The organism is Myroides odoratimimus, from assembly GCF_001485415.1.
Classification (GTDB): Bacteria; Bacteroidota; Bacteroidia; order Flavobacteriales; family Flavobacteriaceae; genus Flavobacterium; species Flavobacterium odoratimimum.
Window position 1 is genome coordinate 1 of sequence record NZ_BCMQ01000021.1, and the last position, 56,403, is coordinate 56,403.

At 34.8% G+C, this 56,403-nt stretch carries 67 protein-coding genes (1 of these 67 only partly in view); 59 read left to right on the forward strand and 8 right to left on the reverse strand.

Features of this window, described 5'->3' with window-relative positions; all coding sequences use genetic code 11:
• The first annotated feature begins 227 nt into the window (after positions 1-227).
• Positions 228-1,223, forward strand: coding sequence for an IS110 family RNA-guided transposase (locus MODO_RS14720; protein ID WP_006258619.1), 996 nt, complete (start codon positions 228-230; stop codon positions 1,221-1,223).
• A 213-nt stretch (positions 1,224-1,436) separates the two neighbouring features.
• Here the strand turns inward: MODO_RS14720 and MODO_RS14725 are convergent, their stop codons facing one another.
• From MODO_RS14725 to MODO_RS14735, 3 genes are all read right to left on the reverse strand, one after another.
• Positions 1,437-1,805, reverse strand: a complete 369-nt coding sequence (locus tag MODO_RS14725) for a four helix bundle protein (protein WP_006259524.1) — start codon at positions 1,803-1,805, stop codon at positions 1,437-1,439.
• A 112-nt stretch (positions 1,806-1,917) separates the two neighbouring features.
• Entirely contained in the window at positions 1,918-2,397 is a 480-nt protein-coding gene (gene purE, locus MODO_RS14730; RefSeq protein ID WP_006259523.1) for a 5-(carboxyamino)imidazole ribonucleotide mutase, read from the reverse strand.
• Positions 2,398-2,402: 5 nt separating this feature from the next.
• Positions 2,403-3,557, reverse strand: coding sequence for a 5-(carboxyamino)imidazole ribonucleotide synthase (locus MODO_RS14735; RefSeq protein ID WP_006259522.1), 1,155 nt, complete (start codon positions 3,555-3,557; stop codon positions 2,403-2,405).
• Between the two features lie 1,022 nt (positions 3,558-4,579).
• Between MODO_RS14735 and hpt the strand changes: the two genes are divergently transcribed.
• The 13 genes from hpt to MODO_RS14805 all read left to right on the forward strand — a co-directional run bounded on the left by hpt (position 4,580) and on the right by MODO_RS14805 (position 18,331).
• Positions 4,580-5,113 (forward strand): hypoxanthine phosphoribosyltransferase, encoded by a 534-nt coding sequence (hpt, locus tag MODO_RS14745; RefSeq protein WP_006259520.1) that lies wholly within the window; start codon positions 4,580-4,582, stop codon positions 5,111-5,113.
• 30 nt (positions 5,114-5,143) lie between these two features.
• Positions 5,144-5,719 (forward strand): adenylate kinase, encoded by a 576-nt coding sequence (locus MODO_RS14750; protein ID WP_006259519.1) that lies wholly within the window; start codon positions 5,144-5,146, stop codon positions 5,717-5,719.
• Positions 5,720-5,807: 88 nt separating this feature from the next.
• The gene (obgE, locus tag MODO_RS14755) at positions 5,808-6,809 is read left to right on the forward strand and encodes a GTPase ObgE (RefSeq protein WP_006259518.1); all 1,002 of its coding nucleotides are present in this window, start codon (positions 5,808-5,810) and stop codon (positions 6,807-6,809) included.
• A gap of 163 nt (positions 6,810-6,972) precedes the next feature.
• Positions 6,973-9,279 carry a hydrogen gas-evolving membrane-bound hydrogenase subunit E gene (mbhE, locus tag MODO_RS14760; RefSeq protein WP_006259517.1) on the forward strand — a complete coding sequence of 769 codons (2,307 nt, stop codon included), beginning with the start codon at positions 6,973-6,975 and terminating at the stop codon, positions 9,277-9,279.
• Positions 9,269-9,712, forward strand: coding sequence for a Na+/H+ antiporter subunit B (locus MODO_RS14765; protein WP_006259516.1), 444 nt, complete (start codon positions 9,269-9,271; stop codon positions 9,710-9,712). The genes mbhE and MODO_RS14765 overlap by 11 nt, the downstream gene beginning before the upstream one ends.
• Before the next feature lie 11 nt (positions 9,713-9,723).
• Entirely contained in the window at positions 9,724-10,077 is a 354-nt protein-coding gene (locus tag MODO_RS14770) for a Na+/H+ antiporter subunit C (RefSeq protein ID WP_006259515.1), read from the forward strand.
• On the forward strand, positions 10,074-11,585 hold the full coding sequence (locus MODO_RS14775) for a proton-conducting transporter transmembrane domain-containing protein (RefSeq protein WP_006259514.1): 1,512 nt from the start codon (positions 10,074-10,076) through the stop codon (positions 11,583-11,585). The genes MODO_RS14770 and MODO_RS14775 overlap by 4 nt, the downstream gene beginning before the upstream one ends.
• Positions 11,586-11,592: 7 nt before the next feature.
• A complete protein-coding gene (locus MODO_RS14780) occupies positions 11,593-12,075 on the forward strand; it encodes a Na+/H+ antiporter subunit E (protein WP_006259513.1) in 483 nt (160 codons plus the stop codon).
• Positions 12,072-12,347 (forward strand): cation:proton antiporter, encoded by a 276-nt coding sequence (locus tag MODO_RS14785; protein ID WP_006259512.1) that lies wholly within the window; start codon positions 12,072-12,074, stop codon positions 12,345-12,347. The genes MODO_RS14780 and MODO_RS14785 overlap by 4 nt, the downstream gene beginning before the upstream one ends.
• A complete protein-coding gene (mnhG, locus tag MODO_RS14790; RefSeq protein ID WP_006259511.1) occupies positions 12,340-12,741 on the forward strand; it encodes a monovalent cation/H(+) antiporter subunit G in 402 nt (133 codons plus the stop codon). Before MODO_RS14785 ends, mnhG begins: the two co-directional genes overlap by 8 nt.
• A 65-nt stretch (positions 12,742-12,806) precedes the next feature.
• Positions 12,807-14,960, forward strand: a complete 2,154-nt coding sequence (locus tag MODO_RS14795; protein WP_006259510.1) for a S46 family peptidase — start codon at positions 12,807-12,809, stop codon at positions 14,958-14,960.
• A gap of 85 nt (positions 14,961-15,045) precedes the next feature.
• Entirely contained in the window at positions 15,046-16,050 is a 1,005-nt protein-coding gene (locus MODO_RS14800; protein WP_006259509.1) for a hypothetical protein, read from the forward strand.
• The gene (locus MODO_RS14805; protein WP_006259508.1) at positions 16,010-18,331 is read left to right on the forward strand and encodes a hypothetical protein; all 2,322 of its coding nucleotides are present in this window, start codon (positions 16,010-16,012) and stop codon (positions 18,329-18,331) included. Before MODO_RS14800 ends, MODO_RS14805 begins: the two co-directional genes overlap by 41 nt.
• Before the next feature lie 49 nt (positions 18,332-18,380).
• Here the strand turns inward: MODO_RS14805 and MODO_RS19395 are convergent, their stop codons facing one another.
• Positions 18,381-18,680 (reverse strand): hypothetical protein, encoded by a 300-nt coding sequence (locus MODO_RS19395; protein WP_073145607.1) that lies wholly within the window; start codon positions 18,678-18,680, stop codon positions 18,381-18,383.
• Between the two features lie 106 nt (positions 18,681-18,786).
• On the opposite strand from MODO_RS19395, the gene MODO_RS14810 reads away from it, so the two are divergent.
• The 3 genes from MODO_RS14810 to MODO_RS14820 all read left to right on the forward strand — a co-directional run bounded on the left by MODO_RS14810 (position 18,787) and on the right by MODO_RS14820 (position 21,760).
• The gene (locus MODO_RS14810; protein ID WP_006259507.1) at positions 18,787-20,148 is read left to right on the forward strand and encodes a UDP-N-acetylmuramate--L-alanine ligase; all 1,362 of its coding nucleotides are present in this window, start codon (positions 18,787-18,789) and stop codon (positions 20,146-20,148) included.
• A gap of 165 nt (positions 20,149-20,313) precedes the next feature.
• Complete coding sequence (gene radC, locus MODO_RS14815; protein WP_006259506.1) at positions 20,314-21,006, forward strand: RadC family protein; 693 nt, start codon at positions 20,314-20,316, stop codon at positions 21,004-21,006.
• Between the two features lie 55 nt (positions 21,007-21,061).
• Complete coding sequence (locus MODO_RS14820) at positions 21,062-21,760, forward strand: YjjG family noncanonical pyrimidine nucleotidase (protein ID WP_006259505.1); 699 nt, start codon at positions 21,062-21,064, stop codon at positions 21,758-21,760.
• A gap of 14 nt (positions 21,761-21,774) precedes the next feature.
• Here the strand turns inward: MODO_RS14820 and MODO_RS14825 are convergent, their stop codons facing one another.
• Complete coding sequence (locus MODO_RS14825) at positions 21,775-23,052, reverse strand: replication-associated recombination protein A (RefSeq protein ID WP_006262072.1); 1,278 nt, start codon at positions 23,050-23,052, stop codon at positions 21,775-21,777.
• A 737-nt stretch (positions 23,053-23,789) separates the two neighbouring features.
• Between MODO_RS14825 and MODO_RS14830 the strand changes: the two genes are divergently transcribed.
• Entirely contained in the window at positions 23,790-24,533 is a 744-nt protein-coding gene (locus MODO_RS14830; protein WP_006259502.1) for a rhomboid family intramembrane serine protease, read from the forward strand.
• A 22-nt stretch (positions 24,534-24,555) separates the two neighbouring features.
• Here the strand turns inward: MODO_RS14830 and MODO_RS14835 are convergent, their stop codons facing one another.
• The gene (locus MODO_RS14835; RefSeq protein WP_006259501.1) at positions 24,556-25,602 is read right to left on the reverse strand and encodes a hypothetical protein; all 1,047 of its coding nucleotides are present in this window, start codon (positions 25,600-25,602) and stop codon (positions 24,556-24,558) included.
• A 3-nt stretch (positions 25,603-25,605) separates the two neighbouring features.
• On the reverse strand, positions 25,606-26,340 hold the full coding sequence (gene rlmB / locus MODO_RS14840; protein ID WP_006259500.1) for a 23S rRNA (guanosine(2251)-2'-O)-methyltransferase RlmB: 735 nt from the start codon (positions 26,338-26,340) through the stop codon (positions 25,606-25,608).
• A gap of 461 nt (positions 26,341-26,801) precedes the next feature.
• On the opposite strand from rlmB, the gene rpsL reads away from it, so the two are divergent.
• The 40 genes from rpsL (at position 26,802) to MODO_RS15035 (ending at position 54,508) form a co-directional block, all read left to right on the forward strand.
• A complete protein-coding gene (rpsL, locus tag MODO_RS14845; RefSeq protein ID WP_002987523.1) occupies positions 26,802-27,182 on the forward strand; it encodes a 30S ribosomal protein S12 in 381 nt (126 codons plus the stop codon).
• 25 nt (positions 27,183-27,207) lie between these two features.
• Positions 27,208-27,684 (forward strand): 30S ribosomal protein S7, encoded by a 477-nt coding sequence (gene rpsG / locus MODO_RS14850; protein WP_006259499.1) that lies wholly within the window; start codon positions 27,208-27,210, stop codon positions 27,682-27,684.
• Between the two features lie 21 nt (positions 27,685-27,705).
• A complete protein-coding gene (gene fusA, locus MODO_RS14855) occupies positions 27,706-29,841 on the forward strand; it encodes an elongation factor G (RefSeq protein WP_006259498.1) in 2,136 nt (711 codons plus the stop codon).
• A gap of 12 nt (positions 29,842-29,853) precedes the next feature.
• A complete protein-coding gene (rpsJ, locus tag MODO_RS14860; protein ID WP_006259497.1) occupies positions 29,854-30,159 on the forward strand; it encodes a 30S ribosomal protein S10 in 306 nt (101 codons plus the stop codon).
• 112 nt (positions 30,160-30,271) lie between these two features.
• A complete protein-coding gene (rplC, locus tag MODO_RS14865; RefSeq protein ID WP_006259496.1) occupies positions 30,272-30,889 on the forward strand; it encodes a 50S ribosomal protein L3 in 618 nt (205 codons plus the stop codon).
• Positions 30,889-31,518, forward strand: coding sequence for a 50S ribosomal protein L4 (gene rplD / locus MODO_RS14870; RefSeq protein WP_006259495.1), 630 nt, complete (start codon positions 30,889-30,891; stop codon positions 31,516-31,518). Before rplC ends, rplD begins: the two co-directional genes overlap by 1 nt.
• A gap of 7 nt (positions 31,519-31,525) precedes the next feature.
• Positions 31,526-31,816, forward strand: a complete 291-nt coding sequence (gene rplW / locus MODO_RS14875; RefSeq protein WP_006259494.1) for a 50S ribosomal protein L23 — start codon at positions 31,526-31,528, stop codon at positions 31,814-31,816.
• 6 nt (positions 31,817-31,822) lie between these two features.
• On the forward strand, positions 31,823-32,647 hold the full coding sequence (gene rplB, locus MODO_RS14880) for a 50S ribosomal protein L2 (RefSeq protein WP_006259493.1): 825 nt from the start codon (positions 31,823-31,825) through the stop codon (positions 32,645-32,647).
• 11 nt (positions 32,648-32,658) lie between these two features.
• A complete protein-coding gene (gene rpsS, locus MODO_RS14885; protein ID WP_006259492.1) occupies positions 32,659-32,937 on the forward strand; it encodes a 30S ribosomal protein S19 in 279 nt (92 codons plus the stop codon).
• Positions 32,938-32,946: 9 nt separating this feature from the next.
• Positions 32,947-33,357, forward strand: a complete 411-nt coding sequence (gene rplV, locus MODO_RS14890) for a 50S ribosomal protein L22 (protein ID WP_006259491.1) — start codon at positions 32,947-32,949, stop codon at positions 33,355-33,357.
• A gap of 8 nt (positions 33,358-33,365) precedes the next feature.
• Positions 33,366-34,085, forward strand: coding sequence for a 30S ribosomal protein S3 (gene rpsC, locus MODO_RS14895; protein ID WP_006259490.1), 720 nt, complete (start codon positions 33,366-33,368; stop codon positions 34,083-34,085).
• Between the two features lie 18 nt (positions 34,086-34,103).
• Complete coding sequence (rplP, locus tag MODO_RS14900; RefSeq protein WP_006259489.1) at positions 34,104-34,523, forward strand: 50S ribosomal protein L16; 420 nt, start codon at positions 34,104-34,106, stop codon at positions 34,521-34,523.
• A 13-nt stretch (positions 34,524-34,536) separates the two neighbouring features.
• On the forward strand, positions 34,537-34,728 hold the full coding sequence (gene rpmC, locus MODO_RS14905) for a 50S ribosomal protein L29 (RefSeq protein WP_006259488.1): 192 nt from the start codon (positions 34,537-34,539) through the stop codon (positions 34,726-34,728).
• Positions 34,729-34,745: 17 nt separating this feature from the next.
• Positions 34,746-35,003: a 30S ribosomal protein S17 gene (rpsQ, locus tag MODO_RS14910; protein ID WP_006259487.1), complete on the forward strand. Its 258-nt coding sequence runs from the start codon at positions 34,746-34,748 to the stop codon at positions 35,001-35,003.
• A 2-nt stretch (positions 35,004-35,005) separates the two neighbouring features.
• Positions 35,006-35,374 carry a 50S ribosomal protein L14 gene (gene rplN / locus MODO_RS14915; RefSeq protein WP_006259486.1) on the forward strand — a complete coding sequence of 123 codons (369 nt, stop codon included), beginning with the start codon at positions 35,006-35,008 and terminating at the stop codon, positions 35,372-35,374.
• A gap of 12 nt (positions 35,375-35,386) precedes the next feature.
• Entirely contained in the window at positions 35,387-35,704 is a 318-nt protein-coding gene (rplX, locus tag MODO_RS14920; protein ID WP_006259485.1) for a 50S ribosomal protein L24, read from the forward strand.
• A 2-nt stretch (positions 35,705-35,706) separates the two neighbouring features.
• Complete coding sequence (rplE, locus tag MODO_RS14925) at positions 35,707-36,258, forward strand: 50S ribosomal protein L5 (protein WP_006259484.1); 552 nt, start codon at positions 35,707-35,709, stop codon at positions 36,256-36,258.
• A gap of 2 nt (positions 36,259-36,260) precedes the next feature.
• Complete coding sequence (rpsN, locus tag MODO_RS14930; protein WP_006259483.1) at positions 36,261-36,530, forward strand: 30S ribosomal protein S14; 270 nt, start codon at positions 36,261-36,263, stop codon at positions 36,528-36,530.
• Positions 36,531-36,551: 21 nt separating this feature from the next.
• On the forward strand, positions 36,552-36,950 hold the full coding sequence (gene rpsH, locus MODO_RS14935) for a 30S ribosomal protein S8 (protein ID WP_006259482.1): 399 nt from the start codon (positions 36,552-36,554) through the stop codon (positions 36,948-36,950).
• Between the two features lie 17 nt (positions 36,951-36,967).
• Entirely contained in the window at positions 36,968-37,510 is a 543-nt protein-coding gene (gene rplF, locus MODO_RS14940) for a 50S ribosomal protein L6 (protein WP_006259481.1), read from the forward strand.
• A gap of 11 nt (positions 37,511-37,521) precedes the next feature.
• Entirely contained in the window at positions 37,522-37,872 is a 351-nt protein-coding gene (rplR, locus tag MODO_RS14945) for a 50S ribosomal protein L18 (RefSeq protein ID WP_006259480.1), read from the forward strand.
• Between the two features lie 6 nt (positions 37,873-37,878).
• Complete coding sequence (rpsE, locus tag MODO_RS14950) at positions 37,879-38,403, forward strand: 30S ribosomal protein S5 (protein ID WP_006259479.1); 525 nt, start codon at positions 37,879-37,881, stop codon at positions 38,401-38,403.
• A 12-nt stretch (positions 38,404-38,415) separates the two neighbouring features.
• Positions 38,416-38,598 carry a 50S ribosomal protein L30 gene (gene rpmD / locus MODO_RS14955; RefSeq protein WP_006259478.1) on the forward strand — a complete coding sequence of 61 codons (183 nt, stop codon included), beginning with the start codon at positions 38,416-38,418 and terminating at the stop codon, positions 38,596-38,598.
• 11 nt (positions 38,599-38,609) lie between these two features.
• On the forward strand, positions 38,610-39,062 hold the full coding sequence (rplO, locus tag MODO_RS14960; RefSeq protein WP_006259477.1) for a 50S ribosomal protein L15: 453 nt from the start codon (positions 38,610-38,612) through the stop codon (positions 39,060-39,062).
• Between the two features lie 16 nt (positions 39,063-39,078).
• Entirely contained in the window at positions 39,079-40,425 is a 1,347-nt protein-coding gene (gene secY, locus MODO_RS14965) for a preprotein translocase subunit SecY (protein WP_006259476.1), read from the forward strand.
• Between the two features lie 5 nt (positions 40,426-40,430).
• Positions 40,431-40,646, forward strand: coding sequence for a translation initiation factor IF-1 (infA, locus tag MODO_RS14970; RefSeq protein WP_002987492.1), 216 nt, complete (start codon positions 40,431-40,433; stop codon positions 40,644-40,646).
• Positions 40,647-40,659: 13 nt separating this feature from the next.
• Entirely contained in the window at positions 40,660-40,776 is a 117-nt protein-coding gene (gene ykgO / locus MODO_RS19095) for a type B 50S ribosomal protein L36 (protein WP_002987490.1), read from the forward strand.
• A gap of 2 nt (positions 40,777-40,778) precedes the next feature.
• Positions 40,779-41,153: a 30S ribosomal protein S13 gene (rpsM, locus tag MODO_RS14975; protein WP_006259474.1), complete on the forward strand. Its 375-nt coding sequence runs from the start codon at positions 40,779-40,781 to the stop codon at positions 41,151-41,153.
• Between the two features lie 11 nt (positions 41,154-41,164).
• Positions 41,165-41,548: a 30S ribosomal protein S11 gene (gene rpsK / locus MODO_RS14980; protein WP_006259473.1), complete on the forward strand. Its 384-nt coding sequence runs from the start codon at positions 41,165-41,167 to the stop codon at positions 41,546-41,548.
• 89 nt (positions 41,549-41,637) lie between these two features.
• Positions 41,638-42,243, forward strand: coding sequence for a 30S ribosomal protein S4 (gene rpsD, locus MODO_RS14985; RefSeq protein WP_006259472.1), 606 nt, complete (start codon positions 41,638-41,640; stop codon positions 42,241-42,243).
• Between the two features lie 25 nt (positions 42,244-42,268).
• Positions 42,269-43,261: a DNA-directed RNA polymerase subunit alpha gene (locus MODO_RS14990; RefSeq protein ID WP_006259471.1), complete on the forward strand. Its 993-nt coding sequence runs from the start codon at positions 42,269-42,271 to the stop codon at positions 43,259-43,261.
• 32 nt (positions 43,262-43,293) lie between these two features.
• On the forward strand, positions 43,294-43,770 hold the full coding sequence (rplQ, locus tag MODO_RS14995; protein ID WP_006259470.1) for a 50S ribosomal protein L17: 477 nt from the start codon (positions 43,294-43,296) through the stop codon (positions 43,768-43,770).
• A gap of 105 nt (positions 43,771-43,875) precedes the next feature.
• On the forward strand, positions 43,876-45,000 hold the full coding sequence (gene carA, locus MODO_RS15000; RefSeq protein ID WP_006259469.1) for a glutamine-hydrolyzing carbamoyl-phosphate synthase small subunit: 1,125 nt from the start codon (positions 43,876-43,878) through the stop codon (positions 44,998-45,000).
• A 96-nt stretch (positions 45,001-45,096) separates the two neighbouring features.
• Positions 45,097-46,389: a phosphopyruvate hydratase gene (eno, locus tag MODO_RS15005; protein WP_006259468.1), complete on the forward strand. Its 1,293-nt coding sequence runs from the start codon at positions 45,097-45,099 to the stop codon at positions 46,387-46,389.
• Between the two features lie 339 nt (positions 46,390-46,728).
• Positions 46,729-48,015 carry a citrate synthase gene (locus tag MODO_RS15010; protein WP_006259467.1) on the forward strand — a complete coding sequence of 429 codons (1,287 nt, stop codon included), beginning with the start codon at positions 46,729-46,731 and terminating at the stop codon, positions 48,013-48,015.
• Between the two features lie 108 nt (positions 48,016-48,123).
• The gene (locus tag MODO_RS15015) at positions 48,124-49,038 is read left to right on the forward strand and encodes a dimethylarginine dimethylaminohydrolase family protein (RefSeq protein ID WP_006259466.1); all 915 of its coding nucleotides are present in this window, start codon (positions 48,124-48,126) and stop codon (positions 49,036-49,038) included.
• Between the two features lie 10 nt (positions 49,039-49,048).
• Complete coding sequence (gene ctlX, locus MODO_RS15020) at positions 49,049-49,987, forward strand: citrulline utilization hydrolase CtlX (protein WP_006259465.1); 939 nt, start codon at positions 49,049-49,051, stop codon at positions 49,985-49,987.
• Positions 49,988-50,131: 144 nt separating this feature from the next.
• Positions 50,132-52,255 carry a TonB-dependent receptor plug domain-containing protein gene (locus tag MODO_RS15025; RefSeq protein ID WP_006259464.1) on the forward strand — a complete coding sequence of 708 codons (2,124 nt, stop codon included), beginning with the start codon at positions 50,132-50,134 and terminating at the stop codon, positions 52,253-52,255.
• Positions 52,255-53,697 (forward strand): HmuY family protein, encoded by a 1,443-nt coding sequence (locus tag MODO_RS15030; protein ID WP_006259463.1) that lies wholly within the window; start codon positions 52,255-52,257, stop codon positions 53,695-53,697. Before MODO_RS15025 ends, MODO_RS15030 begins: the two co-directional genes overlap by 1 nt.
• 175 nt (positions 53,698-53,872) lie before the next feature.
• Positions 53,873-54,508 (forward strand): hypothetical protein, encoded by a 636-nt coding sequence (locus MODO_RS15035; RefSeq protein ID WP_235811666.1) that lies wholly within the window; start codon positions 53,873-53,875, stop codon positions 54,506-54,508.
• A 236-nt stretch (positions 54,509-54,744) separates the two neighbouring features.
• Here MODO_RS15035 and MODO_RS15040 read toward each other — a convergent pair whose 3' ends face one another.
• On the reverse strand, positions 54,745-55,713 hold the full coding sequence (locus MODO_RS15040; protein WP_006259461.1) for an AraC family transcriptional regulator: 969 nt from the start codon (positions 55,711-55,713) through the stop codon (positions 54,745-54,747).
• A 130-nt stretch (positions 55,714-55,843) separates the two neighbouring features.
• Between MODO_RS15040 and MODO_RS15045 the strand changes: the two genes are divergently transcribed.
• A protein-coding gene (locus MODO_RS15045) for a class I SAM-dependent methyltransferase (RefSeq protein ID WP_006259460.1) crosses the window boundary here: on the forward strand, positions 55,844-56,403 show its 5' portion. It continues 103 nt past the right edge of the window; 560 of the gene's 663 nt are visible here — the first part of the coding sequence; it begins with the start codon at positions 55,844-55,846; the stop codon falls past the right edge of the window.

Below are 56,403 nucleotides of genomic sequence, written 5' to 3' on the forward strand. Positions count from 1 at the left end.
AATTACCTTTAGATTTGCTAACTGAGAATATGATAATATTGTAGAGAATAAATAAAACAACCTAATCAACAAAGTGAACCAGACGAATTACAAGGATAACGCCCTAAAATTCGAGTAGGACTTTGTTGATTTTACTAAAGAGTATCAGACTAGTAATTAAGACGTCGAGGTCTAGTATTAAGGTTTAGATGATATTTTAGTAACAGGTTGCCTTAAATAATTATCATATGGACAAATTTACACAATTTATCGGAATAGATATTTCCAAAGATTATTTTGATGTAGCTATTTATGTAGATGCTAATTCTTGTAAACACAATCAGTTTGAAAACACTAAAACGGGAGTTGATCAATTTATGAAGTGGATGAAAAGCGAAGGATGTTGTGTAGAGGAAACATTGATATGTATGGAGCATACAGGTATTTATAAAAATATTTTAGTAGATATTTTGCTTTCAAAGAATTGTAATCTATGGGTAGAAATGGCTTATAGAATTATAAGAAGTAGTGGAATACAAAGAGGAAAGAATGACAAGATAGATTCTAAAAGGATAGCATTGTATGCTAAGAAAAATCAAGAAGAAGCGAAGCTCTTTAAAGCATCAAAGGCTGTATTGAATAAGATTCAGGCTCTATTGGGACAGCGAGAGATGAGTATAGCTCATAAGACAGCTATAGAAGTAAGAACCAACGAATTTAAGGGGTTTAATGATGAACTGTACAAGGTTTTGTCTAAAAATGATAAGGCTATTATCAAGGCTTTAGAGAACGCTATAAAGGTGATTGAAGAACAGTTAAATACTCTTATTAGAGAAAATCAAGAGGTATCTGAGATATTTGATTGTGTGATTTCTGTAAGAGGTGTTGGAGATATTACAGCGATGTTTTTAATATGTTATACCAATGCGTTTACATCATTTGAAGACTCTCGACAATTAGCATCTTATTGTGGTGTTGTCCCTTTTGAATATACTTCAGGTAAAAGTGTAAGAGGCAAAGCTAAAGTACACTTTATGGCTAATAAAAAGCTTAAAAAACTTTTACATCTCTGTGCTTTATCAGCTGTTAGATGGGACCCAGAGATAAGGGCTTATTACGAGAGGAAAGTTGGAGAAGGTAAGCATAAGATGCTTGTTTTAAACAATGTTAGAAACAAGCTTGTACAGCGTATATGTTCTTGTGTTAGGAATAAAAAAGCTTATGAGGTACGACAAGTAGCATAAACATCATACATTGAATTAGAAACAAAAATAGAGGATAATACGGATATAATCCTCAGGTTAGATATGCCTTGTTTTATTGAGTTATTCTCAAAAATAAGGTGTAAAATATATTAATAATGATTTGCTTTTATCATAGTAATCGCTTTGTTGACCTGAAAAATAAATGTAAATGAAGCGTTTTTTATTGAAAAGAATAACTATGAGTTGTAAATATTATTTGGCACTCTCTAGTTTAGCTTTAAGTGATATTTGGATGCTACCTATGAGTTTTAGTAATTCTTCAATATCTTTTAATAAACTGTTTTTTTCTTTAGGTGTAAAGTAATCTGTTTCTGCTAAAAGACGTATCCAGTAATGAGTTTCACGAGCTTCTTTGTAAGCAATAGATAATTTAGAAAGAAAGTCTTTTTCACTTTGCGCACCAATAGTTTCTTCAATGTTAGCACCAATAGAAGTTCCTGAACGAAGTAATTGTTTGCTTAATATGTATTCCTTCTTTTCGGTAGTTAAATGTTGGTAAACTTTAATTATTCTTACAGCGAATTTAAAACTCTTAATCTGTGTAATATTGTCTTCTTTCATGCTTAATTAAGCTATAGAGGATTGTTTTATTTAAAGTATTACAACGCTCCTCGTGCTAACTGCGATTACCTACGTAATTCGTAATTAGCTCGAAGAGCGCCGTAATTCGTAATTATTTAATTGACTCTGCTGCTTTAAGCACCGCTTCTCTTAATCCATTTTTATAGTCTACCATCTTATTGCGAAGGTCCTCGTTTTGACTACCTAATATCTGTATCGCTAGAAGACCAGCATTTTTAGCACCATTAAGGGCTACTGTAGCTACAGGTACACCACCAGGCATCTGTAAGATAGATAGTACACTATCCCATCCGTCGATAGAGTTGCTAGATTTAACAGGCACTCCGATTACAGGAAGTGGAGACATAGAAGCTACCATACCAGGTAAGTGTGCTGCTCCTCCTGCTCCTGCGATGATCACATTGATACCACGCTTATGAGCATTAGAAGAGAAGTCTACTAGTTTCTCAGGTGTTCTGTGAGCAGATACGATATCCACTTCTACCTCTACACCAAATTCTTTAATAATATTGATTGCATCTTGCATTACAGGCATATCAGATGTGCTGCCCATTACTACTGCTATTTTCATAAGATTTATTTGCTGATTACTTTAATAGTTTCTTTTACTTGCTGAGCTATTTCTCTAGCTTTAACCATATCGCTATTCACGATTGTTACATGTCCCATTTTTCTAAAAGGACGAGTCTCGCGTTTACCATAGATATGAGGAGTCACACCTTCTATCGCTAAGATATCTTCCATTCCTTCATAGTACACTTGACCCGTATAGCCTTCAGTACCTACTAAGTTTACCATGATACCAGCCACTTTGCTATCTGTATTCCCTAAAGGCAAATCTAGAATAGCACGGATGTGTTGTTCGAACTGAGAAGTATAGCTTGCCTCTATAGAGTAGTGTCCAGAGTTATGAGGACGAGGAGCCACTTCATTCACTAGTACATCGTCATCTTGCGTTTGGAACATCTCCACAGCCAATAAACCTACATGATTAAATTTTTCAGAAACTTGAAGAGCGATAGCTCTTGCCTTATCTGCTACAGCGCTATCGATACGCGCAGGACAAATCACATATTCTACTTGGTTAGCCTCTGGGTGGAACTCCATTTCTACTACAGGGTATGTTTTGATTTCTCCAGAAGCAGAACGAGCTACGATAACAGCTAATTCATTTTTAAAAGGAACCATCACTTCAGCGATACACTCTACATTAGGTAGTGCATCTAAGTCAGTAATCGTGCGAACTACTTTTACTCCATTACCATCATACCCAAACTGAGCTGACTTCCATACGAATGGCATCGTTACTTCATTAGCTGTAGCTGCTGTTTTTAGAGCTTCTATATCAGAGAATCTCTTATAAGGAGCAGTTGGGATATTATGAGTAGTATAGAAATCTTTTTGATTTCCTTTATTTTGGATTAATCGAAGTGTCTTAGGAGAAGGGAATACTTTAAGCCCTTCTTCTTCTAACTTATCTAGTGCGTCTAAGTTGACATTTTCTATTTCGATTGTTAAGACATCTACTGTTTTACCAAAGCGATAAACAGTTTCAAAATCCATTAAATCCCCTTGGAAGAACTGATGTGCTCCATACTGAGAAGGGGCATCTTTACTAGGGTCTAGTACATTGGTAGCGATGTCAAATTTACGAGTGTCATATAGGAGCATTTTACCTAATTGACCTCCTCCTAATATTCCCAAACGGAAATCAGTAGAAAAGTAATTCATTGTGTAGTTGTATTGTTATTGAGCAAAGATAATTTAAAAATATAAAAGAGTAAGTCTAAAATTCACCTCATGCCTAGTTTGGTTTTATATTTAAGGGTAAGATGTAATGAACATTGATTTTGGAAAGTGCTTATTCTATTTAAAAATGATTTTGAAGAGCTTAGTCTGGTTATCTAGAGTATGTTATTGGATGGAGGTGATATATAATATAGGTGTAAAGATTATAGGGGAAGATGTGTCTTTTTTACCTTTTTGGGAGAGGTGGTCGGCATGTGGTCGGCTAGTGATAGGCATTTGGTCGGCTTAAAAGTACCGAAAATAGCCTATCACTACCCGAGCAGATTGATATCACTTACTGATCAAGGTATATATGAATGGAGAATAGAGGAATAGTTCAAAGGGTATGAATGTATTAATGATGGATTGAGATATTTTTTATGTGGAAGTAAGAGTTTTATCCGCTATATCTAAGTATGACAAGCTATCGTAGAAGAGATAATGAGAGTTTGATAAGAATAGAATTATATTCTCGTAAGAAATAGTGTGAAAAGTTTTTTAAAGAAGTGTTGTTTGTATAGTTAATAAAGGAGGTTTTTGTGATTAATTTTTAGTTAATATGTTGTTTGTTTGATGATAGTTGTAGTTTTATGGGGTATTGATTGGTTATTTTTGATTTCAGTATGGAAATGAAATATTAAATAAATATTTTTTAGTTAAAAAAATTAACTTATATTTGGTAGGTTATGAGTTGTGAATTGGCTCATTAAAATTGAAATTACGTTTTAAGTAGTGAAAATAATCTCAACGATAGAACTATAAACTTTGGTTTTAGAGTTAGATTGAATTAGTTTGTTTTAGACGTAGCGTGTAATAGCGCTACGTTTTTTGTTTTTAAAAACAAATGGCCAAAAAGTAAATTATTGAGGTTTATTTTTTGGTTATTTAGGTTAAATCCTTTGCATAGAAACGAATAAACCTGTATTCTTTTTGTATATTTGCAAATTACGAACAACTTCGACACAATGGAAATACAAGTATTGGATAAAGTGTTTGTTCCTTTTATTTCTAGGGAACAGATTGATACTAGATTGCGTGAAATCGCAGAACAAATAGAAATGGATATGAACGGAGATGTTCCTGTATTTATAGGGGTTCTAAACGGTTCGTTTATGGTTATTTCTGATTTGGTGAAGCATTATAAAGGCTCATGTGAAATGAGTTTCGTTAAAATGGCTTCATATATAGGAACTCAATCAACTAATCAAGTTAATCAGTTATTAGGACTTGATATAGATGTAACTGATAGAAGAGTAGTTATTATAGAAGATATCGTAGATACTGGGAATACACTAGTAGCGTTAAAGAAATTATTTGATCAACATAAACCTAGTGAAGTACGTATATGTACACTATGTCTAAAACCAGAGGCGTATACGAAAGATATTCATTTAGATTATGTAGCTTTTGAGATTGAGAATAAGTTTATCGTAGGATATGGAATGGACTATGATAAGTACGGTAGAAATATACCAGAGATATACCAAATTAAAGAATAAAGATTAGACTAACAGAATAAACAATAAATAATGATTGCAATAGTTTTATTTGGAAAACCAGGTGCTGGGAAAGGTACACAGGCTGAGTTTTTAAAAGAAAAGTATAATTTAACACATATCTCTACAGGAGATGTATTCCGTTTTAACTTAAAAAACGATACTGAGCTAGGTAAACAAGCTAAAGTATATATGGATCAAGGAGAACTAGTTCCGGACAGTGTTACAATTAATATGTTGGCAGAAGAGGTGAGCAAGAATATGGATAAATCAGGATTCTTATTTGATGGTTTTCCTCGTACAATCGCTCAAGCTGAAGCACTAGAAAAACTATTGAATGAGAAAGGAATCACTTTTGCAGGAACTGTAGGTTTAGAGGCTGATGATGATGTATTAGTAGCACGTATCCTAGAGAGAGGTAAGACTAGTGGTAGAGCTGATGATCAAGATGAGGCTAAGATTCGTACACGTTATACAGAGTATAATGAGAAGACAGCTCCTCTTATCGCGTTCTACGAAGCAAAAAATAAATTCTACGCTGTAGATGGAATAGGTTCTATCGAAGAAATTACAGGACGTTTAAGCAAAGTTATAGATACTTTAATATAAGGTACTTTATAACATTCGCTAAAAAATATTACATTTGCCGCCCAATTCCTATTGTATGGTGCAATAAGGACGAAAAAAATTAAAGGAAATGACTGAAGGGAATTTTGTCGATTACGTAAAGATATATGTAGCTTCTGGTAAGGGAGGTAGAGGATCTACACACTTACACAGAGAAAAATTTATTGAAAAAGGTGGGCCTGATGGTGGTGACGGAGGTCGCGGAGGTCACGTATACATAGTCGGAAACGAAGGCTTATGGACTTTATTTCACCTTAAATTTGCACGTCATATTAAAGCAGGTCACGGTGGTGATGGAGGAAGTTCTAGAAGTACAGGGTCAGATGGTGACGATAGAATTATCGAGGTGCCATTAGGAACTGTAGTGAAGGACAAAGAGACAGGTGAAGTATTATTCGAAATTACTGAACACGGCGAAAAGAGAATTGTAGCCGAAGGAGGTAAAGGAGGATTAGGTAACTGGCATTTTAGATCATCTACTAACCAGACTCCTAGATATGCACAACCTGGAATGCCTAGTGAAGAGCTAGATGTTATATTAGAATTAAAAGTATTAGCTGATGTCGGATTAGTAGGATTCCCTAATGCAGGTAAATCTACATTACTATCTGTACTTACTTCAGCTAAACCAAAGATAGCGGATTATCCGTTTACAACACTGAAGCCTAACTTAGGTATCGTGTCGTATAGAGATTTTAAATCTTTTGTGATTGCAGATATTCCTGGTATTATCGAAGGAGCTGCAGAAGGGAAAGGTTTAGGTCATTACTTCTTAAGACATATCGAAAGAAACTCTACTTTATTATTCATGGTACCTGCGGATGCTGATGATATTAAAAAAGAGTATGACATCTTAATAGATGAGCTAAGAAGATATAATCCAGAAATGCTGGATAAAGATCGTCTTTTAGTAGTTACTAAGTGTGATATGCTAGATGATGAGTTAAAATCTGAATTAAAAGAACAGCTAGATGCTGAATTAGATGGAGTACCATATATGTTTATCTCTTCTGTGGCTCAACAAGGGCTAATGGAGTTAAAGGATAAATTATGGGAAATGTTGAATAAATAAGATTAAATTAAGGGAATTGCCTTTAATTCCCTATTGGCAGGGTGAAGGTGAGAAAAATGTGGATGTTATTTGTTGTTATACGGCAAGTTATAAGTTAAAATTTATTTTTTTTGTATATATTTACATCAAACTGAAAATATATATTTAGAGAAATAAACAAAATATGCTAACATTAATTTTTCTCACTTTTGTACTTGCTTTCGGAGTGTTATTTCTAAAGAAGTTTGTACAAACTAAATTTGTAGCATTAATATCCCTACTTCCATTTTCAATTTTTTTATATCTATTATCTTTTTTACGTTCTGTAAAAGACGGATTTAATAGTGTCCTATTTAGCACTGAATGGATTCCTTCATTAGGAATCAATTTAGACTTTAAAATAGACGGTCTATCACTTTTGTTTGGATTATTGATTTCTGGAATTGGAACATTGGTATATTTATATGCTTCTTCTTATTTAAGAGGGCATCCTCTGTTACACCGTTTTATTTGCTACCTCACTGTTTTTATGGGAGCAATGTTAGGAGTCGTTACTTCTGACAATCTAATCACCTTGTTTATTTTTTGGGAGCTTACGAGTATAAGCTCATTCTTCTTGATTGGTTTTAATAATGAAGAAGAAGAATCTAGAACGAGTGCATTATGGGCTTTAGCCATTACAGGGTTAGGAGGATTCTTCTTACTGTCCTTTGGTGTCATAGTAGGAACTATATCCGGAACATATTCTATACACGAGTTATTAGGACAGAGTGATGTGTTAAGAGAGAGTCCTTTCTACTTATTAATTATCATTTTCTTATTTATAGCAGCTTTTACTAAGTCTGCACAGTTCCCTTTTCACTTCTGGTTACCAGGAGCGATGAAGGCTCCTACACCAGTATCAGCGTATCTACACTCTGCTACGATGGTGAAGGCGGGTGTATATTTAGTAGCTAGATTCACTCCTATACTAGGAGGTAAGATGGAGTGGAACACAATCTTACTAGTAGTAGGTGGTGTGACGATGCTATTCGGCGCTTTTCACAGTGTCTTTAGAAAAGATATGAAAGGAATATTAGCTTACTCTACTATATCTGCCTTAGGACTATTAATGTTCTTGTTAGGGATAGGTACTCAGATAGCGCTATATGCTATGGCGGTATTCGTATTAGCACACGCATTGTATAAAGCAGCTTTTTTCTTGATTACAGGTATTATAGATCACGCTTTACATACCCGTGATATTAACGAGTTGGGAGGACTGCGTAAGTATTTCCCTCTGTTAAGTGTTGCAGCTGTTGTTGCCGCATTATCATGTGCAGGTATTCCTCTGACTTTTGGGTTTATTGGGAAAGAGTTGATCTATGAGAGTGGACTTCATTATATGGATGAGACTTTAGCGATAATATTAGTAGGTGCCTTATTCTTCACAAATGTGTTTTTGACGGGCTCAGGTTTCTTAATTGGTATAAAACCTTTCTTCGGTAAAGCGACTAAGAATGTCTGTATCTCTCATCAACCTGATTGGGCACTTATAGCTCCTCCTGTAGTATTAGGATTCTTTACCTTACTATTAGGAGTATTACCAGCTATAGCGTATCACGAAATCATCATAGCGACCTTTAGTGCTATGTACGGTTCTGTAGTAGAGATGCCACTAGCGATATGGCATGGTGTAAATACTAGCTTATTATTAAGTGGATGTACGATCGTGCTGGGTACGATAGTGTATATCATCTTTAAGAGATGGAAGAACCCGCTATGTGTAGTAGAGAACTTCGAAAAAGTATCTCCTAAGAATATATTCTCTATCATCGTAGAGTTCTTCAGAGTATTAGCTTATCGTTATACTTGGATCTTCCACAACGGATATCTAAGATCTTATCTAGCAGTAATCATTGTTTTCTTTGTGGGATTAGTAGGATATACGTTATTTGCAGATGTACCACTACGTGTGAACACGACAGGGCTGTCTGAGTTTAGAGCTTATGAGTTAGTCGTATTCTTAATTGCGGTAGTAGCAATTGTCTTTGCAATAAATACATCATCAAGATTGACAGCAATTGCAGCTACTGGAGTAGTAGGGTATTGTATCTGTTTAATATTCGTATTCTACGGCGCGCCTGATTTAGGAATGACGCAGTTCGCTATTGATACATTGACTACAGTACTATTTATTTTGGTACTGTTTAAGTTACCTCCATTCTTAAAACTAGGTAATAGGAAGATACAGTTTAGAGATGCAGTTATTTCTATTGCATTCGGTGTTTTGATTTCTATTATTACTTTACAAGCTTTAGTATCTCCAGCAGATAAGGATATCAGTAGATATTATGCAGAGAATGTATATGTACTTGCTAAAGGTAAGAACGTGGTGAATGTTATCTTAGTAGACTTTAGAGGGTTCGATACCATGATAGAGACGATAGTATTATCTATTGCTGCATTAGGAGTATTCAGTATGTTAAAATATAGAGAAGATGAAGAATAAGACTAAGTACGATATAAAGAAGATGGACTCAACGATATTGAGGACAGCGACTAATTACTTATTACCTCTGTTATTATTATTTTCTCTTTTCGTATTGTTAAGAGGGCATTATTTATCAGGAGGAGGTTTTGTTGGAGGACTGATAGCGTCTATAGCATTTGTGTTACACGCTTTTGCTTATACGACTAGAAGAACATTGAGACTGTTTCAGATTCCGCCGCGTATGTTGATACCTATAGGCTTGACAATTTCTTTTATAAGTGGTTTTTTGCCTGTAATATTGGGAAGACCTTTTATGACAGGAGTTTGGTTCGCAGATAATGTAGCAGTTATAGGCTCAGTGGGGACTGCCTTGTTTTTTGATATTGGAGTCTATTTAGTGGTAGTTGGTGTTGTGCTAACTATATTATTAACTATTTCAGAAAGTGAATAAAAGAGATAAGTATGGAATTACTATTAGTATTATTAGTTGGAATCTTATATTCTGCAGGTATATACTTGATCTTGCGTAGAAGTATGGTTAAGTTACTTTTAGGGTTTATGATGCTAGGTAATGGCGCCAATATATTGATCTTCTTAATGGGGGAGTTAACCAAAGGGAAAGCGCCTATCATTAACGGAGAGAGTAAGCATTTTACAGATGTATATGCAGACCCAGTGCCCCAAGCACTAATCTTGACAGCCATAGTTATCAGTTTTGGGTTGACAGCTTTTGCTATTATTCTATTGAAGAAAGTACATGAGACAACAGGAACTGATGATTTAGATTCACTTAATATCCAAGATTTAGATATATGATTTCGAACTTTATATTAGCTCCTATATTAGCACATATGCTGACGGCTATTGTACTGTTGTTCTTCTGGAAGAATGTACAGGCACAGAAGACTGTGAGTGTAATAGGTAACATCATCGGCTTCTTTGTGAGTTTGAGGTTGTTTACCCTAATATGGGAAAATGGAAATATGACTTTACAAATGGGAGGCTGGGAAGCACCATTTGGAATTACCTTCGTAGGTGATATGTTGAGCGCTACGATGGTGATGCTTACTGCTATAGTGTCATTAGCTGTAGGTATATACTCAACGGCTGCGACTAATATTAGCCGTATACGATATGGACACTTCTTTATCTATCACTTCCTAATTATGGGGTTGATGGGAGCCTTTTTGACAGGAGATATATTTAATCTTTATGTGTGGTTTGAAGTAGTGATTATTTCTTCTTTTGTTTTATTGACATTAGGAGGAAAAAAGAGACAGATGGAAGGTGCTGTGAAGTATGTAACAATGAATATGTTAGCTTCGGTAATCTTCTTAACAGCCATCGGGATTCTATATGGACTAACAGGTAGTTTGAATATTGCAGACCTACCTGAACATGTAGCAGCAGTGGAGAATAGAGGATTAGTAACAGTAACCGCATTGTTGTTCTTTGTTGGTTTTGGTATTAAGTCAGCAGTGTTCCCAATGTACTTCTGGTTGCCATCGTCTTATCATACACCACCATCAGCTATCGGTGCTGTGTTTGGAGGATTGTTGACTAAGATGGGAGTGTATTCTATGATAAGAGTATTCACAGTAGTATTCGAACCTGATGATTTTGTATTACAAGTATTTATAGTTATTGCTATTCTTACCATGATAAGTGGAGCACTAGGGGTGATCAATAAGCGTAATATTAGAAGAATATTATCTTACTTTATTGTTTGTCATATAGGGTATCTGATAGCAGGTATTGGTATCTATACAGAGCTAGCTTTTGTAGGAGTAGTGTTCTATCTAATCCACGATGTTATTGTGAAGAGTAACTTCTTTATGATGAGTGGTCTGATACAGAAAATACGTGTAACACAAGATATTTATCGATTAGGAGGGTTCTATAAGGATTACCCTAAGTTGTCTATCGTCTTTGCGATTATCCTATTCTCTCTAGCAGGTATACCACCGTTGTCTGGGTTCTGGCCAAAGATTCTTTTGTTCCAAGAAGCCTTTAAGCAGGAGAGTTATGTGTTATTAGGGACATTGATATTTGCGAGTTTTATTACTTTATTTATTGTAGCTCGTATTTGGTCAGAAGTGTTTTGGAAAGATTTGCCAAAGCCGAATGCGGAAGAGGTAGACTATTTCGCACCGTTCCATACTAGAGGTAAAATAGCTTTAGTATTACCAGTTATTGGATTAGCTGTAGTATCTCTGTTGATTGGGTTTAATGCTTCTTTTGTATTTAAAGTAGCAGAGCGTGTAGCATACGAACTAATGAATCCGTCAATATATATAGAATCAGTAATGCATCATTTAAAATAAGCAGATTATGTTGAAGTATTTTTTACTTAATTTATTATTGACATTTGTCTGGGTTGCTTTAACAGGACAGTTGAATTATTCTAACTTCATCTTTGGAGGTGCGGCAGGATTCTTTATTTTATGGATGTTAACAAGACGATCTAAGCAAGCAGATAAAGAATATTTCTATCGCGTACCGAAGATTATGATTTTCATTCTTTATTTTCTTTATGATATGATGGAGGCTAACCTACGTGTAGCTATAGATGTAATGACTCCTAATTATCACACGACACCTGGTATCATTAAGTATAATCTAGATGCTAAGACAGATTTTGAGATTACGATGTTGACCAATATCATTGCCTTAACTCCGGGTACTATGGTGATCGATATTGCGGAAGATAAAAGTTATGTTTATATACATACTATGTATTTAAGAGATAAACACAAGTTTATTAAGAATATGAAAGAGAGAACAGAAACTAAACTATTAGAGATATTGCGATGACAGTAGAAGATTATTTAATATATGTAATTATGCCTATCATCAGTTTGTCTTTAATCTTCATATTTATAAGATTTCTAAAAGGACCAAGTGTATCAGATAGAGTAGTCGCTCTAGACTTACTGATTACAGTAGGGGTAGGGGTTATTGGAGTGTTTAGCTTGATTGCTAATGACCCAATATTCTTAGATGTAGCAATGATATTGGCATTAATAGCATTCTTGAGTACAGTGGCTTTTGCCTATTATTTATTAAAGAGAAATAGAGATGATTGATATTTTAATAATGATATTAAGTACTGTAGGAGCAGTATTTGTGTTAATAGCTTCCATAGGAATAGTACGTATGCCTGATTTCTATACTAGACTGTCTATTACGATTAAGGCAGCGACTTTAGGTATCGGGTGTATTCTTACAGCGGCAGCTATACATTTTGCAGAATTTTCAACAACGACTAAAGTGTTAGCTATTATATTTTTCTTGTTTATCACTTCTCCTGTTGCAGCATTCTTGATTGCAAGAACGGCTTATATTACAGGGATAAAGCTATGGGATAAGTCTGTAGTAGATGAATTACAGAATCGATATGATAACCATAATAATATCCCTTTAGACGCTTGTAGAGAGGAAAAGTTAACAGCTGATAAACAATCACCAGACAAAGAATAATTACAACAATTGAGGAAGATTTATAGAATTAAATTTATCTTCGCATTTCTAACATACTAATTAATATGAAAAAAATCGTTTTATTTTTAACTGCATTCATATTAGCGATACCTACTACGGTAAAAGCTGATGAAGGGATGTGGTTCTTAATGTTCATAGAGCGTTTAAACCAACGCGATATGGAGAAGATGGGACTACAGTTGACATCTGAAGAAATATATAGTATCAATAATCATTCGTTGAAAGATGCTATTATACAATTTGATGGTGGATGTACAGCAGAGATTGTATCTAATCAAGGTTTGGTATTGACTAACCACCACTGTGGATATGATAAAATAGCTAAATTATCTACACCAGAAGACGATATCTTAACGAATGGATTCTGGGCAAAAGATAAAGCAAGTGAGAGAGCTGCTAAAGGTCTTTCTGTTCGTTTCTTTGTGAGAATGGACAATGTAACAAAGCGTATCTTAAGCGTTGTTAATGATAAGATGTCTGAAATCGAAAGAGAGAAAGCAATCAACCAAGAAATCGCTAAGATTCAAAAAGAAAATGATGGAGATGGAAAATATACTGTTTCTGTAAAATCATTCTTCCAAGGTAATGAATTCTACTATTTCGTATACCAAGATTATAATGATGTACGTTTAGTAGGAACTCCTCCTAACAGCATCGGTAAGTTCGGAGGTGATACTGATAACTGGGAATGGCCACGTCATACAGGTGACTTCTCTTTGTTCCGTGTTTATACGGATAAAGATGGTAATCCTGCAGAGTACTCTGCAGATAATGTACCAATGGTTCCTAAACACCACTTACCTGTATCTATCACAGGTATAAAAGAAGGTGACTTCTCTATGATATTAGGATATCCAGGTAGAACAAATAGATGGATGCCTGCACAAGGAGTAGAGCAAAACATTAAGTTCGCTTATCCAGCTTGGGTTGAAGGATCTAAGTTAGGAATGGATGTAATGAAAAAGTATATGGCTGCAAATGACGCAGTACGCCTTAACTATGCATCTAAATATGCTGGTGTAGCTAACTACTGGAAGAACCGTCAAGGTATGATTGATGCATTGACTCAACACCAGACTGTGGCGACTAAAACAAAAGCTGAAAAAGATTTCCATAAATGGGCTTCTAAAAAAGAGAACGTTGCTAAATACGGAAATGTAATAGCAGACATTAATGCATGGTATAAAGCGACTAATGAGAAGTCTCGTCATGATAATTACTTAATGACAATGTTGCGTACTTCTAATTTAGTAGCTGCGCCATATCGTTTAGCTGGAGGTATGGAAGCGTATGCTGCTGGTGATGATAAGAAACGTGCTGAGATGTTACCTGAGTTTAAAGAGTATATCAAGAGTATCTATGGTAGTACTTATGAGCCATTAGAAAGAGAAATGTTAGCTAAACAATTAGCTCTTTATGCAACTAAATCTACAGGATATGACATCGCTCCTTATGTAGCTGAAATCAACAAAGAATACAATGGTGATTTTGAAAAGTATGTAGATGAGATTTTTGAAAAGAGTGTATTTGCTAACCAAGAGGCTATTGATGCTTTCTTAGCAGATCCTAAAGGAGTGACTATTTCTCGTGACCCAATGTTTAAGTTATCTGTAGCTATTATGGATCATTATAGAGCTATGCCTGATAATGTAACTGCATTAGAAGATAAGTTCCAAAAAGCATATAGATTGTTTGTAGATGGAGTACAAAAAAGTAACCCTACAGGTAAGTACTATCCAGATGCAAACTCTACTTTACGTTTAACTTATGGTACTGTAAAAGACCTACCAAGAGGAAATAAAGTAAATGATGCTGCAGAGAACTGGTTTACTACTTTAAAAGGTACAGTTGCTAAACATAAAGTAGGTGATGAAGAGTTCGAAGCACCACAAAAACTAATCGACTTATATAATAAGAAAGATTATGGTGTGTATGCTGATAAAGCAGGACATATGCCTGTAAACTTCTTGACTAACCATGATATCACGGGAGGTAACTCAGGTTCTCCAGTATTAAATGGAAAAGGAGAATTAATCGGACTTGCGTTTGATGGTAATATCGAAGCTATGGCAGGAGACGTTATTTATGACCCTAAATTACAACGTACAATTAACGTAGATATTCGTTACGTACTATTCATTATAGATAAGTTCGCTGACGCTAAACATATTGTAGACGAGATGACTATTGTAAAATAGTTCGTTTAGTTAAAATTCACAAAACGCCTAAATTATTTAGGCGTTTTTTTTTGTGCATAAATGTTTCCTGAATTAAGTTTACATCATGAAAAAGTATGTGTTATTTATCTGTTTAATATTCTTGGTTAGTTGTGTCTCTAAGGGAGATAAGGACTTGCAGACGAAGTTGTCTTTTTACTATTGGAGAACTAACTTTCAGTTAGACTCACTAGAAAGAACTACGCTTAAAGAGTTAGAAGTGGACAAGCTTTATATTCGCTATTTTGATATTGGACTACAAGGTGATTCTCCTATACCTATACGACCTATACTGTTTAAAGACTCTATTCTTGATGTAGAGATTGTTCCTGTTGTGTATATCAAGAATGAAGTCTTAGTGAATAGTAAGGTAGATAGAGAATTGTCAAAAAAGATAATAGACTATATCAATCAGATTAATAAACACAACCATATACAGATAAGTGAGATACAATTAGACTGTGATTGGAGCTTAAAGAGTAAGGATTCTTTTTTTGAATTGATAGAGTCAATTAAGAAAGAAAGTCAGTGGAAGGTGTCATCTACGATTAGACTACACCAAGTGAAGTACGCTGCTAAGACAGGAATACCAAAAGTAGACTATGGTGTACTGATGTACTATAATATGGGGACTATCTCAGCAGATTCGTTGAACTCTATTTATGACCGTAATATAGGGAGCAAATATATAGGTGCATTGGCCGATTATCCTTTAGAACTGAAGTATGCTTTTCCTATTTATTCATGGGTAGTACATACTAGAGCTAATAAAGTAGTTCGCTTGATCAGTAGAGTTCGTACAGATGAAGTGGATAAAATAAGTGCTTTTAAAAGAATAGATGAGACTAGATATAGTGTGACAAAAGAAGGAATGTACTTTGGACAATTGTTTTTAGTTGGCGACCAGATAAAAGTAGAAACGACTACTAGTGAGCAGTTGTTAGAGATGAAAAAAGACTTAGAGAAGGCAAGTGGGAAGTGCCCCTCTGAAATTATACTATATGATTTAAATTCAAGAAATATCCCTTATTATGAAAAAGAAGTTTGGAAAAAGATTGTTGTATGCGAGTAGCTTATCACTGCTGTTAGGAGCAGGTGTGTATTCATACGGATGTGCTGATGGGTGGTGGAGTTATTCCTCTGTTTCAAGTTTTACACCAGAAGCATTTGTAGATAACTCATATAAGCCTTTGTTTTTTGCACCTTATGAGAAGTTCTATGATGGTGCATACATGTATAACGCAGGTATGTATAATGAGGATATTGTTAAGGAGTGGACACAATATTTAGGGAATACTGTACCAGCGGATGTAGTGAAGGAATGTTTAGTGTCTAATGAGTTTGAGATAGACACGATGTATACTATATATAGTGAACTGCGAAAAGGAAAGAAACGAAGTAGTATCTATGACTTAGACTTAAAGAATAAGAAAGTAGAGAACTTTATTAACTTTCTAAACTTTGCCAAAACAGTAGAACAGTATTCAGCTCAAGAGTTCGAGTATTGGAACTATGAGCAACAAGTCAAAGAGCAATTGCCAACAGACTATGCCAATAAAGTACAGAGCTTCTATGAGAAGATGGATAAGAAGGATACTTTTTTTGCTAATAGAATGTGGTTTCAGGTAATGAAAGCTAAGTTCTACTCAGCAGATAAGAGTAGTGTGATTGCTTATTTTGAATCTACAGCGAGTAGTCAACCTCAAAATACACTGTATTATAGAGCGATGTCTTATGTCGCAGGGGCGTATTATGAGCTAGCTAATTTTGCGAAGTCAAACCTACTATACGCTACTGTTTTTGATAGAGAACCTTCTATGCGTCAAGTTGCTTTGTATAACTTTAAGCCTCTTGATAAAGCGGCTATTACTAAAATAGTGGAGAATACAGAAGATAGAGATGTGAAAGCAGCGATATGGTCTATAATGGGATACTATGATGACCTAGGTGAATCTATGAAGCGTGCCTATGAGGTTAACCCGAAGAGCCCGCATATAGATTACATCTTGACGAGATGGGTGAACATGCAAGAGCAGGAAGTGAATGTATTTGCAGAAAGTAGTTTTAAATCTCGTGATGAGTATTTCAAGGCGATTAAGAAGAAGATAGATCAGAATACACTGAAGTGGATAAAGTCTGTCGCGGATAAACCACAAGAAGTAGCCAATCCAGTGTTGTGGAAGTTAGCGGCAGGGTATATGGATATCTTTCAAGGAGAGTACAAGAGTGCCACTAAGCAAATAGAGGAAGCAAGTGATTATTCTAAAAAAGGAGATAAATTATTAGCAGAGCAAATCCGATTATTTGCCTTGATTAATACTGTATCTCAAGTCAAAAAACTAGATAAGAGTACAGAAGAAAAACTATTGCCAGAACTGAAATGGGTCTATACAGACCTAGTGAAGAATGACTATAGTGATCCTTTTAGATATGAGTATGCAGCAGGTTGGATTAGACAATTTTTATCAGCTACTTATAAAGAGCAAGGCAATGCTATCATGGCAGAGATATTAAACTCTCAAGGTGTAGCTTTTTATAAGGATAAGAAACAGTCTAGTGCTATGGAGAGTTTCTTATTAAAAACGAATCATTCAGAGATAGAAAAGTTGTTCACATCTTTATATCAATATAATCTTAGTGATATCTATGAGAGTAGAGCGATTCACTTATTCTATGAAGATAAGATAGATGAAGCTATTGTAGAGATGAAGAAGGCAGAACCTATCAAGAGAAAGAATACCTATGATGATGAGTACACAGTGTTTATGTATAACACAGCTACACTTTTAGGTAATCCATTTAATGGAAAGATCAAGGATTGTAACGATTGTGATCATGCAGCTAAGCAGACTACGGTATATACGAAGTTATCATTCTTAGAGAAACTAAGAGATATGAAGGCGAATATTGCTAATGGTACAGATGTATTTAGCAATGCACTTTTAGTAGGTAATGCTTATTATAATGCTACATATTTTGGTAATGCACGCGTGTTGTATTACAACAGTATTTGGGATGAGTATGGCAGTAATAGTATCGGTATGGAGAATAAGTCTAGCATCTTGAATATGAATAATGCTAGAAAGTACTATGCGATAGCTAAGCAACATGCGACTACAAAAGAAGAAAAAGCAAAGCTAGCTTACTTCGATGCTAAGCTAGAGCGAAATGAATTCTATGTACAGACTTATCATAACAAGGATTATTATATGGGAGCATGGGGTGATGATGTCATGTTTAAGAAGTGGAATGGCTTCTCAGAATTAGCTGCTAAGTATAGTGATACAAAATATTACCAAGAAGTAATTAAAGAATGTGGTTACTTTAGAAAGTATTTAGGACTGAATTATTAAGAATGAAAAAAGCTCAAGGTCACTTGAGCTTTTTATATTTATAAAGTATCTATTTATTGATATAGATGAGTAGTACCGATGTAGTGCCTATAGAGATTACTAGTGGAAACAGTGAAATAATAATAGCAACTAAGGGCATAGTAGTACTGACAAGAGCTTTTTTAGCTCTTCGATAGGCTGCGATGCCGAAGGCAAGACCTATAAGGCTAAAAAATATAGAGATAAAATTGACAAAAGGAATCCAACAGATAAAGAATGCAATAACCGAACATACAAAGGAGATAATGTAGTAAACAAGACTCGTATCTCTGTTGTTGTTTATTTCGTAATAGGATTTATCATGTTGCATGGTATATTAGCTAAAAATTGAATGTAATATAAAGAAAAAGAATTTCATATTGTTATTTAAATTGTAATTTTACAACTAGTAGAATTGACAGTAAAAAACTTATATAATGCGTATACATTTTATCGCAATCGGAGGAAGTGCAATGCACAATTTGGCATTAGCCTTACATGCAAAAGGAGATATTGTAACAGGTAGTGATGACACTATATTTGAACCTTCTAAGTCTAGATTAGAGGCTAAGGGATTATTACCAAAAGAAGAAGGGTGGTTCCCAGAGAAGATAACAGAAGAGATAGACGTTATTATTCTAGGGATGCATGCTAAGGGGGATAACCCAGAATTGCTAAAAGCAAAAGAATTAGGACTGACTATTTATTCTTACCCTGAGTTTATCTACGAACATTCTAAAAATAAAACACGTGTAGTGATAGGTGGGTCTCATGGTAAGACTACCATTACTTCTATGATATTACATGTGATGCATTATCATAATGTAGAAGTAGATTATCTAGTAGGGGCACAGTTAGAAGGCTTCGATAGAATGGTAAACCTTACTTCAGATAATGAATTTATGTTGATAGAAGGTGATGAATACCTATCATCAGCATTAGATCTTCGTCCTAAGTTTCATATCTACCAGCCGAATATCGCCTTGTTAAGTGGTATCGCATGGGATCATATCAATGTATTCCCAACTTTTGAAAACTATGTAGAGCAGTTTAAGATTTTTATTGGAAAGTTAGTGAATGGTGGAATCTTAGTCTATAACGAAGAAGACGCTGTGGTAAACCAACTGGTAGAAGAAGCTACTAATCCGATTAGAAAGATACCTTATACTACACCTTCTTATACTATCGAGAATGAGCAGACTTACTTAGATACGAATGACGGGCCTATGCCGTTAGAGGTTTTTGGTAAGCACAACCTTAGTAATATAAGTGGAGCGAAGTGGATCTGTCAGAATATGGGGATAGATGAAGAAGATTTCTACGAAGCTATCGCATCGTTTAAAGGGGCATCTAAGAGACTAGAGAAGTTAGTAGAGACAGACCAAACAGTGATCTATAAAGACTTTGCACATTCACCGAGTAAAGTGATCGCTACAACAGAAGCTGTGAAAGCACAGTACCCTAATAAGAAAGTAATCGCATGTCTAGAACTACATACATACAGTAGTCTTAACTCGGCCTTCTTATCACAGTACGAAGGTGCGTTAGCTAAGGCAGACGAAGCAGTGGTATTCTATTCTTTAGATGCGCTTAAGATTAAGAATATGCCAGAGATCTCTCAAGAGCAGATGCAGACGGCATTTAATAGACCAGGGTTAGCTACGTATACTAACGCTGCTGATTTCAAACAATATTTAGAGCAATTAGACTTAAACAATGCTGTATTGTTATTCATGAGTTCAGGTAACTATGGTGGATTAGATATGCAAGCTTTTAGTGAGAAAGTAAAGAATAAATAGACGGCATACGTCATTATTATAATACTATTAAAGAGGTTATCAAGTACAGCTGTATTTGATAACCTTTTTTTGTTTGAATACTGACTGCTTTTTAATAGAAGCTTTATATAGAATAGCTTCATTAGGTTTAGTTTTTGTACGATAGAATAGTATAAAACAATGACTATGGAACACCAAAAGATTACGATCAAACAATGGGCAGAAGATGATAGACCTAGAGAAAAGCTAATGCTGAAGGGAAAGACTTCCTTAAGTGACGCCGAACTATTAGCGATACTCATAGGATCAGGGCATAGAGAGGAGTCTGCTGTAGAGCTGTGTAAGCGTATATTAGCGATGTATAATAATAATCTAAGTGTATTAGCGAAACAGAGTATCTCGAAGCTCACTGCGTTTAAAGGAATAGGAGAAGCGAAGGCTATTGCGATTATTGCGGCTTTAGAGATAGGGCAGAGAAGGAGATTAAGTGAGCGTATAGAAGAACCTATCATCACTACTAGCAGTGATGTGTTTGAACTGATTAATCCTATCATAGGGGATTTAGAACATGAGGAGTTTTGGGTGTTATATCTGAATAACTCTAATAAGGTGAAGTATAAAGCTCCATTGAGTAAGGGAGGAATCACCGGTACTGTAGTAGACATAAGACTGTTATTTCAGACAGCATTAGAGCAGAAGGCTGTCGGGATAATCTTAACGCATAATCACCCTAGTGGTAAGGTCAAGCCTAGTGATGCAGATATACAGATCACTAAGAAGATTAAAGAAGCAGGGCGTATTATGGACATACAGTTACTAGATCATTTGATTATTACGGAATACAGTTATTATAGCTTTGCAGATGAGAGTATTTTATAAGTAGATTTAGTTCTAAAATACCTACTTTTGTAATTCAAACAAAAGATTATAAAAAATGGGAGTAAAAAGCTTAACGAGTAAGACAGATATCTTTTTTGATTTAGACCATACCTTATGGGATTTTGAGAAGAACTCTGCTTTAGCTTTTAATGATGTTATTGAAGAATTAAAATTACCTTTTAGCACAGAGGCTTTTCTAAGCCACTATGTTGCAATCAACAATGAGTATTGGGACAAGTATAGTCTAAATCAGGTAAGTAAAGAAGAGCTTAGAATCGGGAGAATCAGAGATACCTTTGCTAAGTTAGGGTATCAGTCTACTACAGAAGAGATGTTGCTACTAGGGGATAATTATCTAAAGGCTATGCCTAATCATAATTATTTATTTGATGGTGCGATAGAAGTATTAGACTACTTACAAGACAAATATAAACTTCATATTATTACCAACGGTTTTAATGAAGTGCAAGGCAAAAAGTTAGATCGATCAGGGATATCAGGTTATTTTCAGACAGTGACTAATTCTGAAATGGCTGGAGTGAGTAAGCCAAATCCTGAGATATTTAACTATGCTTTAGATAAAGCAAAGGCAGGAGTGAAAGACTCCGTGATGATAGGTGATAACTTCTTAGCGGATATAGAAGGAGCGCTAGGCGTAGGAATGGATGCAATCTACTACAGTCAATCTAAAGAAAAAGTAACCCCTCAGATCTATCACGTACAGAAATTAATAGAACTAAAAGACCTGCTATAAGCAGGTCTTTCTATTTAATAGTTGTATTTAAATTGCCATCTGTTGCGCAAGAACTCTCGAGTGCTGTTCTCTCTATTGTTCACACCTGGTTCATAGAGTACAGTGCCTTCTAGCTCATCTGGTAGAAACTCTTGTTCTACGAAGTTATTTGTATAGTCATGTGAGTATAAGTACTCTTTGCCATACCCTAGTTCTTTCATTAGTTTAGTAGGTGCATTCCTTAAGTGTATAGGTACAGATAAGTCACCTGTTTGTTTGACGAGTTGCTGTGCTTTGCCTATCGCTAGATAGGTAGAGTTACTCTTAGGGGATGTAGCTAGATAGATAGCACATTGGCTTAATAATATTCTACTCTCAGGGTATCCTATGACAGATACGGCCTGGAAGGTATTATTTGCCATAATGAGTGCAGTCGGATTAGCATTACCGATATCTTCTGATGCAGCTATAAGTAATCTTCGTGCGATGAACTTCACATCTTCACCACCCTCTATCATTCTTGCCAGCCAATATACAGCTCCATTAGGATCACTACCTCTGATAGATTTGATAAAAGCAGATACGATATCATAGTGCTGCTCACCAGTCTTATCATATAGTACAGTATTCTTTTGTACTACTTGCATTACGCGTTCATTGGTGATTTCTATCTCGTCATCATGAGTAGCATTGATGATAAGCTCGAAGGTGTTTAGTAGCTTACGACCATCTCCACCTGATATTCTAAATAGAGCTTCTGTCTCTGTCAGGGTTATCTTTTTCTTTTTTAAGAATAGATCTTTATTCATAGCGCGCTCTAGGAGGTGCTGTAGGTCTTCTTTTGTAAACGCATTAAGTGTGTAGACCTGACATCTAGAGAGAAGAGCAGGGATAACTTCGAAGCTCGGATTCTCTGTTGTAGCACCGATTAGCGTGACCCAGCCACGCTCTACTGCAGCTAGTAGAGAGTCTTGTTGAGATTTACTAAAGCGGTGTATCTCATCGATGAATAGGATAGGGTTCCTAGCAGTGAATAGACCACTGTTAGACTTTGCCTTCTCGATTACTTCTCTGATATCTTTAACCCCTGAGTTAATTGCGCTCAATACATAGAAGGGTCTCTCGCTTTCTTTTGCGATAATCTCTGCCAGAGTAGTCTTACCTGTACCTGGAGGTCCCCAAAAGATTAAGGATGGGATAAACCCAACTTTTAACTGATTCGTTAAGATACCATTCTCTCCCACGAGGTGTTCTTGACTGACATAGTCACTCAGTGTATGTGGGCGTACTCGTTCTGCTAAAGGTGCTTCCATTATCGTAATTAAATCTCTTCTCACAAAAATACAATCTCTTTTTTAGATAACGATGTTTTTCAGTAATGGAATGTTTAAGGCGCAGTAGTTATTGATTAGAGCATGAATATCTGTGCATAAGCTAATGTTGATGTTTATTCTTACTTGAAGGAGAATGCGGGGAGTATAGAAGAAGTATTCTTGGACAAAGGGCTTCTCTAGTCCAGTATTCATTGCTTATTGTCCTATTATTGTCCAAGGAATTCAAATTAAGAACCTATTTTACTAGGCTGGCGGTATGTTTTCAATATTTTGTTTTTTAAGGGGTGTTGTGTAATTGGTTGATATTTAGTCTTTTGTTTGTTTTGTTGAATAAAAAAAATGATTTGTTTTTTTACTGATTTAGGGATTATGGACTTGTTTTAGACCCTTTTTCAAAAAAAAAGAGGTAATGATATTGTTTATTATCCTTTTTTAGACCTGAATATGTGATTATAAATAAAAAAGTGAATTGCTTTTTTTAGAGGTTAGTTACTGTATAGAGTTGTTTGTAAGGAGGGTGATATTCTTTTCAATGCTAAAATGGTGTGAATGAAAAAACAATTCGTTATAAAATGAGTTATATTTAACCTATATAAAATTTGAGTACTATGTATAATAGCCTTTCATTACAAGGGGTGTTTATGGATAGGTTTGGTATAGGGAGTAAATATGCACCTTATATAGTAAGATGTACTTAAGGAGAAAGGAATGAATATATGAGTAAAGAGAAATTACCTCCATTATCTATTAATCTAATTTTACTACCCTTATTCGTCGTTGTACTGATATGGGGAGTGTATTGGATGGATTGGAATAATTTTTATGAGTTACACGAGTATGGCGTATTGCCGAGAACGGTAGTGGGGTTAAGGGGAATTGTGTTTAGTCCTTTTATACATGGTGGGATAAAGCATTTGTATAATAACTCTATAGCCCTCTTTGCACTGCTATTAATGTTGCAGTATTTTTATAAGAAACAAGCGTTGGTGGTACTGATCTTAGGGATTCTGCTATCAGGTTTCGGTACATGGTTGATGGGTAGAGATAGTTATCATATCGGTGCTAGTGGATTAGTCTATGTGCTAGTGAGCTTTATGTTCTTTAAGGGAGTACAGACGCGATATTATAGACTGATGGCATTATCGCTGGTTATCGTAGTGCTATATGGGGGTACGGTGTGGTATATGTTTCCCCATGTAGAGAGCGGTATTTCGTGGGAAGGACATTTGAGTGGTTTTTTGACAGGATTGATTCTTAGTTTTGTAGTTTCATCTCCTGAGCATATAGAGCAGGGGTATAAGTATGAGTGGCAAGACCCTAACTTTGATCCTCAGTCAGACCCCTTTATGAGGTGCTTCGATGAGCATGGCAACTTTATTATCATACCGAAACAAAAGAAGAGTAAAGATCCTTATAGAAAGACATTACCAGTACTGATCTCTCAGTATCAAATTAGATAACGATATAAACTATAAAAGCACCTTAGAAGGTGCTTTTATAGTTTTTGACTACGAAGTCTATTGCTGTTTCGAGTATCTCTCCCATATTTTTACAATATTTGAAAGACTTCTCGTGAGTTAATTTGTGTAAGGACATTTTTAACTCTTCTACATGTTCTGGAGTAGAGACTGTATCCTGTATCATCACGTGGATTAGTTCGTCTAGTCTCTCTTTATTACTCAGTACTCTTCTTACGATCACAGATCTCACTTCTCGTCGATACTGTTCTATCGAAGTATGTTTTAGTTTCTCTAATACCATCTTCACGATAGTATGGTTCTCTTTAAAGAACTGAGGAAGGTAGAACTTGAGGTTGCCTTCATAGTTCTGCTGATCGAAGTCGATAGCTCTGATTCTATAGACTACCTGATCGAAGTCATGAGTAGGTATAATGACGAAATTATAAGATCTCATATCACCCAGTAGACCGATCATACAGCGTTCATTAAACTTGACAAACTCTTTAGCGATCTGTGATTTTTCACTTTCAGTACATTTAGGTAGGTGATTTGTGATAAATACATCAGCAGGTATACCTAATATGTGTTCTTCTATTAAGGTGTCATTGTGTACGAGATAATTCATCGTATTCGGAGACAGCATCTCTTCTAGTTCTAATCCGTATATGCGTGAGGCATCGGCTCTCTTTACATAGAAGTTGGTGATATTGTCATTGAGTATATTTCGAACTTTCACTCGGAATGGTTTAGAATTACCAAACGAACAAAAGTCAATATGATCAATAGTTAGATACTGTAGTGTCTCGATGTCACCATCAGAGTGAAGTAAGGTATATATCTTAGTAAGGCTAGCTTCTATCTCTTTATACTCGAACTCTGGATAATATACACGTAACCACAGTGTATCATTACCGTTGCTGTCCTCGATATTGATATAACCACTGAATCGCAATAAGTCATCATAGATCACACTAGTTTTAGTAGTGCGCTTATACTTGGTTAAGTATGCCATGAACTCATCGCTAACAGGGTAGTTAGGCTTCTTTAATAATACCTTTACGTCTTTCAAATCTTATCTTCTTTGTCTGATTGTTTCGTATAAAAATGCTCCACACGCTACAGATACGTTTAGTGAATCTATTGTGCTAAACATCGGTAACTTTGCTTTCTCGTCTATGATTTTAAGTACAGATGGGTTGATACCTTTATCTTCACTTCCCATAATGATGGCTACAGGCACATTTAGGTCTACATCATAGATTTCTTTTTCTGCTTTCTCTGTTGCACCTAGTGTTATTACACCAGACCCTTGTAGATAGAATACAGCGTCCTTAATATGGTCTACTTTACAGATAGGAATATTAAATACAGCACCCGCAGATGTTTTTACTGTATCTCCGTTTACCGGAGCAGCTCCATTCTTAGATATAATGATACCATCTGCACCACAGCATACAGCTGTACGTATAATAGCACCGAAGTTACGAGCATCTGATATCTGGTCAAGGATGACGAAAAGAGGTTTCTCTTTTTTCTCTAATACACCTTCTACTAGTACTTCTAATGAAGTAAAAGAGATAGGGGAGATATTCGCTACAGCTCCTTGATGGTTTTTATTAGTTAGTTTATTTAGTTTCTCGATTGGTACATAAGAGAAGTTTACGTTGTTCTTCTTTAGTGTCTTAAGAAGAGAACTCATTAACTCTCCAGAAGCTTCTTTCTGTATGAATACCTTATCTATATCTTTTCCTGCTTCTATGGCTTCGATGATTGCACGAATACCAAATATCTGATTGTCCTGTTCCATGGGGCAAAGTTACTTAATAATATAATTTAAAAAACGTGCAAAGATAGATTTTAAGTATTTGGATTTAATGGTATTTATAAAAATATTAGATAGTATATACTATAATGTATAATAAGAGGTGTGCTGTTGTGTTATAAAGCTGTAAAGAGGAATGTTTTTTGTGGTGATGTATAAAAGGGAGAAGAGTGCTAAGGTTTATTTTTTTTGGTGTTATTGAATAGTGAAAGAGAAGATTTAGAACAAATGCTGGATTACTAAAAAGGGAGAGAAATAATGTTGATAACTTTTGAATAACTATCGTATAAAGAGAAAAAAAGAGGTAAAAGGAGAATTGTTGATAAAAAAAATTAATTATGTTGAAAATTAATGCTTTGAGGTTTGAATAAATAAAAAATAGTTATACATTTGCAACCCCGTATATAGTGCGGAATAATATATTGTAGAAATTATTAATAAACATTATGCCAACAATTCAACAATTAGTAAGAACAGGGAGAACCCAATTGACTAAGAAGAGTAAATCGGTTGCTTTGGATTCTTGTCCTCAAAGAAGAGGAGTTTGTACGCGTGTTTATACTACTACACCTAAAAAACCAAACTCTGCAATGCGTAAAGTTGCAAGGGTACGTTTAACAAATGGTAATGAAGTAAACGCATACATCCCAGGAGAAGGACACAATTTACAAGAGCACTCGATAGTATTAGTTAGAGGTGGAAGGGTAAAAGATTTGCCAGGTGTTAGATACCACATCGTACGTGGAGCTTTGGATACTGCTGGAGTAAACGGTAGAACACAAAGAAGATCTAAATACGGAGCAAAACGTCCTAAAGACAAAAAATAATCGTTTAAACGTTTAAGAAGAAGACATGAGAAAAAGACAGGCGAAAAAGAGACCTCTTTTACCAGATCCAAAATTTAATGATCAATTAGTTACGCGTTTTGTAAACAACTTAATGTGGGACGGTAAGAAATCAACAGCTTTTAAAGTATTCTATGATGCTTTAGAGATCGTTGAGGAGAAAAAACAAGATGAAGAAAAATCTTCATTAGAAATTTGGAAAGATGCATTAACTAATGTTATGCCACACGTAGAAGTTCGTTCTCGTCGTGTAGGTGGAGCTACATTCCAAATTCCAATGCAAATTCGTCCAGATAGAAAAATTTCTATGGCGATGAAATGGATGATTTTGTATGCGAGAAAAAGAAATGAGAAATCTATGGCTGGAAAATTAGCGTCTGAAATCTTAGCTGCTGCTAAAGAAGAAGGAGCTGCTGTTAAAAAGAGAATGGATACTCATAAAATGGCTGAAGCTAATAAAGCATTCTCTCACTTTAGATTTTAATCCATACAGAAACTATATACAATGGCAAGAGATTTAAAATATACAAGAAACATTGGTATCGCTGCACACATCGATGCTGGTAAGACAACAACTACAGAGCGTATTTTGTTCTATACAGGTAAAAACCACAAAATGGGAGAGACTCACGAAGGATCTTCTACAATGGACTGGATGGAGCAAGAGGCTGAAAGAGGTATTACTATTACATCAGCAGCTACTACATGTACTTGGAATTTCCCAACAGTTCAAGGTGCTAAAATACCTGAATCTATGGAGTACCACTTCAATATTATTGATACTCCTGGACACGTTGACTTTACTGTAGAGGTAAACCGTTCTTTACGTGTATTAGATGGATTAGTATTCTTGTTTAGTGCAGTTGATGGTGTTGAGCCTCAGTCTGAAACTAACTGGAGATTAGCTGATAATTATAAAGTTCCACGTATGGGGTTCGTTAATAAAATGGACCGTCAAGGAGCTAACTTCTTAGCAGTATGTCAACAAGTTAAAGATATGTTGAAATCTAACGCTGTGCCAATCGTTTTACCTATTGGTGATGAGGCTGATTTCAAAGGTATCGTTGACTTAGTGAAAAACCGTGCAATCGTATGGCATGATGAGAATCATGGTTCTACTTTTGACGTTGTTGAGATCCCTGCAGAGATGGTTGACGATGTAAAACAATACAGAGGTCAATTAATCGAAGAGATTGCTGCTTATGATGAAAATCTTCTTGAGAAATTTATGGAAGATGAGGACTCAATCACAGAGGACGAAATCCACGTAGCTTTACGTGCTGCTACTCTTGATATGAGCATCATCCCTATGACTTGTGGATCTTCATTCAAAAATAAAGGTGTTCAGTTCATGTTAGACGCTGTATGTCGTTACTTACCTTCTCCAATGGATAAGGAAGCTATCGAAGGTACAGATCCTGATACTGAAGAGCCAATCGTACGTAAGCCATCGGTTACTGAGCCGTTCGCTGCATTAGCATTTAAAATTGCTACTGACCCATTCGTAGGTCGTTTAGCATTCTTTAGAGCTTATTCAGGACACTTAGACGCTGGATCTTATGTATTGAATACTCGTTCTGGAAACAAAGAGCGTATTTCTCGTATCTACCAAATGCACGCTAACAAACAAAACCCGGTTGAATATATTGAGGCTGGAGATATTGGAGCTGCAGTAGGATTTAAAGATATTAAAACTGGAGATACTTTATGTGATGAGAAAAAACCTATCGTATTAGAAAGTATGATATTCCCAGACCCAGTAATCGGTATCGCTATTGAGCCAAAAACAAAAGCGGATATGGATAAAATGGGTACTGCTTTAGCTAAATTAGCTGAGGAAGATCCAACTTTTACAGTTAAAACTGACCAAGCGTCTGGACAAACTGTAATCTCTGGTATGGGTGAGTTACACTTAGACGTATTGATCGACCGTATGAAACGTGAGTTCAAAGTTGAAGTTAATCAAGGAGAGCCACAAGTTGAGTATAAGGAAGCTCTTACACGTGAAGCACAACATAGAGAAGCTTATAAAAAGCAATCTGGTGGACGTGGTAAGTTTGCTGATATCGTATTCAAAATGGGACCTGCTGATGACGTTGATGGAAAACCATTCGTTGGATTACAGTTCGTGAATGAAGTTAAAGGTGGTAACGTTCCTAAAGAATATATCCCTTCTGTAGAGAAAGGATTTAGAGAGGCGATGAAACAAGGACCTTTAGCTGGATTCGAAATGGATTCTATGAAAGTAACTTTAACTGACGGTTCTTACCACGCGGTTGACTCGGATGCATTATCGTTCGAATTAGCTGCTAAAATGGGATACAAAGCTGCTGCTAAAGCTGCAGGTGCGATCATCTTAGAGCCTATCATGAAGTTAGAAGTATTGACTCCTGAAGAAAACATGGGTGATATCGTTGGAGATTTGAACCGTCGTCGTGGACAAATCAACAGCATGGATGATAGAGCTGGATCAAAAGTTGTTAAAGCTTCTGTTCCATTATCAGAAATGTTCGGATATGTAACTACATTAAGAACATTATCATCTGGTAGAGCAACTTCTACAATGGAGTTCTCTCACTACTCTGAAACACCATCAAACATTTCAGAGGCAGTAATCACTAAAGCAAAAGGTAACGCTTAATTTTAGAGTAAAATGAGTCAAAAAATCAGAATAAAATTAAAATCTTACGATCATATGTTGGTTGATAAATCAGCAGAGAAAATCGTAAAAACTGTAAAAAGTACAGGAGCAGTAGTAACTGGACCTATTCCATTACCTACTCATAAAAAAATCTTTACTGTTCTTCGTTCTCCTCACGTGAACAAAAAAGCAAGAGAGCAGTTTGAGTTAAGTTCATACAAAAGATTGTTAGATATCTATTCTTCATCTTCTAAAACTATTGATGCTTTAATGAAATTAGAGTTACCAAGTGGAGTTGAAGTTGAAATCAAAGTGTGATAAATAACAAGATTCAATAAGAATATCAAAGGCTAAGTATTGGTGTTATAGTCACCAATACTTAGTTCTTTTAGAAAATAAAATAAAATTTTATAATTAATAATTAATATTTATGTCTGGGTTAATTGGTAAAAAAATCGGCATGACTAGTATTTTCGATGAGAATGGAAAAAACATTCCATGTACAGTAATCGAAATGGGTCCTAATGTCGTTACCCAAGTCAGAACCATTGAGGTTGACGGGTATGAAGCGTTACAACTTGGTTTCGATGACAAGACAGATAAACATGCTACTAAAGCTGAGTTAGGTCACTTTAAAAAAGCTGGAACATCTGCTAAGAGAAAAGTTGTTGAAATCAAAGATTTTGCTGGAGAGTATAAATTAGGTGATGTGATCACTGCAGATTTATTCATAGAAGGTGAATATGTAGATGTACAAGGTGTATCTAAAGGAAAAGGATTCCAAGGGGTTGTAAAACGTCATGGTTTTGGTGGAGTTGGTCAGGTAACTCACGGTCAAAAGAACCGTTTAAGAGCGCCAGGATCTATTGGAGCTTCTTCTTACCCATCAAGAGTATTCAAAGGAATGCGCATGGCAGGAAGAACTGGAGGAGTAAATGTAACAGTACAAAACCTTAGAGTTTTAAAAGTAGTAGCTGATAAAAATCTACTTGTGGTTAAGGGAGCAATTCCAGGACACAAAAACTCTTATGTAATCGTTCAGAAGTAATGGAAGTAAAAGTTTTAGATATCACAGGAAAAGATACTGGTAGAAAAGTTGAGCTTTTAGATTCAGTATTCGGTATAGAACCAAATAATCACGCAGTATATCTTGATGTTAAACAATATTTAGCAAATCAAAGACAAGGAACTCACAAAGCTAAAGAAAGAGCTGAGATCTCTGGAAGTACGCGTAAGATTAAAAAACAAAAAGGAACTGGTACTGCAAGAGCAGGAAGTATTAAATCGCCAGTTTTCCGTGGAGGAGGAAGAATCTTCGGGCCAAGACCAAGAAGCTACTCTTTCAAATTAAACAAAAGTTTAAAACGTTTAGCGAGAAAATCTGCTTTCTCTATCAAAGTGAAAGAATCAAATTTAATCGTAGTTGAGAACTTTAATTTCGAGGCTCCAAGCACTAAGAATTTCATCAACGTATTGAAAGGTTTAGGATTGGAAAATAAAAAATCTCTATTTGTGTTTGGTGAATCAAATAAAAATGTATATTTGTCATCACGCAATTTAGGGAAGGCTGCTGTTGTAACTAACTCTGAATTAAGTACTTACAGTATTTTGAATGCTGGAAGTTTAGTGTTAACTGAGGGTTCTGTAGCAGGAATTGTAGAAAATTTAAGTAAATAATAGGAACATGAGTGTTTTAATTAAGCCTATAATTACAGAAAAAATAACTAAAGACGGCGAAACTTTTGGCCGTTTTGGGTTTGTTGTTGATAGAAAAGCGAACAAAATTGAAATTAAAAAAGCAGTTGAGGCTGCTTATGGAGTTTCTGTTGTTAACGTGAATACTATGAACTATGCTGCAAAGCGTTCTGTTAAGTACACGAAAAGTGGAATGATCAACGCTAAAACTAATGCTTACAAGAAAGCAATAGTTGAATTGAAAGAAGGAGATAGTATAGACTTTTATTCAAATATCTAATAAATAATGTCAGTTAGAAAATTAAAACCTATTACCCCAGGTCAGCGTTTTAGAGTTGTGAATAGTTTTGACGCTATAACAACTGATAAGCCGGAGCGTAGTTTACTAGCACCGAAAAAAAAATCTGGAGGTAGAAATAGTCAAGGAAAAATGACCATGCGCTACATGGGTGGTGGTCATAAACAAAGATACCGTATAGTTGATTTTAAAAGAACTAAAGTTGGTATCCCAGCTACTGTTAAGTCAATTGAGTATGATCCAAACCGTACAGCATTCATCGCTTTGATTGCTTATGTAGATGGAGCTAAATCATACGTTATTGCACAAAGCGGTATGAAAGTTGGACAAACTGTAGTTTCAGGAGTAGATGCGTCACCAGAAGTTGGTAATGCAATGCCTTTAAGCAAAATTCCTTTAGGAACTGTTATATCTTGTATCGAATTACGTCCTGGACAAGGAGCAGTTATCGCTCGTTCAGCAGGTACTTTCGCTCAGTTAGTTGCTAGAGATGGTAAATATGCTACTATTAAAATGCCTTCTGGAGAGATCCGTTTGATTTTATTAGAATGTATGGCTACTATCGGAGCAGTGTCTAACCACGATCACCAATTAATCGTTTCTGGTAAAGCAGGTAGATCAAGATGGTTAGGTAGAAGACCTAGAACTAGACCAGTAGCAATGAACCCAGTAGATCACCCAATGGGAGGTGGAGAAGGTCGTTCGTCAGGAGGACACCCACGTTCTAGAAACGGGATGCCTGCTAAAGGGTACAGAACTCGTTCTAAAGTTAAGTCGAGTAATAAGTATATCGTTGAACGTAGAAAGAAATAAAAGATTAAGACATGGCACGTTCGTTAAAAAAAGGACCTTATGTTCACTATAAATTAGAGAAGAAAGTTCAAGTAAACGTAGAAAGTGGAAAAAATGGAGTTATCAAGACTTGGTCAAGAGCTTCAATGATTACACCTGATTTCGTTGGACAAACTATCGCAGTACATAATGGTCGTCAGTTTGTTCCTGTTTATGTAACAGAGAACATGGTAGGACATAAATTAGGGGAATTTTCACCAACAAGATCGTTCAGAGGTCACGCTGGTGCAAAGAATAAAGGTAAAAAATAATAAGAAGCTATGGGAGTTCGTAAAAGAGAAAGAGCTGAGCAAATTAAAGAAGCTAACAAGCAAGTTGCTTTTGCAAAGCTAAACAATTGCCCTACTTCTCCTAGAAAAATGCGTTTAGTAGCGGATTTAGTAAGAGGACAGAAAGTAGAAAAAGCTCTAAATATATTAAAATTCAGTTCAAAAGATGCTTCTCGTAATTTAGAGAAATTACTTTTGTCTGCAATTGCTAACTGGCAAGCGAAAAACAGCGACGCTAACATTGAAGAAGCTGGATTGATCGTTAAAGAAATCAGAGTAGATGGAGGAATGATGTTAAAAAGACTTCGTCCTGCACCTCAAGGTAGAGCACACAGAATCAGAAAACGTTCTAATCACGTAACAATCGTATTAGGATCTAATAATAACACACAAAGCAATTAATAAGCAGTATGGGACAAAAGACTAATCCAATCGGGAATCGCCTTGGTATTATCAGAGGATGGGACTCAAACTGGTATGGTGGAAATGACTACGGTGACAAAATCGCTGAAGATCACAAGATCAGAAAGTATATCCATGCTCGTTTATCAAAAGCTAGTGTATCTAAAGTAATCATCGAGAGAACTTTAAAACTTGTAACCGTTACTATCACTACTGCTAGACCTGGTATCATTATCGGAAAAGGTGGACAAGAGGTAGACAAGTTAAAAGAGGAATTGAAAAAGATTACTGATAAGGAAGTTCAAATCAATATCTTTGAAATCAAACGTCCTGAATTAGACGGATACTTAGTGGCTGCTAGTATCGCTCGTCAAATCGAAAGCAGAATTTCTTACCGTAGAGCTATCCGTATGGCAATGGCTGCAGCGATGAGAATGAACGCTGAAGGAATCAAAGTTATGATTTCTGGTCGTTTAAACGGTGCTGAAATGGCTCGTTCTGAGACTTTCAAAGAAGGAAGAATTCCGTTGTCAACTTTCAGAGCAGACATCGATTATGCACTTGCTGAAGCTCACACTACTTATGGTAGAATGGGAATTAAAGTGTGGATCATGAAAGGTGAGGTTTACGGTAAGAGAGATCTTTCTCCGTTAGCTGGAATGGATAAAAAACAATCTAAATCAGCAGGATCTCCAAAAGGTAAATCTAACCCACGCAAAAGAAAGTAATTTTTAAACTGAAGAAAAATGTTACAGCCTAAAAGAACAAAATACCGTAAGGTACAGAAAGGTAAAATGAAAGGGATTTCTCAAAGAGGGCATGAACTTTCAAATGGTATGTTTGGAATCAAATCTATGGACTCTGCATTTATCACTTCACGTCAAATCGAGGCAGCGCGTATCGCTGCTACTCGTTTCATGAAACGTGAAGGGCAGTTATGGATTAAAATTTTCCCAGACAAACCTATTACTAAAAAGCCTCTAGAGGTACGTATGGGTAAAGGAAAAGGTGCAGTAGAATACTGGGTTGCTGTGGTAAAACCAGGAAAAATTATGTTCGAAGTTGGTGGAGTGCCAATTTCAGTAGCAAAAGAAGCGTTACGCTTAGCTGCTCAAAAACTTCCTGTAAAAACTAAATTTGTAATTGCTAGAGATTTCGAAGCATAATAAAATTTTTATCATGAAACAATCAGAAATAGTAAATCTATCTGTAGCTGAATTACAAGAGCAACTGGTACAGTTGACTAGCACATATAATAACTTAAGATCTGCTCACGCAATCTCTCCAATCGAGAATCCATTACAGTTGAGAAACGTAAGAAGAAGTATTGCAAGAGTGAATACAGAGTTAAGTAAAAGAGAGTTACAATAATTGTATTCTGCCGAAAGATGGAAAATAGAAAATTAAGAAAAGAGAGAATAGGTGTTGTTACTAGCAATAAAATGGAGAAATCTATTGTTGTGTCTGAAGTAAAGAGAGTAAAACACCCATTATATGGTAAGTTCGTGTTGAAAACGAAAAAATACGTTGCACACGACGAAACAAATGATTGCAACATTGGTGATACAGTAAAGATCATGGAGACACGTCCATTATCTAAATCAAAATGTTGGAGATTAGTTGAAATCATTGAAAGAGCGAAATAATTATGGTACAACAAGAATCTAGACTTAAAGTAGCAGATAATACGGGTGCAAAAGAAGTTTTGACTATCCGTGTTTTAGGAGGAACGAAACGTCGTTATGCCTCTGTAGGTGATAAAATTGTAGTTTCAATTAAAGAAGCAACTCCAAACGGAAGCGTGAAAAAAGGTAGCGTTTCAACTGCAGTTGTAGTTCGTACTAAAAAAGAAGTGAGAAGAGCTGACGGATCTTACATCAGATTTGACGATAACGCATGTGTATTGTTAAATGCTGCTGGGGAGATGAAAGGAACTCGTGTTTTTGGTCCGGTTGCGAGAGAACTTCGTGAAAAACAATTCATGAAAATTGTATCATTAGCACCAGAGGTGTTATAATTCGTTCTAAACATGATTAAGCTAAAGATAAAAACAGGAGATACTGTACGCGTTATCGCTGGTGACCATAAAGGTACTGAAGGTAAAGTTGTACGTGTATTACGTGAAAAGAACAAAGCTATTGTTGAAGGGGTGAATATCATTTCTAAACACGTGAAGCCAAGTGCTTCTAACCCTCAAGGTGGAATTGTTAAAAAAGAGGCTCCAATCCAAATCTCTAACTTAGCGATCGTAGATCCTAAGACTAACGAAGTTACAAGAGTAGCTATCGTGAAAAACGAGAACGGAAAAAATGTTAGAGTTTCTAAAAAATCAAATCAAGTATTATAGTTATGGCTTATATACCAAGACTTAAAGAAGAATATAAAAGCAGAGTTATCTCTGCTCTTACTGAGGAATTCGGTTATAAAAACGTAATGCAAGTTCCAAAACTTGAGAAAATCGTTGTTAGCCGTGGAGTTGGTGCTGCTGTTTCTGATAAAAAATTAGTTGATTACGCTGTTGAGGAGTTAACTAAAATTACAGGACAAAAAGCAGTAGCTACTATCTCTAAGAAAGACGTTGCTACTTTTAAATTAAGAAAAGGAATGCCAATCGGGGCAAAAGTAACGTTACGTGGAGAGAGAATGTATGAATTTTTAGATCGTTTAGTAACTTCAGCTTTACCACGTGTAAGAGACTTTTCAGGTATTAAATCTGATGGTTTTGACGGAAGAGGAAATTATAACTTAGGTGTTACTGAGCAAATCATTTTCCCTGAAATCAATATCGATAAAGTTAACAAAATCGCTGGTTTTGATATCACTTTCGTAACATCTGCTCAAACAGATAAAGAAGCGAAATCTTTACTTGCTGAATTAGGATTACCTTTTAAAAAGAATTAAGTATGGCTAAAGAATCAATGAAAGCCCGTGAGGTTAAAAGACAAGCATTAGTAGATAAATATGCTGCTAAGAGAACAGCTCTTTTAGAAGCTGGTGACTATGAAGGATTACAAAAGTTACCTAAAAATGCTTCTCCAGTTCGTTTACACAACAGATGTAAGTTAACAGGAAGACCAAGAGGGTATATGCGTCAATTCGGTATTTCTCGTGTTACATTCCGTGAAATGGCAAATAATGGATTGATACCTGGAGTAAAAAAGGCAAGTTGGTAATTAAGATTTAAAGGTAAAAACATGTATACAGATCCAATAGCAGATTTCCTTACAAGAGTTAGAAACGCTGTGAGAGCTAACCACAAAGTGGTTGAAATTCCAGCTTCAAACTTCAAAAAAGAAATCACGAAAATATTATTCGATCAAGGATATATCTTAAGCTATAAATTTGATGATAGTTCAGTTCAAGGGACAATCAAAATAGCTTTGAAATATGATAAAGACACAAAAGAGTCTGTAATTAGAGATATCCAAAGAATTAGTAAACCAGGTTTGCGTAAATACGCTTCTGCAGCAGATCTTCCTAGAATCCTTAACGGATTAGGAATCGCTATCGTTTCAACATCAAAAGGATTGATGACTGGAAAGCAAGCGAAACAATTGAATGTTGGTGGAGAAGTAGTTTGTTACGTATACTAATTTAAAAAGACTAAGAGATGTCAAGAATAGGTAAAAGTCCAATAGCAATACCTGCTGGAGTAACGGTTGACGTTAAAGAAGGAGAGATTGTTGTAAAAGGTAAATTAGGAGAGCTTTCTCAAAAGTTTGATACAGTTAGTATTAAAGTTGAAGAAGACCAAGTAATCGTTGAGCGTTCTTCTGATGATAAGATTGAAAGAGCTAAACACGGATTATACCGTAGTTTAATCAACAATATGGTTAAAGGAGTTTCAGAAGGATTTACTATCAGTTTGGAATTGGTTGGGGTAGGATACCGTGCTGCTAATCAAGGACAAAAGTTAGATTTAGCTTTAGGTTTCTCTCATAATATCGTGATGGATATTGCAAAAGAAGTTACAGTGGAAACTATATCTGAAAAAGGTAAAAATCCAATCGTTAAATTAACTTCATTTGACAAACAATTAGTTGGTCAAGTAGCAGCAAAAATCCGTTCATTCCGTAAACCAGAACCTTACAAAGGAAAAGGTATCAAGTTTGTGGGTGAAGAGTTAAGAAGAAAAGCAGGTAAATCAGCTTAAAAATTAAGACTATGTCATTAACAAAATCTGAAAGAAGACAACGTATTAAATTCAGAATTAGAAAGATCGTTAGCGGTACTGCTGCTAAGCCAAGACTTTCTGTATTCAGAAGTAATAAAGAAATCTATGCGCAAATCATAGATGACGTGAATGGAGTAACTCTAGCTGCAGCATCTTCAAGAGAAGCTGGGATAACAAGAGGAACCAATATTGAAACTGCTGCATCGGTTGGGAAACTAATTGCAGAGAAAGCTTTGAAAGCTGGTGTAGAAACTGTATCTTTCGATAGAGGAGGTTATTTATACCACGGTCGTGTTAAATCATTAGCTGAAGGCGCTAGAGAAGCTGGATTAAAATTCTAATTAGTTATGTATCAAAATTATAAAAACGTAGAATTTGTAAAACCAACTGGTCTTGATCTTAAAGATCGTTTGGTTAGTGTAAACCGTGTTACTAAAGTTACTAAAGGGGGAAGAGCTTTTGGATTCTCTGCTGTAGTAGTAGTAGGTGACGAAAACGGTGTAGTGGGTCATGGTTTGGGTAAATCAAAAGACGTTTCTGAAGCAATCGCTAAAGCAGTAGAGGATGCAAAGAAAAACTTAGTTAGAGTTCCTTTAAATGGTCATACTATTCCTCACGAACAAAAAGGAAAATTCAGTGGAGCAAGAGTATTATTGATGCCTGCATCTTTGGGTACTGGAGTAATCGCTGGAGGTTCTGTGAGATCGGTTGTAGAATCTGTTGGGATTAAAGATTTATTATCTAAATCTCAAGGATCTTCAAATCCTCACAACGTGGTGAAGGCTACTTTTGACGCTTTATTACGTTTAAGAAGTGCTTCTACAGTTGCAAAACAAAGAGGAATTTCTTTAGAAAAAGTATTTAAAGGTTAATTTGAGAGAGTTATGTCAAAAATTAAAGTAAAACAAGTAAGAAGCCAAATTAATTGTCCTCTTGTACAAAAGAGAACATTAGAGGCTTTAGGACTTCGTAAGATTGGTCAAGTGGTGGAGCATGATGCTACATCTGCAATCTTAGGAATGGTAAGTAAAGTTCAACACTTAGTTTCTGTAGAGGAGGCTAAATAATATTGTAGAGTATGAATTTAAGTAATTTACAACCAGCAAAAGGTTCAGTACACAACCAAAACAAACGTGTTGGTCGTGGTGAAGGGTCTGGTAAAGGAGGAACTTCTACAAAAGGACACAAAGGTGCTAAATCACGTTCAGGATATTCAAGAAAAATCGGATTTGAAGGAGGACAAATGCCACTTCAAAGACGTGTTCCTAAATTTGGTTTTAAAAACATCAATAGAGTAGAATATGATGTTATCAACTTAGAAAGATTACAATCTTTAGTTGATAGCGGAGTAGTAAAAGACACTGTTGATTTTGCTCTTTTAGTTGAGTTAGGATTAACTTCTAAAAATAGTTTAGTTAAGGTTTTAGGGCGTGGAGAGATAAAAGCAAAATTAAAAGTTTCTGCACACAAGTTTTCAGCATCTGCTAAAGAGGCAATCGAGGCAGCTGGTGGAGAAATTGTAACGTTATAAAATCTTAATAAACAAGATGAAGAAGTTTTTTGAAACATTAGCCAGTATTTGGAAAATTGAAGAGTTAAAGAACAAAATCTTGATAACTTTAGGGTTATTGCTTGTGTACCGTTTTGGTACACAAGTTACCCTTCCAGGTATTGACGCAACGAAATTGCAAGCTTTAACTGATCAAACTGATCAAGGTATCGGTTGGTTAATAAATGTTTTTACAGGTGGTGCATTTGCGCAAGCATCTGTATTTGCATTAGGTATTATGCCTTATATTTCTGCTTCCATAGTAGTTCAGTTGATGGGAATCGCGGTTCCTTATCTACAAAAGCTACAAAATGATGGAGAAAGCGGTAGAAAGAAGATGAACCAAATAACAAGATGGTTGACAATCGGTATTACTTTATTACAAGGACCTAGTTACATCTATAACTTGTATGTGCAATTACCACCGGATGCATTTTTGTTAGGTTTCAATTCTTTCTCATTCTTGTTTTCTTCAGTAATTATACTAGTGACCGGAACTGTTTTTGCAATGTGGTTAGGTGAAAAAATTACTGATAAAGGTATTGGAAATGGAATTTCATTATTAATTATGGTTGGTATTATTGCAAGACTTCCAATGTCTTTCATCCAAGAATTCCAATCAAGAATTACAGAAAATAATGGAGGACCTATGTTGGTGGTTATAGAAGTAATTTTATGGTTGTTAATCATCGTTGCTTGTATCTATTTAACTCTTGCTGTGAGACGTATACCGGTTCAGTATGCAAGAAGAAGTGCTTCAGGAACTTATGATCAATCTATGTTAGGCGGTAACCGTCAGTGGATTCCATTAAAGTTAAATGCATCAGGAGTTATGCCAATCATCTTCGCTCAGGCGATCATGTTTGTGCCAGCTGCAGTAGCAGGTTTGTCAACTTCGGATACTGCTAAATCAATCAGTACAACATTTCATAATGTGTTTGGTTGGGAGTATAATGCACTTTTTGCTTTATTAATCATAATTTTTACGTACTTTTACACCGCAATTACAGTACCTACTAATAAGATGGCTGATGATCTAAAGAGAAGTGGCGGTTTTATACCAGGTGTTAAACCAGGTAGTGAGACAGGTGATTTCTTAGATAGAATCATGTCTTTAATAACATTCCCAGGTTCTCTTTACTTAGCACTAATCGCAGTTTTCCCTGCAATCGTGGTAAGTTTATTAGGAGTTCAACAAGGTTGGGCAATGTTTTATGGAGGAACATCGTTATTGATTATGGTAAGTGTTGTAATCGATACAATTCAACAAGTCAATGCTTATTTACTGAACAAACAGTATGATAGCATGATGACAAGTGGTAAAAATAGAAGAGCAACAGCTTAGTTTTTATGGCAAAACAATCAGCAATAGAACAAGACGGAGCAATTATTGAAGCATTATCAAATGCTATGTTCCGTGTGGAATTAGAAAATGGACACGTAGTAATCGCCCATATCTCAGGTAAGATGCGTATGCATTATATCAAATTATTACCTGGTGACAGAGTAAAATTAGAGATGAGCCCTTACGATTTGACCAAAGCAAGAATTACTTATAGATATTAAAGAGGCTATTAAAATGAAAGTAAGAGCATCAGTTAAAAAAAGAAGTGCCGAGTGCATTATAGTACGTAGAAAAGGTAGACTTTACGTTATTAATAAAAAGAATCCTAGATTTAAACAAAGACAAGGATAATTATGGCAAGAATCGCAGGGGTAGATATACCTAAACACAAAAGAGGAATCATTGCTTTAACTTATATTTTTGGAATTGGTTCAAGTAGAGCTAAAGAAATTCTAGAAAGAGCTAAAGTTGACGAAAATAAAAAAGTTCAAGATTGGAATGACGATGAGATCGGAGCTATCCGTGAAGCTGTAGGTCAATTCACAATTGAAGGAGAATTACGTTCAGAGATTTCATTAAACATCAAACGTTTAATGGATATCGGATGCTACAGAGGTATCCGTCATAGAGCTGGTCTTCCATTAAGAGGACAAAGAACTAAGAACAACTCTAGAACAAGAAAAGGTAAAAGAAAAACTGTTGCTAACAAGAAAAAAGCAACTAAATAATAAGTAGTAATATGGCTAAAGCGAATACAAAAAAACGTAAAGTACTTGTTGAGTCAACAGGTGAAGCTCATATTAATGCGACGTTTAACAATATCATCATTTCATTAACTAACAAAAAAGGTGAAGTGATTTCTTGGTCATCAGCAGGTAAAATGGGATTCAGAGGTTCTAAAAAGAACACTCCTTACGCTGCTCAAATGGCTGCAGAAGATTGCGGTAAAGTTGCACTTGAGGCAGGATTGAAAAAAGTAAAAGTTTATGTAAAAGGACCTGGAAACGGAAGAGAATCTGCAATCAGATCTTTACATAACGGTGGAATCGAAGTAACAGAGATTATCGATATTACTCCAATGCCACACAATGGATGTCGTCCTCCAAAGAGAAGAAGAGTTTAATTTTATAGTATAACCAAAGGTAGGAATAGATTATCGGAGGAAAGTGACCTGAATTCATAATCCCTACCTTTTTTCAATTTTATTAAGAAATGGCAAGATATACTGGTCCACAAACAAAAATCGCACGTAGGTTCGGTGAAGCAATTTTCGGAGATGACAAGTCTTTAGAAAAAAGAAATTACCCTCCAGGACAACATGGTTTAGCAAGAAAAAGAGGTAAGAAATCAGAATATGCTATCCAGTTATTGGAAAAACAAAAAGCTAAATATACTTACGGTATTTTAGAAAAACAATTCAGAAACTTATACAAAAAAGCTGCTGCAGCTCGTGGAGTTACTGGTGAGGTATTAATTCAATTATGTGAGTCAAGATTAGACAACGTAGTATTCAGAATGGGAATTGCTCCATCTCGTAGAGCTGCACGTCAAATCGTTTCTCATAGACATATTACTGTAAATGGGGAATTAGTAAATATTCCTTCATACCAATTGAAACCTGGTGATAAAGTTGCTGTTCGTGAAAAATCAAGATCTCTAGAGACTATCGAACGTTCATTATCTAATTCTAGCGCTGTTTACGAGTGGATTACTTGGAATCCTGAAACGTTAGAAGGAACATTTGTTTCTGTACCTCAAAGACTTCAAGTTCCTGAAAACATCAAAGAACAGTTAATCGTAGAGTTGTACAACAAATAATAATTGACATTCAGTCGAAACAAATATGGCAATATTTAATTTTCAAAAGCCCGATAAAGTTATCATGATTGATTCGACCGATTTTAAAGGCAAATTCGAATTTAGACCTTTAGAACCGGGATATGGATTGACAATAGGTAATGCATTAAGAAGAGTTCTTCTTTCTTCTCTTGAAGGATATGCAATTACTTCAGTTCGTATTGAAGGAGTAGATCATGAGTTTTCTACTATCGCTGGTGTAGTTGAGGATGTTACTGAAATCATTCTTAACCTAAAACAAGTTCGTTTTAAACGTCAAATTGAAGATGTTGATAATGAAACTGTTAGTATCTCTTTCTCTGGTAAAGAACAGTTGACTGCAGGTGATTTCCAGAAATTCATTTCTAGTTTCCAGATTCTGAATCCAGAATTAGTTATCTGTAATATGGATAGTAATGTAACTATTAATATGGATCTTACTATTGAGAAGGGAAGAGGTTACGTACCAGCTGAAGAGAATAGAAAACCTAATGCTCCTATTGGTACTATCTTTACTGACTCAATTTATACTCCAGTTAAGAACGTTAAGTATGCTATCGAAAACTATCGTGTTGAGCAAAAAACTGACTATGAGAAGTTAGTTTTTGATATCATTACCGATGGTTCTATTCATCCAAAAGATGCGTTAACTGAAGCTGCAAAAACATTAATACACCACTTTATGTTATTCTCAGATGAGAGAATTACTTTAGAGGCAGATGAGATTGCACAAACTGAATCGTATGATGAGGAATCTCTTCATATGAGACAGCTTCTAAAAACTAAACTAGTTGATTTAGATCTTTCAGTTAGAGCATTGAATTGTTTGAAAGCGGCTGAAGTAGATACATTAGGAGACTTAGTATCATTTAACAAAAACGACTTGATGAAATTTAGAAACTTCGGTAAGAAGTCTTTATCTGAATTAGAAGAGTTAGTAGCTGTTAAGGGACTTAATTTCGGGATGGATCTATCAAAATACAAATTAGATAAAGAATAAACTAGACTGCAAAGTCTAAATTCTAGTAAGAAATGAGACACGGAAAGAAAATAAATCACTTAGGTAGAAAAGCAGGACATAGAAACTCTATGCTTGCTAATATGGCTTGTTCTTTAATCGAGCACAAGCGTATCAATACTACTGTAGCTAAAGCTAAAGCTTTAAAGCAGTTTATTGAGCCATTAGTAACTAAAGCTAAAACTGACGATACTCATAACCGTCGTGTTGTTTTCTCTTATTTGAGAGACAAAGACGCAGTTACTGAACTATTTAGAGAAGTAGCTCAAAAAGTAGGAGATCGTCCAGGTGGATATACTCGTATTATTAAGTTAGGTAATCGTTTAGGAGATAACGCTGATATGGCTATGATTGAATTCGTTGACTTCAACGAATTATACAACGTTGCTAAGAAAGAAGCTAAAAAATCATCTACTCGTAGAGGTAAAAAGAAAGCTGCTGAAGCTCCTGCGACTGAGGCAACTTCTAATGAAGCTGAAACTAATGAATAGTATCAACAAAATTTATTTTTGTTATTTATAATATTAAGGACATTCTTTATAAGGATGTCCTTTTTTTTTTATTTTTGCTAAAAATTAATACAACACAACAATACAATGGAATATTCAGAAAGAAAGAAGGCGGTTTTAGTTTTAAAAGATGGAACTGTTTTTTTTGGTAAGTCGGTTGGTGTAGAAGGTACAGCATTCGGAGAGATTTGTTTTAACACTGGAATGACAGGTTATCAAGAAATCTTTACAGATCCTTCTTACTTCGGTCAAATCATGTTATCAACAACTGCTCATATTGGTAACTATGGGGTTAATGTTGACGAAGTTGATTCTGATGGAATTAAGATTTCTGGTTTAGTTTGTAAAAACTTTAGTTATTATCATTCACGTCCAAATTCAGAATCGGATTTATTGACTTATTTGGAAAAGGCTAATCTTATAGCTATTTCTGATGTTGATACACGTGCTCTTACCGCTCATATTAGAGACAACGGTGCTATGAATGCTATCATCTCAACAGATGGTAAATCAATTGAGGAGTTAAAAGTGATGTTAGAGAACGTTCCTTCAATGGAAGGTTTAGAGTTGTCTTCTAAAGTATCTACTAAAGAAGCTTACTACTTTGGTAATCCTGATGCGTCTCATAAAATTGCGGCAGTTGATTTTGGTATTAAAACAAATATTTTGCGTTGTTTCGAAGAGAGAGATTGTTATGTAAAGGTGTTTCCTTACAATGTTTCTTATGATGAATTAGTAGCATTTGGTGCTGATGGATATTTCCTATCTAACGGACCTGGTGATCCACAAGCTTTAGCAAAATTAGGAGTTCTTGACACGGTTAATAAAGTTATAGATTCAGGGCTTCCTGTTTTCGGTATTTGTTTAGGCCATCAATTAATCGGCTTGTCTCAAGGTGTGAGTACTTTTAAGATGTTTAGCGGACACCGCGGAGTGAACCATCCTGTTATGAATTTAGGTTCTACTCAAGGTGAAATCACATCACAGAATCATGGTTTTGCAATTAATAAGGAGGAGCTAAGTAAGCATGATAATCTTGAGCTAACTCATGTGCATTTAAACGATGGTACTGTTGCTGGTATGAAGATGAAAAATAAGAATGTTTTCTCTGTACAATATCATCCTGAATCAAGTCCTGGACCACATGATTCAAGATATTTATTTGATGAGTTTGTCGAGAATATAAAAAATAATAAAGGAGCTACAGTGTAGTTCCTTTCGTTATATATAAACTTTATTTCTTATCTGTATTAAGTAAGTTCAATTAAAGTTGTAAATTTGTTTATACTAAATTTTAAGACACAATTTATGAGTACAATTATTAGTGTGCATGCACGTCAAATATTAGATTCTAGAGGGAATCCTACAGTAGAAGTAGATGTTATTACTGAAAGTGGTATGTTAGGTCGTGCTGCTGTTCCATCTGGAGCTTCTACGGGTGAGCACGAAGCAGTAGAGTTACGCGATGGTGGTAAAGCTTTCTTAGGTAAAGGAGTATTAAAAGCTGTTGATAACGTTAACAATGTAATTGCTGAGCACATCGTAGGTGTTAGTGTTTTCGAACAGAATACTATTGACCAATTGATGATTGAATTAGATGGTACTAGTAATAAAGGAAATTTAGGAGCGAATGCTATTTTAGGTGTTTCTTTAGCAGTAGCTAAAGCAGCAGCAAATGAGTTAAGAATGCCATTATATCGTTATGTAGGTGGTGTTTCTGCAAACACGCTACCAGTTCCAATGATGAATATTATTAATGGTGGGTCTCACTCTGATGCTCCTATTGCATTTCAAGAGTTTATGATCATGCCTGTAAAAGCAATTACTTTTACACATGCTATGCAAATGGGGACTGAGATATTCCATCATTTGAAGAACGTTTTACACGAGAGAGGATTAAGTACAGCAGTAGGTGACGAAGGAGGTTTTGCTCCTACATTAAAAGGTACTGAAGATGCTCTTGATTCTATTAAATTAGCAGTTGAGAATGCAGGCTATAGATTTGGAGATGAGATTATGATCGCTTTGGATTGTGCGGCTTCTGAGTTCTATGTAGATGGTAAATATGATTATACTAAATTCGAAGGTGAATTAGGTAAAGTTCGTACTTCTCAAGAGCAAGCTGATTACTTAGCTGAGTTAGTTGAGAAGTATCCAATAGTATCTATTGAAGATGGTATGTATGAAGATGATTGGGATGGTTGGAAGTATTTAACGGATAAGATTGGTGATAAAGTTCAGTTAGTAGGTGATGATTTATTCGTTACTAATGTAGCTAGACTTGAGCGTGGTGTTAATGAAGGTATTGGTAACTCTATTTTGATTAAAGTAAATCAGATAGGAACACTTACTGAGACTATAGCTGCTGTTAACATGGCTAAGAATGCTGGATTTACTTCTGTTATGTCTCACCGTTCAGGTGAAACAGAAGATAGTACTATTGCTGATTTAGCTGTTGCTCTTAATTGTGGACAAATTAAAACTGGTTCTGCGTCTAGATCTGATCGTATGGCTAAGTATAATCAATTATTAAGAATAGAGGAAGAATTAGGTGATATCGCTTATTATCCTCAGGGGAATGCTTTTAAAGTAAAAAGATAATCCTTTATAAATAAAAAGCGGTAGATATGATATCATATCTACCGCTTTTTTATTTTATAGTACATGGGCACGGTTATGCTGGTATTTTGTAAAAATAAATTATTGTGAATAATGTTTTTTTTTAACTAATCCAATGTGTTTATGATTATTTAGTATGCCTTATTTTTTCATTCGTTTTGTTAGTCTCTAAAATGAGGTTTTTTGTTCATTTTTAATGATTACTTTACGAATATGACTTGTATGTATGCATAATAATTCCTATCTTTCCTACTGAAAAATTACTAGAATATGTTTGCTAGTAGTGAGTAAAACTTATAGAAAAAATAAAATAATAACAATATGTCTAAAACAGCTTATATAGAGGTTGACGGTAAAAGACATGAGTTTCCTGTATTAGTTGGTACTGAGAATGAAGTAGCAATTGATGTATTGAAATTACGTGCTTTAACTGGAGCTATTACTTATGACCCAGGTTATAAAAATTCTGGTGCATGCAAGAGTGCAATTACATTCTTAGATGGAGAAGAAGGAATCTTGAGATACAGAGGGTATTCTATTGAAGAATTAGCAGAATATTCTAACTTCTTAGAAGTTTCTTATTTGATTATCTTCGGTGAATTACCAACTCAAGAACAAATAGAAAAATTCGAGAATGATATTAGAAAGTATTCATTAGTTAATGAAGAAATGAAGAATATCATTGATGGGTTTCCTAAGACGGCACACCCAATGGGAGTGTTAGCTTCTTTGACTAGTGCTTTAACTGCATTTAATCCTAAAGTAGTGGATGCTGATTGTTCTAAGTCATTATATGAGGCTGTATGTAAGACAATGAGTAAATTCTTAGTAATAGCAACTTGGACCTATAGAAAAGCTAAAGGATATCCTTTAAACTATTATGATAACACTAAGAGCTATGTGGATAACTTCTTAAGATTGATGTTTGCTTTGCCAACAGAACCTTATGAAATCGATCCAATTATAAAAAATGCAATTGATAAATTATTTATCTTACATGCTGATCATGAACAAAACTGTTCTACATCTACAGTACGTATGGTAGGTTCTTCTCATGCAGGATTATTTGCATCTGTATCTGCTGGTGTTTCTGCTTTATGGGGTCCATTACACGGGGGAGCTAATCAAGCTGTATTAGAAATGCTTGAAGCAATTCAGAATGATGGAGGTGATGTTGAGAAATATTTAAACAAAGCTAAAGATAAAGACGATTCTTTCCGTTTAATGGGATTCGGACACAGAGTTTATAAAAACTTTGACCCAAGAGCTAGAATCATCAAAAAAGCAGCTGATGAAGTATTAGGAAAATTAGGTGTTGATGACCCTGTTTTAGATATTGCTAAAAAATTAGAAGAAGCAGCGCTTAAAGATCCTTATTTCGTAGAAAGACACTTATATCCTAATGTTGACTTCTACTCAGGAATTATTTATAGAGCTTTAGGTATCCCTACTGAAATGTTCACAGTTATGTTTGCTATTGGACGTTTACCAGGATGGATCGCTCAGTGGAAAGAAATGAGAATTAATAAAGAGCCAATTGGAAGACCTAGACAGTTATATGTTGGTGAAGCATTAAGAACATTTGTTCCTATGAAAGATAGAAAATAATATTTATTTTATATTTGTTGAGGAGGCACCCTAATTAAGGGTGCCTTTTTTATTTTGTAAAGAATTAAGTAGAGAGTATTTTGTTATATTTGTGGAAAATCAATATTTATGCTTAAGTTAAACGTTAAGAATGAAACCTCGAGATTGCGGGCTGTGGTCCTAGGTACAGCTAATAGTATCGGACCCACACCTACAGTAGAAGAAGCTTACGACCCTAAGTCGTTAGAGCATATTAAAGCAGGTACTTATCCTGTAGAATCTGACATGATTCAAGAAATGGATGCTTTTAATAAAGTATTCGAAAAATATGATGTAAAGGTGTATAGACCTGAAATCATTGAAGACTACAATCAAATTTTTACTCGTGATATTGGATTTGTGATTGAAGATAAATTCATTAAAGCGAATATCCTACCAGATAGAGATCGTGAATTACATGCAATACAGTATGTGTTAGATCAAATTAATCCTGCATCTATAATCTCTGCTCCAGAAGAAGTACACTTTGAAGGAGGAGATGTAATGCCATGGAATGATTATATTTTTATAGGAAGCTATAAGCGTCCAGATTATAAAGAATATATTACAGCAAGAACAAATCAACTAGGTGTTGATTTTATTAAAGAATTATTCCCTAATAAAACAGTTTTATCATTTGACTTGGTGAAGTCTAGAACAGAACCTCGTGATAATGCATTGCATTTAGATTGTTGTTTTCAACCAATCGGAAATGATAAAGGAATAATCTATAAAGGTGGTTTTTATGATGAGAAAGAATACTATCAATTAGTTGAAATTTTCGGTAAAGACAACTTATTCCACATTGAAAGAGAAGAAATGTATCATATGTTTTCGAATGTATTTTCTATTAGCCCAGAAGTTATTGTGTCTGAACGTAATTTCACAAGACTGAATAATTGGTTAAGAGATAATAATTTCGTTGTAGAAGAGATTCCTTATGCAGAAATTGCAAAACAAGAGGGGTTATTAAGATGTTCTACATTACCTTTGATACGTGATTAAAATATATGTTATGAATCAAACTACTAATACAATATTAATGATTCGCCCTGTGGCGTTTCGTATGAACGAACAAACTGCAGTAAATAACTATTATCAAAAAGTACTTGATAATACAACTCCTGCTACAGTTAATGCAAAAGCTCAACAAGAGTTTGATGCTTTCGTAGAAAAATTAAGAGCTGTTGGAGTTAATGTTATTGTAGTAGAAGATACTGTAGATCCTGATACACCAGATAGTATTTTCCCGAATAACTGGATTTCTTTTCACGAAAGTGGAGAAGTAGTTCTTTACCCAATGTTTGCTGAGAATAGAAGGCTGGAGAGAAGAGAAGATATATTTGATATCTTGGAGAAAGAGGGCTTTGTAATTGATGATGATATATGGGATTATACGTCGGCGGAAGAAGATGATTTATTCTTAGAAGGAACAGGAAGTTTATTGTTAGATAGAGCTAATGAAAAGACGTATTGTGCATTGTCACCACGTGCTGATGAAGGTTTAGTTATTGAGTTTTGTGAAGATTTTGAGACAGACCCGGTAATTTTTGAAGCGTTTCAAACAGTAGATGGAGAAAGAAAACATATCTATCACACTAATGTTATGATGTGTTTAGCCGAAACATTTGCTGTAATTTGCGCAGATTGTATTGATGATAAACAAGAGAGAAAAACAGTCTTAAATAGTTTAAAGAGCACAGGAAAAGAAGTTATTACTATTACGGAAGAACAAGTTAATAATTTTGCTGGTAATATGTTACAAGTAAAAGGAGCAAACGATCAACGTTATTTAGTAATGTCAACGCAAGCTTATAATAGTTTAGACGCTAATCAAATAAAAGCAATAGAAAAGCATTGTCCAATCTTACATAGTAGCTTAGATACTATAGAAGCTTGTGGTGGTGGAAGTGCTCGTTGTATGATGGCAGAAGTGTTCTTACCTAAGAATTAGATAGATATTTATTTTGATATACTGAAAACGAAGCAATAGCTTCGTTTTTTTATTTACAAAATAATTATTTAAATTCATTTTAAATAAGATATTTTTCTATCTTTGCAATCAAGAAATCATCTAAATAAAAAACAAAAAGAATAAATGAAGCGTAATACCATATTTGTACTGAGTGCTTTTTGTGCAATTCCAGCATTTACTTTTGCTCAAGTACAAGATACTATAACGCCACCCAATGCTAATCTTGGAGAAATTGTTATCTCTGGACAGTATAGTCCACAATCTATAAATAAGGCTGTTAATAATGTGACAGTTCTGAATAGGCAACGTTTAGAAAATTTAGGGGCAGTAACATTAGCTGACGCATTAAATCAAGTGATGAATATATCTATACTACCAAATGCTGGTACAGGTAGATCTACTGTGAAGATGTTTGGTTTAGACGCCCAGTATTTTACGATACTAGTGGATAATGTACCTATGATTTCTGATGAAGGCTTTGGTAATAATACAGACCTTACTCAGATTAACTTAGATGATATTGAACAAGTAGAAATTGTAGAAGGAGCCATGGGGGTTGACTATGGAGCCAATGCAGTAACAGGAATTATAAATATCATTACTAAGAAAAATAATATTCATGATTGGAACGTAAATTTCTTTACACAAGAAGAGACTGTTGGTGATGAATATAATTTGCAGAATAAAGGAAAGCATATTCAGGGGCTAACGATAGGACATAATATAAATGATAATTTATATGCAAGTGTTAGTTATACTCATAATGATTTTAAAGGATGGTTTAATGATAGAAAAGGGTTTACTTATTATGGAGATGAGGATAAAAGGGGGCACGAATGGTTACCAAAGAATCAAAATAATGTAAAGGCTCTTCTGAATTACCACCATAAGTCTTATCGTGTATTCTATAAGTTCGAATACTTTGATGAGAGAATGAAGGATTATAGTAAGACCTTCGAGGTAAACGAGGATCCTGTGTTTGAAACGATTGATCCTATTGCTAAAGATCGTATTACGAATACAAAGAGATGGTCTAACGTTCTAAATACTTCTGGTAAATTTCAAGATCTTTTCCGTTTTGATTTGTCTTTTACTTATCAGAAACAAGAGAGGGAGATAGATTTTTATAGATATAGAATTAAGTATGACGAGAAATTTGATAAAAACTCATATAAAAGTGAAAGTAGAGAAGTGTTCTTTTCGAGGGGAACTTTTAGTGATTTTATTAAATGGGAGAGAGCTAGATTCCAAGTAGGATATGAAGTAGCGAATAGTAAAGGGTATTCATTAATGAGCGAATCATTAGGAGAATCTCCTCAAAGCAGATCTTTAGGAAGTTATGATTTTTATGCTTCATCAGAGATTGACGTTATGCCTAATTTCATGATTCGTCCTGGATACCGTTTAATGACTTCAAATACTTTTGACAGTCAGCATGCTATGAGTTTAATGCTTAAATATGTATTGCCAAATAATTATGAGATTCGTGCTACTGTAGGCACATCACCTCGTTTGCCTAATTATGAAGAGTTATATACGTATTTTGTAGACGTTAATCATGATTTACAAGGTAATCCAAATTTAAATCCTGAGAAAGGGAAGACGTTCTTTTTGAATATTAAAAAGGCAGTAGAATTTAGTGAAGATATTGAATTTAGTAGTAGTTTGACTGGACGTTTTTTGAATGTACAAGATAAGATTGATGTAATTCAGATTATTGATCCATCAGGACTTAAGTATAAATATCATAATGTTAATCGTTATAGAAATATAGGAGTAACTTTCTTGAATCAATTGCGTTGGAAAACATTAGATGTAGGTCTTGGTTTTACTTATTCAGGGGCTGCTCAGCAAATATATGGTGCTCCTAGTGATACAGATAAATTCTTATATACTCCTGAAGTGACAGCTAATGTTAGTTATAAGTTGCCATCTACAGGGACTATGTTCTCGTTATATTATAAATTTAATGGGGAAGAGTATCGTTATAAGATGGAGTCAGATCTTTTTGGTGAATACTATATGAAAGGAAAGCAAGAAAGCTATTCTTGGATGGATTTTAGTGTCCGCCAGCCTTTCTTTAAGAATATGTTGTTTGCAACAGTTGGGGTAAGAAATATATTTGATGTTAAAGATTTAACATCAACAACAAGTTCTGGAACAGCGCATAGCTCTTCTTCTCCTTCACAACCACTGGGATATGGAAGAAGCTTCTTTGTAAAATTACAATATAAATTAGGTTTTTAATGATGATGAGACGTTTATTACATATTAGCATATTTATTGTATCTCTTTTTATGATGATATCATGTGAAAAGGATTCTAAGAATGGTAATAGTGACACAAGGGATTTTATTGTAGCTTATGAAGAACAATCTATCAGTTATGGAGAAATCGTAGAAAAGAAAGAATTAAATGTGATTTTTTCTGAACCGGCTGCCGAAGCGGGTAGTATTGAGATGAGAGTTTCTGAAGTAAATGCAAGATATGATGTAGATTATAATACTATTCCAAGTGCTAAAGCGGGTATATTAACTATTCCTTTCGCTAAAGGCGATCGAAAAGTGAATTTTGTATTTAATAACCTAATATATCCTTATGATCGTTCTGATAAGACAGTCCAGTTTGATATAGTGAAGGTTAATTATTCAATAAAAGAACCTAAGATTCAAGGATATAATGTGATGGTGGTTAGTTTTGATACAGCTATTGGAGGTCTTTTAATGCCTGCTATTGGTGGACCGAGCCAACCTAAACAAGTATACGTAGATTTAGGAGGAAAGGCAATGTATCTTGTACAACGTGATTCTTGGGACTTAGCCTTTTATGCAGATAAAGAGTTTAGAGTTAAATTGAACGGATCTATTTATATGGCTACAAGTGCTTTATCAAGTACAGATATTGATAAAGTGAGAGAAAGTGATGTAACGAGTCTAAAAACTCAGGTACAGATAGGTACATTTGATCCAGCTAATGTTGCTTATATAGATGCTCCTACTGGTGAATTATCAGCAACAGCAATTAAGGAGGTAAAACTTAACCCTGATGAAAATAAAGTTTATTTAGTAAACTTAGGTTTTAAACCTGGTGCTTCTAGTGTTGCTGCAGGTTCTGTAAATGTAACTGGTGATACAAGAGGATGGAAGAAGATTAGAATACTAAGAAAAGATCAAGGTTATCTACTGCAGTATGCAGATTTAAATGATAGTACACATAAGGAAGTGTTTATAGAGAAGAATTCATCTTATAACTTTGTTTTCTTTAGTTTCGATACTAATAAGATTGTTAATGTTGAACCAAGTAAACAAAAATGGGATTTAAACTTTACTGTATTTACAAATACAGTTGATCAAAACGGAGATCCTAAAGGTTCTTATGGTTATTCAGATTTTATTGTAAACAATAGATATGCGGGTGTTACTGCTTATAAAGTTACAATACCTGAAAAGGATAAAACAATGTATAAGAATTTCTCTTTAGCTGATGTAGATAAAAGCGCACTATCTTTAGATTTACGTACTATAGGTGGTACATGGAGGGACGTAGCGAATGATAAAAAATTATTTACTAATATCTTTTACGTAATTAAAGATTCAAAAGGCAACTACTATAAGATGCGTGTATTGAGCTTTATGAATGAAAAAGGTGAACGTGGATACCCAAGATTTGAATATAGCCTATTAAGGTAATTAATAATATTACATAACTATTTGTTGTCGCAGGTTATGTATGTGATTCAATGTAATCATACAGTACTTCAAGTATTTGTTGTTTATTGAGTTGTTAGTTTATTTTTGTTAGAAAACCCCAAGATTGTCGCTCTTGGGGTTTTTTTATTACTTTTAAGTTTTTAATCTGTCTATGATGCCTATAGTTACACATTCTAATAAGATTCTACATCCTTTATTTTTAGTATGCCTAGCTTTGCTTCTGTGTAATGATTTTTGGTTGAAAGAAGAGTTTTCTAATGTGATAACGGGCAAACTATCAGATTTTACAGGACTATTTATCTTCCCATTTTTTTGGTCTGCCTTTTTTCCAAAATATACTAGAGGTATTCATATAAGTACAGTGTTATTGTTTATATGGTTTAAAAGTCCTTTATCTACCCCTGTGTTATCATGGCTTAATGGTTTTGGATTATCTATCGGACGGGTGGTTGATTATACTGACTATATGGCTTTAGTCAGTGTGGTGTTGTCCTATTATGTATTTAATAATATTACTATCCATAGATCATATCGCAGTGCCAAAGTAGGAGTGATTTATCTTTCTATTTTTTCTTTTATGGCAACTTCTCAGATTCCTAAAGTATCTACTTTTTATCCTATTCAGGACCAAGAGTATTATTTTAAAGGAACGAAGAGAGAACTGATTCAAAAATTAAATGAAGTTCAAGTAGAAAAAGTGCAGGAGTGGAATAATAAACTTACTCCTGTTCAAAGACCTATTGTAATTGACTCGGTTAATGATTTGATACATTATGAACTAAATGATTAATATGTACTAGGTAGATTATTAGATGTCGAAGAGGGACAGAAAGATAGCGTTTACTATGAATCTGATCTGGTTAAGTTTGTCATCACACAAGAGAACACTAGAGCTAAAATTACTCTTCTTGAGATTATGGTTAGAGTTCAAGGGATAGGAGATGTTGATATCACTAAACTACCATATCCTAAAAAGGAAGTCAGAGCTTTCAAAAGAAATTTGATAAGCCCCTTAAAGAAGAAATTCTAAGCTTCTCTGTATTTAGCTGGTGTAGTTTGATACATACGTTTAAAGGCAGAAGTGAAGTGTTGTACATGCTCATATCCACAGTAGTGAGCTATTTCTTTGATAGGTATAGTTGTGTTGCGCAACAATTTATGAGCGTATTCCATTCTTAATTGATACACATATCCGAATATTGTAGTATTGTAGACCTCTTTGAAGCCTTTCTTTAGTTTATAATCATTTAATCCCACTTCTAGTGCAAGTTCTGATAAACTAAGAGGGGCTTGATAGTTTTGTTCTATGTGTTCTTTAGCTTCTGCCAGTTTTTGTTTATCAGATAGAGATATTTTTGTCAAATCCTTATTGGAATTTAAACGTATATATTGCTCGAATTGTAATAGGAGTAATTCTTTACTCTTTACATCTAAGTATAATTGTTTCATGACACCAGTTCTATTTGTGTTATAAATTTCGGTAAGAACTGCTTTTATTTCTACGTTTACTAAAGCATTGTTTTGGAATAACTGGTTGTTTGTTTTATTGATAGGAGGGATCAGACCTTCATATTGATTAATTAAGGAGTCCACATGGTCTTGAGGGAATAGTACCTCCATATATTCATTGCTGTTTTCATTTTGTTTAAAAGTACCTTGTAGTTCTTTTTGTAAATATAGGTTGTGTTGATTTTTATTAAACTTTACATTGTTGTAAGTCGAATTAAAGGCTGATCTACCATTTATACAAAAGTGCATTTCATAAAATGGTTCATCTGTATACATCTCTATAGAGATATCCTTTTTTATATTCATCATCCCGAAGATTAGAATAGAATTCTGATTATAGTACTCTGTTACTTTATTTTCTACTATATCATTGTGGATGCGTATGGTCTTACATTTATCTAGATTAGCTGTTTCTGAGCATAAAGTTTGATATCTTTTCTCTAGTAAGATCTCTTTTGTATTGATGTCCTTAATGATCATTTCCATAATAATCCGTTTTGCGTAAAGTTTATTCCTTTTTAGGTAACAACTATTTTAGTTACATGAAGGAAATTTGCACAAATATAATTATTAAGATTAATTCTAAATAACTATATTTGGTCAAAATTTATAGTATATGGAGCCAATGGATAATATTGAATTAGCAAAGCAGCTTAAATGTCCTAGTGGAGATGATGGAGTTAGGGTTGGAAATAGGATGTATGCATCCAATAGCAATATGATTTATAAAACTATTGACCGCTTAAACATTAAAGCAGGGATGCATATTCTAGAATTAGGGTTTGGTAATGGTCGCCATTTGCCATATTTGTTTTCTAAAGAAAAAAGCTTGAGTTATGAAGGTATTGAGTTATCTGATGTCATGTTAAGTGAAGCAGCCGAATTCAATAAAGAGCTAATAAAAGAAAGTAAAGTCAAATTGTCTTTAGGGAATGATACAGGAAGAATGGATTTTGAAGACAAATCTTTTGACGGTTTCTTTTCGATCAACACTATTTATTTTTGGGAAGAGCCAAATAAGTATTTTCAAGATATATATCGTATTTTACGTTCAGAAGGACAATTAACTTTATCGTATATTCAGAAGGACTTTGCTCTAAAACAAGCTTTTGCTACAGAAGAAGTCTTCCATTTTCATAAGACAGAGTGGCTTATTCGTTTATTGACTAATATTGG

What these genes read in the sequence shown, in the direction of transcription:
- mnhG (WP_006259511.1), top strand. Translation starts at nt 12,340, where the DNA reads ATGATTGATATTTTAATAATGATATTAAGTACTGTAGGAGCAGTATTT.
- rpsD (WP_006259472.1), top strand. Translation starts at nt 41,638, where the DNA reads ATGGCAAGATATACTGGTCCACAAACAAAAATCGCACGTAGGTTCGGT.
- rplR (WP_006259480.1), top strand. Translation starts at nt 37,522, where the DNA reads ATGTCATTAACAAAATCTGAAAGAAGACAACGTATTAAATTCAGAATT.
- rplV (WP_006259491.1), top strand. Translation starts at nt 32,947, where the DNA reads ATGGGAGTTCGTAAAAGAGAAAGAGCTGAGCAAATTAAAGAAGCTAAC.
- rpsH (WP_006259482.1), top strand. Translation starts at nt 36,552, where the DNA reads ATGTATACAGATCCAATAGCAGATTTCCTTACAAGAGTTAGAAACGCT.
- eno (WP_006259468.1), top strand. Translation starts at nt 45,097, where the DNA reads ATGAGTACAATTATTAGTGTGCATGCACGTCAAATATTAGATTCTAGA.
- MODO_RS14725 (WP_006259524.1), bottom strand. Translation starts at nt 1,805, where the DNA reads ATGAAAGAAGACAATATTACACAGATTAAGAGTTTTAAATTCGCTGTA.
- rpsC (WP_006259490.1), top strand. Translation starts at nt 33,366, where the DNA reads ATGGGACAAAAGACTAATCCAATCGGGAATCGCCTTGGTATTATCAGA.
- MODO_RS14720 (WP_006258619.1), top strand. Translation starts at nt 228, where the DNA reads ATGGACAAATTTACACAATTTATCGGAATAGATATTTCCAAAGATTAT.
- MODO_RS14750 (WP_006259519.1), top strand. Translation starts at nt 5,144, where the DNA reads ATGATTGCAATAGTTTTATTTGGAAAACCAGGTGCTGGGAAAGGTACA.
- rplX (WP_006259485.1), top strand. Translation starts at nt 35,387, where the DNA reads ATGATTAAGCTAAAGATAAAAACAGGAGATACTGTACGCGTTATCGCT.
- MODO_RS14820 (WP_006259505.1), top strand. Translation starts at nt 21,062, where the DNA reads ATGGGAGTAAAAAGCTTAACGAGTAAGACAGATATCTTTTTTGATTTA.
- rpsN (WP_006259483.1), top strand. Translation starts at nt 36,261, where the DNA reads ATGGCTAAAGAATCAATGAAAGCCCGTGAGGTTAAAAGACAAGCATTA.
- infA (WP_002987492.1), top strand. Translation starts at nt 40,431, where the DNA reads ATGGCAAAACAATCAGCAATAGAACAAGACGGAGCAATTATTGAAGCA.
- MODO_RS15010 (WP_006259467.1), top strand. Translation starts at nt 46,729, where the DNA reads ATGTCTAAAACAGCTTATATAGAGGTTGACGGTAAAAGACATGAGTTT.
- MODO_RS15030 (WP_006259463.1), top strand. Translation starts at nt 52,255, where the DNA reads ATGATGATGAGACGTTTATTACATATTAGCATATTTATTGTATCTCTT.
- MODO_RS14775 (WP_006259514.1), top strand. Translation starts at nt 10,074, where the DNA reads ATGATTTCGAACTTTATATTAGCTCCTATATTAGCACATATGCTGACG.
- MODO_RS14825 (WP_006262072.1), bottom strand. Translation starts at nt 23,052, where the DNA reads ATGGAAGCACCTTTAGCAGAACGAGTACGCCCACATACACTGAGTGAC.
- purE (WP_006259523.1), bottom strand. Translation starts at nt 2,397, where the DNA reads ATGAAAATAGCAGTAGTAATGGGCAGCACATCTGATATGCCTGTAATG.
- rpmD (WP_006259478.1), top strand. Translation starts at nt 38,416, where the DNA reads ATGTCAAAAATTAAAGTAAAACAAGTAAGAAGCCAAATTAATTGTCCT.
- rpsK (WP_006259473.1), top strand. Translation starts at nt 41,165, where the DNA reads ATGGCTAAAGCGAATACAAAAAAACGTAAAGTACTTGTTGAGTCAACA.
- rpsS (WP_006259492.1), top strand. Translation starts at nt 32,659, where the DNA reads ATGGCACGTTCGTTAAAAAAAGGACCTTATGTTCACTATAAATTAGAG.
- rpmC (WP_006259488.1), top strand. Translation starts at nt 34,537, where the DNA reads ATGAAACAATCAGAAATAGTAAATCTATCTGTAGCTGAATTACAAGAG.
- obgE (WP_006259518.1), top strand. Translation starts at nt 5,808, where the DNA reads ATGACTGAAGGGAATTTTGTCGATTACGTAAAGATATATGTAGCTTCT.
- MODO_RS14805 (WP_006259508.1), top strand. Translation starts at nt 16,010, where the DNA reads ATGAAAAAGAAGTTTGGAAAAAGATTGTTGTATGCGAGTAGCTTATCA.
- ykgO (WP_002987490.1), top strand. Translation starts at nt 40,660, where the DNA reads ATGAAAGTAAGAGCATCAGTTAAAAAAAGAAGTGCCGAGTGCATTATA.
- rpsL (WP_002987523.1), top strand. Translation starts at nt 26,802, where the DNA reads ATGCCAACAATTCAACAATTAGTAAGAACAGGGAGAACCCAATTGACT.
- rplO (WP_006259477.1), top strand. Translation starts at nt 38,610, where the DNA reads ATGAATTTAAGTAATTTACAACCAGCAAAAGGTTCAGTACACAACCAA.
- MODO_RS19395 (WP_073145607.1), bottom strand. Translation starts at nt 18,680, where the DNA reads ATGCAACATGATAAATCCTATTACGAAATAAACAACAACAGAGATACG.
- rlmB (WP_006259500.1), bottom strand. Translation starts at nt 26,340, where the DNA reads ATGGAACAGGACAATCAGATATTTGGTATTCGTGCAATCATCGAAGCC.
- rplC (WP_006259496.1), top strand. Translation starts at nt 30,272, where the DNA reads ATGTCTGGGTTAATTGGTAAAAAAATCGGCATGACTAGTATTTTCGAT.
- MODO_RS15035 (WP_235811666.1), top strand. Translation starts at nt 53,873, where the DNA reads ATGCCTATAGTTACACATTCTAATAAGATTCTACATCCTTTATTTTTA.
- rplF (WP_006259481.1), top strand. Translation starts at nt 36,968, where the DNA reads ATGTCAAGAATAGGTAAAAGTCCAATAGCAATACCTGCTGGAGTAACG.
- MODO_RS15015 (WP_006259466.1), top strand. Translation starts at nt 48,124, where the DNA reads ATGCTTAAGTTAAACGTTAAGAATGAAACCTCGAGATTGCGGGCTGTG.
- rpsE (WP_006259479.1), top strand. Translation starts at nt 37,879, where the DNA reads ATGTATCAAAATTATAAAAACGTAGAATTTGTAAAACCAACTGGTCTT.
- rpsG (WP_006259499.1), top strand. Translation starts at nt 27,208, where the DNA reads ATGAGAAAAAGACAGGCGAAAAAGAGACCTCTTTTACCAGATCCAAAA.
- rpsQ (WP_006259487.1), top strand. Translation starts at nt 34,746, where the DNA reads ATGGAAAATAGAAAATTAAGAAAAGAGAGAATAGGTGTTGTTACTAGC.
- MODO_RS14795 (WP_006259510.1), top strand. Translation starts at nt 12,807, where the DNA reads ATGAAAAAAATCGTTTTATTTTTAACTGCATTCATATTAGCGATACCT.
- rplD (WP_006259495.1), top strand. Translation starts at nt 30,889, where the DNA reads ATGGAAGTAAAAGTTTTAGATATCACAGGAAAAGATACTGGTAGAAAA.
- rpsM (WP_006259474.1), top strand. Translation starts at nt 40,779, where the DNA reads ATGGCAAGAATCGCAGGGGTAGATATACCTAAACACAAAAGAGGAATC.
- MODO_RS14765 (WP_006259516.1), top strand. Translation starts at nt 9,269, where the DNA reads ATGAAGAATAAGACTAAGTACGATATAAAGAAGATGGACTCAACGATA.
- radC (WP_006259506.1), top strand. Translation starts at nt 20,314, where the DNA reads ATGGAACACCAAAAGATTACGATCAAACAATGGGCAGAAGATGATAGA.
- MODO_RS15040 (WP_006259461.1), bottom strand. Translation starts at nt 55,713, where the DNA reads ATGGAAATGATCATTAAGGACATCAATACAAAAGAGATCTTACTAGAG.
- rplQ (WP_006259470.1), top strand. Translation starts at nt 43,294, where the DNA reads ATGAGACACGGAAAGAAAATAAATCACTTAGGTAGAAAAGCAGGACAT.
- rplE (WP_006259484.1), top strand. Translation starts at nt 35,707, where the DNA reads ATGGCTTATATACCAAGACTTAAAGAAGAATATAAAAGCAGAGTTATC.
- rplP (WP_006259489.1), top strand. Translation starts at nt 34,104, where the DNA reads ATGTTACAGCCTAAAAGAACAAAATACCGTAAGGTACAGAAAGGTAAA.
- MODO_RS14800 (WP_006259509.1), top strand. Translation starts at nt 15,046, where the DNA reads ATGAAAAAGTATGTGTTATTTATCTGTTTAATATTCTTGGTTAGTTGT.
- MODO_RS14770 (WP_006259515.1), top strand. Translation starts at nt 9,724, where the DNA reads ATGGAATTACTATTAGTATTATTAGTTGGAATCTTATATTCTGCAGGT.
- MODO_RS14990 (WP_006259471.1), top strand. Translation starts at nt 42,269, where the DNA reads ATGGCAATATTTAATTTTCAAAAGCCCGATAAAGTTATCATGATTGAT.
- hpt (WP_006259520.1), top strand. Translation starts at nt 4,580, where the DNA reads ATGGAAATACAAGTATTGGATAAAGTGTTTGTTCCTTTTATTTCTAGG.
- secY (WP_006259476.1), top strand. Translation starts at nt 39,079, where the DNA reads ATGAAGAAGTTTTTTGAAACATTAGCCAGTATTTGGAAAATTGAAGAG.
- MODO_RS14810 (WP_006259507.1), top strand. Translation starts at nt 18,787, where the DNA reads ATGCGTATACATTTTATCGCAATCGGAGGAAGTGCAATGCACAATTTG.
- rpsJ (WP_006259497.1), top strand. Translation starts at nt 29,854, where the DNA reads ATGAGTCAAAAAATCAGAATAAAATTAAAATCTTACGATCATATGTTG.
- rplB (WP_006259493.1), top strand. Translation starts at nt 31,823, where the DNA reads ATGTCAGTTAGAAAATTAAAACCTATTACCCCAGGTCAGCGTTTTAGA.
- MODO_RS14735 (WP_006259522.1), bottom strand. Translation starts at nt 3,557, where the DNA reads ATGAATTACTTTTCTACTGATTTCCGTTTGGGAATATTAGGAGGAGGT.
- ctlX (WP_006259465.1), top strand. Translation starts at nt 49,049, where the DNA reads ATGAATCAAACTACTAATACAATATTAATGATTCGCCCTGTGGCGTTT.
- fusA (WP_006259498.1), top strand. Translation starts at nt 27,706, where the DNA reads ATGGCAAGAGATTTAAAATATACAAGAAACATTGGTATCGCTGCACAC.
- MODO_RS14830 (WP_006259502.1), top strand. Translation starts at nt 23,790, where the DNA reads ATGAGTAAAGAGAAATTACCTCCATTATCTATTAATCTAATTTTACTA.
- rplN (WP_006259486.1), top strand. Translation starts at nt 35,006, where the DNA reads ATGGTACAACAAGAATCTAGACTTAAAGTAGCAGATAATACGGGTGCA.
- MODO_RS14785 (WP_006259512.1), top strand. Translation starts at nt 12,072, where the DNA reads ATGACAGTAGAAGATTATTTAATATATGTAATTATGCCTATCATCAGT.
- MODO_RS14780 (WP_006259513.1), top strand. Translation starts at nt 11,593, where the DNA reads ATGTTGAAGTATTTTTTACTTAATTTATTATTGACATTTGTCTGGGTT.
- carA (WP_006259469.1), top strand. Translation starts at nt 43,876, where the DNA reads ATGGAATATTCAGAAAGAAAGAAGGCGGTTTTAGTTTTAAAAGATGGA.
- MODO_RS15025 (WP_006259464.1), top strand. Translation starts at nt 50,132, where the DNA reads ATGAAGCGTAATACCATATTTGTACTGAGTGCTTTTTGTGCAATTCCA.
- rplW (WP_006259494.1), top strand. Translation starts at nt 31,526, where the DNA reads ATGAGTGTTTTAATTAAGCCTATAATTACAGAAAAAATAACTAAAGAC.
- mbhE (WP_006259517.1), top strand. Translation starts at nt 6,973, where the DNA reads ATGCTAACATTAATTTTTCTCACTTTTGTACTTGCTTTCGGAGTGTTA.